48 protein-coding genes (1 of these 48 running past the window's edge) are annotated in these 57,671 nt (G+C 60.0%); 22 read left to right on the plus strand and 26 right to left on the minus strand.

Annotated elements, in window-relative coordinates:
- The first annotated feature begins 167 nt into the window (after positions 1–167).
- The 4 genes from GGD50_RS25895 to GGD50_RS25910 all read left to right on the plus strand — a co-directional run bounded on the left by GGD50_RS25895 (position 168) and on the right by GGD50_RS25910 (position 8,339).
- The gene (locus tag GGD50_RS25895; protein WP_183940073.1) at positions 168–1,244 is read left to right on the plus strand and encodes an AAA family ATPase; all 1,077 of its coding nucleotides are present in this window, start codon (positions 168–170) and stop codon (positions 1,242–1,244) included.
- A gap of 804 nt (positions 1,245–2,048) precedes the next feature.
- Positions 2,049–5,825 carry a hypothetical protein gene (locus GGD50_RS25900; protein WP_183940075.1) on the plus strand — a complete coding sequence of 1,259 codons (3,777 nt, stop codon included), beginning with the start codon at positions 2,049–2,051 and terminating at the stop codon, positions 5,823–5,825.
- A 224-nt stretch (positions 5,826–6,049) separates the two neighbouring features.
- Positions 6,050–6,220, plus strand: coding sequence for a hypothetical protein (locus tag GGD50_RS25905; protein WP_183940077.1), 171 nt, complete (start codon positions 6,050–6,052; stop codon positions 6,218–6,220).
- Positions 6,221–6,704: 484 nt separating this feature from the next.
- A complete protein-coding gene (locus GGD50_RS25910; RefSeq protein ID WP_183940079.1) occupies positions 6,705–8,339 on the plus strand; it encodes a hypothetical protein in 1,635 nt (544 codons plus the stop codon).
- 63 nt (positions 8,340–8,402) lie between these two features.
- On the opposite strand, the gene GGD50_RS25915 is transcribed toward GGD50_RS25910, so the two are convergent.
- The 5 genes from GGD50_RS25915 to GGD50_RS25935 all read right to left on the minus strand — a co-directional run bounded on the left by GGD50_RS25915 (position 8,403) and on the right by GGD50_RS25935 (position 13,007).
- Entirely contained in the window at positions 8,403–8,714 is a 312-nt protein-coding gene (locus tag GGD50_RS25915) for a hypothetical protein (RefSeq protein ID WP_183940081.1), read from the minus strand.
- A 146-nt stretch (positions 8,715–8,860) separates the two neighbouring features.
- The gene (locus tag GGD50_RS25920) at positions 8,861–10,780 is read right to left on the minus strand and encodes a beta-N-acetylhexosaminidase (RefSeq protein WP_183940083.1); all 1,920 of its coding nucleotides are present in this window, start codon (positions 10,778–10,780) and stop codon (positions 8,861–8,863) included.
- A 27-nt stretch (positions 10,781–10,807) separates the two neighbouring features.
- On the minus strand, positions 10,808–11,584 hold the full coding sequence (locus tag GGD50_RS25925; protein WP_183940084.1) for an SDR family oxidoreductase: 777 nt from the start codon (positions 11,582–11,584) through the stop codon (positions 10,808–10,810).
- Between the two features lie 21 nt (positions 11,585–11,605).
- Positions 11,606–12,469 (minus strand): MurR/RpiR family transcriptional regulator, encoded by an 864-nt coding sequence (locus GGD50_RS25930; protein WP_183940086.1) that lies wholly within the window; start codon positions 12,467–12,469, stop codon positions 11,606–11,608.
- A 148-nt stretch (positions 12,470–12,617) separates the two neighbouring features.
- The gene (locus GGD50_RS25935; RefSeq protein ID WP_183940088.1) at positions 12,618–13,007 is read right to left on the minus strand and encodes a RidA family protein; all 390 of its coding nucleotides are present in this window, start codon (positions 13,005–13,007) and stop codon (positions 12,618–12,620) included.
- 112 nt (positions 13,008–13,119) lie between these two features.
- Here GGD50_RS25935 and GGD50_RS25940 point away from each other — a divergent pair, with 112 nt between their 5' ends.
- Genes GGD50_RS25940 through GGD50_RS25950 form a run of 3 tightly spaced genes read left to right on the plus strand, consistent with a single transcriptional unit; the run spans position 13,120 to position 16,212 of the window.
- Positions 13,120–13,605 (plus strand): hypothetical protein, encoded by a 486-nt coding sequence (locus GGD50_RS25940; RefSeq protein WP_183940090.1) that lies wholly within the window; start codon positions 13,120–13,122, stop codon positions 13,603–13,605.
- 11 nt (positions 13,606–13,616) lie between these two features.
- Positions 13,617–15,107 carry a M81 family metallopeptidase gene (locus GGD50_RS25945; protein WP_183940092.1) on the plus strand — a complete coding sequence of 497 codons (1,491 nt, stop codon included), beginning with the start codon at positions 13,617–13,619 and terminating at the stop codon, positions 15,105–15,107.
- Position 15,108: 1 nt separating this feature from the next.
- On the plus strand, positions 15,109–16,212 hold the full coding sequence (locus GGD50_RS25950) for a D-TA family PLP-dependent enzyme (RefSeq protein ID WP_183940094.1): 1,104 nt from the start codon (positions 15,109–15,111) through the stop codon (positions 16,210–16,212).
- Between the two features lie 82 nt (positions 16,213–16,294).
- Here GGD50_RS25950 and GGD50_RS25955 read toward each other — a convergent pair whose 3' ends face one another.
- From GGD50_RS25955 to GGD50_RS25980, 6 genes are all read right to left on the minus strand, one after another.
- Positions 16,295–17,452, minus strand: a complete 1,158-nt coding sequence (locus GGD50_RS25955) for an ABC transporter ATP-binding protein (RefSeq protein ID WP_107106636.1) — start codon at positions 17,450–17,452, stop codon at positions 16,295–16,297.
- A 93-nt stretch (positions 17,453–17,545) separates the two neighbouring features.
- Positions 17,546–18,775 (minus strand): ABC transporter substrate-binding protein, encoded by a 1,230-nt coding sequence (locus GGD50_RS25960; protein ID WP_107106635.1) that lies wholly within the window; start codon positions 18,773–18,775, stop codon positions 17,546–17,548.
- A gap of 35 nt (positions 18,776–18,810) precedes the next feature.
- Positions 18,811–19,668, minus strand: coding sequence for a carbohydrate ABC transporter permease (locus GGD50_RS25965; RefSeq protein ID WP_107106634.1), 858 nt, complete (start codon positions 19,666–19,668; stop codon positions 18,811–18,813).
- Positions 19,665–20,549 (minus strand): carbohydrate ABC transporter permease, encoded by an 885-nt coding sequence (locus GGD50_RS25970; RefSeq protein ID WP_107106633.1) that lies wholly within the window; start codon positions 20,547–20,549, stop codon positions 19,665–19,667. The genes GGD50_RS25965 and GGD50_RS25970 overlap by 4 nt, the downstream gene beginning before the upstream one ends.
- 13 nt (positions 20,550–20,562) lie before the next feature.
- Positions 20,563–21,720 carry a Gfo/Idh/MocA family protein gene (locus GGD50_RS25975; protein ID WP_107106632.1) on the minus strand — a complete coding sequence of 386 codons (1,158 nt, stop codon included), beginning with the start codon at positions 21,718–21,720 and terminating at the stop codon, positions 20,563–20,565.
- Positions 21,721–21,914: 194 nt separating this feature from the next.
- Positions 21,915–22,247, minus strand: coding sequence for a hypothetical protein (locus GGD50_RS25980; RefSeq protein WP_107106631.1), 333 nt, complete (start codon positions 22,245–22,247; stop codon positions 21,915–21,917).
- 293 nt (positions 22,248–22,540) lie between these two features.
- Between GGD50_RS25980 and GGD50_RS25985 the strand changes: the two genes are divergently transcribed.
- Positions 22,541–23,383: a glycosyltransferase family 25 protein gene (locus GGD50_RS25985; protein WP_107106630.1), complete on the plus strand. Its 843-nt coding sequence runs from the start codon at positions 22,541–22,543 to the stop codon at positions 23,381–23,383.
- An 81-nt stretch (positions 23,384–23,464) separates the two neighbouring features.
- On the opposite strand, the gene GGD50_RS25990 is transcribed toward GGD50_RS25985, so the two are convergent.
- Both GGD50_RS25990 and GGD50_RS25995 read right to left on the minus strand, forming a co-directional pair.
- Entirely contained in the window at positions 23,465–25,447 is a 1,983-nt protein-coding gene (locus GGD50_RS25990; RefSeq protein WP_107106629.1) for a polysaccharide biosynthesis protein, read from the minus strand.
- A gap of 215 nt (positions 25,448–25,662) precedes the next feature.
- Complete coding sequence (locus GGD50_RS25995) at positions 25,663–27,357, minus strand: GumC family protein (protein WP_107106628.1); 1,695 nt, start codon at positions 27,355–27,357, stop codon at positions 25,663–25,665.
- 211 nt (positions 27,358–27,568) lie between these two features.
- Between GGD50_RS25995 and GGD50_RS26000 the strand changes: the two genes are divergently transcribed.
- From GGD50_RS26000 to GGD50_RS26055, 12 genes are all read left to right on the plus strand, one after another.
- The gene (locus GGD50_RS26000) at positions 27,569–28,648 is read left to right on the plus strand and encodes a glycoside hydrolase family 5 protein (RefSeq protein WP_107106627.1); all 1,080 of its coding nucleotides are present in this window, start codon (positions 27,569–27,571) and stop codon (positions 28,646–28,648) included.
- A gap of 94 nt (positions 28,649–28,742) precedes the next feature.
- Positions 28,743–29,987, plus strand: coding sequence for a hypothetical protein (locus GGD50_RS26005; RefSeq protein ID WP_107106637.1), 1,245 nt, complete (start codon positions 28,743–28,745; stop codon positions 29,985–29,987).
- A 38-nt stretch (positions 29,988–30,025) separates the two neighbouring features.
- Positions 30,026–31,051, plus strand: a complete 1,026-nt coding sequence (locus tag GGD50_RS26010) for an acyltransferase family protein (protein ID WP_107106626.1) — start codon at positions 30,026–30,028, stop codon at positions 31,049–31,051.
- 192 nt (positions 31,052–31,243) lie between these two features.
- The gene (gene purU / locus GGD50_RS26015; RefSeq protein ID WP_183940096.1) at positions 31,244–32,128 is read left to right on the plus strand and encodes a formyltetrahydrofolate deformylase; all 885 of its coding nucleotides are present in this window, start codon (positions 31,244–31,246) and stop codon (positions 32,126–32,128) included.
- 222 nt (positions 32,129–32,350) lie between these two features.
- Positions 32,351–32,911, plus strand: a complete 561-nt coding sequence (locus GGD50_RS26020; RefSeq protein ID WP_107106605.1) for a hypothetical protein — start codon at positions 32,351–32,353, stop codon at positions 32,909–32,911.
- A 152-nt stretch (positions 32,912–33,063) separates the two neighbouring features.
- Complete coding sequence (locus tag GGD50_RS26025; RefSeq protein WP_107106604.1) at positions 33,064–35,991, plus strand: aminotransferase; 2,928 nt, start codon at positions 33,064–33,066, stop codon at positions 35,989–35,991.
- Positions 35,992–36,502: 511 nt separating this feature from the next.
- Positions 36,503–36,697 (plus strand): hypothetical protein, encoded by a 195-nt coding sequence (locus GGD50_RS26030; protein ID WP_107106603.1) that lies wholly within the window; start codon positions 36,503–36,505, stop codon positions 36,695–36,697.
- A gap of 297 nt (positions 36,698–36,994) precedes the next feature.
- Positions 36,995–37,993 (plus strand): P1 family peptidase, encoded by a 999-nt coding sequence (locus tag GGD50_RS26035; RefSeq protein WP_107106601.1) that lies wholly within the window; start codon positions 36,995–36,997, stop codon positions 37,991–37,993.
- A 126-nt stretch (positions 37,994–38,119) separates the two neighbouring features.
- Positions 38,120–39,649, plus strand: a complete 1,530-nt coding sequence (locus GGD50_RS26040; RefSeq protein ID WP_107106600.1) for an ABC transporter substrate-binding protein — start codon at positions 38,120–38,122, stop codon at positions 39,647–39,649.
- A gap of 91 nt (positions 39,650–39,740) precedes the next feature.
- Entirely contained in the window at positions 39,741–40,694 is a 954-nt protein-coding gene (locus GGD50_RS26045) for an ABC transporter permease (RefSeq protein ID WP_107106599.1), read from the plus strand.
- Positions 40,691–41,557, plus strand: a complete 867-nt coding sequence (locus tag GGD50_RS26050) for an ABC transporter permease (RefSeq protein WP_107106598.1) — start codon at positions 40,691–40,693, stop codon at positions 41,555–41,557. The genes GGD50_RS26045 and GGD50_RS26050 overlap by 4 nt, the downstream gene beginning before the upstream one ends.
- A gap of 23 nt (positions 41,558–41,580) precedes the next feature.
- Entirely contained in the window at positions 41,581–42,972 is a 1,392-nt protein-coding gene (locus GGD50_RS26055) for an amidase (RefSeq protein ID WP_107106597.1), read from the plus strand.
- Between the two features lie 21 nt (positions 42,973–42,993).
- Here GGD50_RS26055 and GGD50_RS26060 read toward each other — a convergent pair whose 3' ends face one another.
- A complete protein-coding gene (locus tag GGD50_RS26060) occupies positions 42,994–43,473 on the minus strand; it encodes an Lrp/AsnC family transcriptional regulator (RefSeq protein ID WP_107106596.1) in 480 nt (159 codons plus the stop codon).
- Positions 43,474–43,597: 124 nt separating this feature from the next.
- Between GGD50_RS26060 and GGD50_RS26065 the strand changes: the two genes are divergently transcribed.
- Positions 43,598–44,563 carry a DMT family transporter gene (locus tag GGD50_RS26065; protein WP_107106595.1) on the plus strand — a complete coding sequence of 322 codons (966 nt, stop codon included), beginning with the start codon at positions 43,598–43,600 and terminating at the stop codon, positions 44,561–44,563.
- A gap of 36 nt (positions 44,564–44,599) precedes the next feature.
- On the opposite strand, the gene GGD50_RS26070 is transcribed toward GGD50_RS26065, so the two are convergent.
- From GGD50_RS26070 to GGD50_RS26085, 4 genes are all read right to left on the minus strand, one after another.
- Complete coding sequence (locus GGD50_RS26070) at positions 44,600–44,839, minus strand: hypothetical protein (protein WP_107106594.1); 240 nt, start codon at positions 44,837–44,839, stop codon at positions 44,600–44,602.
- Between the two features lie 78 nt (positions 44,840–44,917).
- Positions 44,918–45,772 (minus strand): C40 family peptidase, encoded by an 855-nt coding sequence (locus GGD50_RS26075; RefSeq protein ID WP_107106625.1) that lies wholly within the window; start codon positions 45,770–45,772, stop codon positions 44,918–44,920.
- A 115-nt stretch (positions 45,773–45,887) separates the two neighbouring features.
- On the minus strand, positions 45,888–46,238 hold the full coding sequence (locus GGD50_RS26080) for a MarR family transcriptional regulator (protein ID WP_107106593.1): 351 nt from the start codon (positions 46,236–46,238) through the stop codon (positions 45,888–45,890).
- Between the two features lie 304 nt (positions 46,239–46,542).
- Positions 46,543–47,934 (minus strand): leucyl aminopeptidase family protein, encoded by a 1,392-nt coding sequence (locus GGD50_RS26085; protein WP_107106592.1) that lies wholly within the window; start codon positions 47,932–47,934, stop codon positions 46,543–46,545.
- 149 nt (positions 47,935–48,083) lie between these two features.
- Between GGD50_RS26085 and GGD50_RS26090 the strand changes: the two genes are divergently transcribed.
- A complete protein-coding gene (locus GGD50_RS26090; protein ID WP_107106591.1) occupies positions 48,084–48,911 on the plus strand; it encodes a tetratricopeptide repeat protein in 828 nt (275 codons plus the stop codon).
- 5 nt (positions 48,912–48,916) lie between these two features.
- Here the strand turns inward: GGD50_RS26090 and GGD50_RS26095 are convergent, their stop codons facing one another.
- From GGD50_RS26095 to cpaB, 8 genes are all read right to left on the minus strand, one after another.
- Positions 48,917–49,561, minus strand: a complete 645-nt coding sequence (locus GGD50_RS26095) for a LysE family translocator (RefSeq protein ID WP_107106590.1) — start codon at positions 49,559–49,561, stop codon at positions 48,917–48,919.
- Positions 49,562–49,687: 126 nt separating this feature from the next.
- Positions 49,688–50,668 carry a type II secretion system F family protein gene (locus tag GGD50_RS26100; protein WP_107106589.1) on the minus strand — a complete coding sequence of 327 codons (981 nt, stop codon included), beginning with the start codon at positions 50,666–50,668 and terminating at the stop codon, positions 49,688–49,690.
- 20 nt (positions 50,669–50,688) lie between these two features.
- Positions 50,689–51,696 (minus strand): type II secretion system F family protein, encoded by a 1,008-nt coding sequence (locus GGD50_RS26105; protein ID WP_107106588.1) that lies wholly within the window; start codon positions 51,694–51,696, stop codon positions 50,689–50,691.
- Positions 51,697–51,706: 10 nt separating this feature from the next.
- Positions 51,707–53,188: a TadA family conjugal transfer-associated ATPase gene (locus GGD50_RS26110; RefSeq protein ID WP_107106587.1), complete on the minus strand. Its 1,482-nt coding sequence runs from the start codon at positions 53,186–53,188 to the stop codon at positions 51,707–51,709.
- 81 nt (positions 53,189–53,269) lie between these two features.
- Positions 53,270–54,541 (minus strand): CpaE/TadZ family protein, encoded by a 1,272-nt coding sequence (locus tag GGD50_RS26115; RefSeq protein ID WP_107106586.1) that lies wholly within the window; start codon positions 54,539–54,541, stop codon positions 53,270–53,272.
- Between the two features lie 37 nt (positions 54,542–54,578).
- Entirely contained in the window at positions 54,579–55,295 is a 717-nt protein-coding gene (locus GGD50_RS26120; RefSeq protein ID WP_107106585.1) for a CpaD family pilus assembly protein, read from the minus strand.
- Between the two features lie 55 nt (positions 55,296–55,350).
- On the minus strand, positions 55,351–56,850 hold the full coding sequence (locus tag GGD50_RS26125) for a type II and III secretion system protein family protein (protein ID WP_107106584.1): 1,500 nt from the start codon (positions 56,848–56,850) through the stop codon (positions 55,351–55,353).
- A gap of 14 nt (positions 56,851–56,864) precedes the next feature.
- Positions 56,865–57,671, minus strand: partial view of a Flp pilus assembly protein CpaB gene (gene cpaB / locus GGD50_RS26130; RefSeq protein WP_107106583.1) — the 3' portion only. It continues 6 nt past the right edge of the window; 807 of the gene's 813 nt are visible here — the last part of the coding sequence; the start codon falls outside the window, past its right edge — the gene reads right to left on this strand; the stop codon is at positions 56,865–56,867.

Genomic DNA, 57,671 nt, shown 5'->3' on the forward strand with positions numbered 1-57,671 from the left:
GCCGGAGCGGCGCTTGAAACCAACGAAACTGCAAACCAATGAGGGGGTCAGTTCTTCAATTCGGCAGAGGGGTCAATTCCTCGATTCGCTTGACACCTTTGTGGCGTTCAACAACCAGCCGCATCTAGCGGCACCCATAGCCAACATAAGGAGACCGATGGAGAACCATGACATTTAAAATTCGAGGAACAGGCACGGGCAAACCGCAGCTTGTCGGCATTACAGCAGGGGAGTTGTTGAAGAAGAAGTTCGCGCCAAGGGAGTTCGCCATTGATCCATGGTTGAGGACCGGAGAAACCGCACTGATCTGGGCGGCAACCGGGGTCGGCAAGACGTGGCTGACGTTGTCCCTTGCGGTGGCCATGGCTGGCGGCGGTAGCGTATGGGAATGGAAGGCACCTAAGCCGCGACGGGTACTCATCGTAGATGGTGAGATGAACCTTCAGGATCTCCAAGGTCGTCTGAGGATACTGGTGGAGACCGGAGCTGTCACAGGTCTGGACATGGAAGCGCTAGGCAACAATTTACGCATCGTCGCGCGACAGGCCCAGAACCCCGACAGTGAGTTCTTCGATGTCACAGACACCACTTCGCAGCAACATGTCTTGCAAGCCATGGACGACACGGACTCCGAAGTCGTCATCATCGACAACGTCACGACCTGCGCCGATGGTCTGAGAGACGAGAACGACAGCGTGGCATTTCGGCCCGTCATGTCCTTTCTGATGCGGATGAAGCAGGCTGGCAAGGTCGCAATCCTTGTCCACCACGCCAACAAATCCGGTCAGGACTTTCGAGGCTCCACGGCATTGGAAGCGACCTTCGAGGTCAAGCTCGGTCTGCACCCGGCAGGGGCGAGCGTTGGCAAGGCGTCGTTCATCGCCAAATTCGGCAAGTTCCGCGCACAGGGAGACAGCAGCATTCAACCCCGGCAGTGGACCCTGGAGCCCTCAGGTTGGACCGTGGATGACGATGAGAGCGAAGGTGCCGGCAACGATGTCCTGAAGGCTCTAAAGTCCTGCAAGTTCACCACTGCGGTGGAGATCGGGGACCACATAGGCCGGGATAAGCACTACGTAGGTCGCCAATTAAGGCTTCTGGTGGCGCAAGGGCAGCTTAAGGAAGACGACAAGGACCGCTATTTCAAAGCAGCTAAGCGTTTGAGGTCCAATCCATTCGATGACGAAATCTTTGAAGTGGACGACGGTGATCTTACGGGGACCGAAGTTGCACCATTGCACTGAGTAGCTTGGACGAGAGGGAGGCTCTGCCCCCTCGGGAGAATGGAGTTGCAGAGTAGCATTCCCTAAGTGCTACTGCAATTTGCTACTTTCGATATAATCGAACAAATTCAAGCAGATATGGAGAATTTCGCGGACACAGCAATGTGAGCCGTGCAACCCCCATTGATCGCATACCAACTATCGAAACGAAAGGACCAGACACATGTGGTCAGCAATTAGAAGCGGCAGTGATGCCCGAACGCGCAGGGTGCAACCGAACTGGGCGCTGGAATGCGTGAAGGCTGGCATTCCCCTTTGCCAACTTCCACCAGCACCGGCAGCCGACGCGACCTACAGGGAGAAATGTCAATACACCTGGGCGCTCCGCAGGGCCTGGGAGAGCAAGACGGGCCGCAAAATTGAGCGATTAACGCCGCCTGGGTACAGCGACGGCACCGCCCAGAAGCGGCGGGAAATGCGGATGAAGGACTAGAACCTACAGCTCTTGCCCTGAGTAAATCCCAGACATGGCCACGAAGGCGCTTAGGACGAAGAAGAGCGAGCACCAGCCGCCAGTCCTATCGTTAGCCTTGAAACGAGATACGGCCAGCCATCCCCAGAGCCCAATCCACAACGCATAGAGCGCGAGCCTGATCATCCAAAATTCCATGTAGTCCCCAATGCGCCAAAAGCGCCCCTATTGCGCCTGTCCCGTTCATCGCGAACCCAAGGCGAAACCCCAATCCACAATACGCAACAGTAGCGCCATCCGCAACCTATCAGGGCGCTATCGCATTCAACATTTCACGCAACAGAAGAGGTACAATGACCGACGCTATTTCAGTCATCAAGGGATTTGAAGGCTACATCGACCACGCGAAGTGGGACCGCACCGCTTACCGCGCTGGCTATGGTTCCGATACGACTACCCTGGCTGACGGCAGCGTCCATCCGATCACCGCAGACACCGTGGTCAACCGCGCGGACAGCGAACGTGACATCGCTCGTCGTGCTGCAGAGTTCGAGAATACCGCCGCAGGGCAGATAGGTCAGGATAAGTGGGCAGCGCTTCCCGGCAATGTCCGAGCAGCACTTACGTCCACCACGTACAACTATGGTAGCCTTCCGCATGACGTGGTTGCCGCTGCGCAGACCGGTGACATCAACGCTATTGCTTCCGCCGTCAGGAACCGGGGCAGTGACAACGGCGGTATCAACGAAGGCCGTCGCACTAAGGAAGCCGATATCATCCTCGGCGGACCTCAGGCTGCCGCTGACCAAGCTCCGTACACCCCGCATATCTCGCCAGCCACCCAGTACACCGCGAACACCGAAGTTCCCCTTCCGGCCAACGAAGCTGTCTCCGGTACCCCGCGTGTCGACGCACCGGAAGCCCCGAGCCTCTGGCAGACCGAGAAGGACGCCTGGAACCAGAACAGCACCCTGGCCCTGATCCTGAACAGCAATCCCTACAAGGCTGACCCTAACTGGCAGAAGCCTGGTGAGGATAAGATTGCTGCCGATCTGGAGAAGGCCAATCTCGACCCTGAGCGCTATGCCAAGTTCCTCGGTGGCTCTACGTCTCAGAACGGCTACATGAAGGCCATTCAGGACGCCCAGGCTGACCGTGATCGCCTCACGCGGCTGTCGCAAGCAGGCCTCACGGGTGTTGCCCTGGACTTCGTCAATCAGGCCCTCGACCCCGTCAACGTTGCCACGGACCTCGCGGTCTCCGCAGTGGCACCGGAGTTCACCATCGGCAAGTATGGTGTCCGCGTCGGTAAGGTTCTGTCCGCTGCCCTGGCCGGTGGCGTATCCGGTCTGGCAACCTCTGCCATCAACTATGGCTTCAACCCGAACGCTACCAAGGCCGATCTTATGATGGGCACGGTGATCGGGGCTGGCCTTGGTGGCATTGTCGGTCGTCTGTCCGCCAATCCGGCGACAGCAGCGGAGGGCCGTGGTCTCCAGCAGATCGGCCATCAGGTCATCGCAGAACACGAGGGCGTTCCTTACGTGCCTCCGGTCAACCGTGGTTCCGTTGGTGCCGCTGCCGTGACCAGGGAGAACAACGTCCTCGATCCTGAAGCCGCGATGGCCCAGGTGGAACATGACGCGACACCTCGGTCTGCATTTGCTGGCATCCGTGGCGACCTTGCTGCCATGGGTGACAAGTCGAAGAACCCCGGCACCCGCCTCACTATGGCGGGTCTCGTTCAGGATGGCACCGGTAAGATCGGGCCTTCCATCAACGGTCGTGCAGCGTCGGAAGATGCCGCAATGCTCAACCAGGAGTTCGATGGTGCCTTCTACCGCACTTGGAAGCCACAGAAGGACGCATTCATCGCCAAGGGTGGAACAGCTCAGCAGTTTGATGACCTCGTCTTCAAATACGTCGAGGACACCCGGCTGCATAAGGGTGACTTCTATTCGTCTGAGGTGAAGGCGGCTGGCGACAACTGGGCAGCGTTGCGCAGAGAACAGCTCAAGCTCCAACAGAATGCCCTCTATCGCGAAGGCGGGCTGGCCCGTCCGGTACAGGGTGCCGACACGGTCAAGGCCAATGAGAACTACATGGTCCACGAGTGGCATAATGTCCTCGTCCATGCCGCTGACGAGCACTTCGAAGACGGTACGGTTCAAGCGGTGATCAAGGGTGGGATGCGCAAGTCCAATCCGTCAATCGCTGACGACGATCTGGAGCGCGTCTCAGCAGCCTTTCTCAAATCCATCAAGGAGCGTGGGGCGGGGCTCGACAGGGGCGACTTCCTGGCTCGGGTATCCGGCGACAACATGGAAGACGCCATGAATGCCTTGGTGGAAGCGGGATCGCTCCGTCAGGATGAGGCCGACAACTTCCTCAAGAACTGGGTGGCCGACAACGCGGACGCCAAATCGGATGCCGGCAATGCCAAGCCGTTCAAGCATCGTGCCCTGATCGACACCAGCTATGTCCTGCCGTACCGTCCCCGAGTCCGTGCCACGGGCCTGGAGCATGATGCCGAGTTCGGCGTGAAGGACCTCCTAAACCGCAACATCGAGTACCTGAACAACAAGTACTCCCGTCGTGCCGCAGGTAACATTGCCCTGGCGAGAATGAGGCTTGCGATCTCAGACATGAAGGACGAGGCCGGCGAGGTCATCTCTCACGGCACCACGGTTCTCGACGGTATCACCTCCGATGCCGAGTGGCGGGCTCATCTCGACCAAGTTGCCCGTCGTGGCGCTGACGCTGGCCAGACTTCCCAGGAGATCGCTCAGGATCGGAAGCGTCTTCAGTTCGCTTACGACATGATCAAGGGGACGAAGACCTACGACATCAACAACACGACGTTCGGCTGGGGTCTCCGCATGTTGCGGAAGGTCAACTTCATCCGCATGATGAACCAAGTTGGTCTGGCTCAGCTCCCCGAGTTGGGCAACCTCGTCGGCAGTGTCGGTCTGAAGGCGATGGTCCAGCAGGTCCCGAACATGCGGCGGGTGATCGGAGCTGACGGTGTAGCTCACCTGAAGAACAACTTCGGTGACGATGTCGAAGCCATATTCGGCAACGGTCTGGAAGGTTGGACGAGGACGCCCGAGGAGCGCTACGATGCCATGCTGGACATGATCCAAGGCACCAAAGGCGGCGATTGGGCACACAAGGTCTCCAACCTGCTCAACAGGGGTAGTGCGATCACCTCGAAGATTTCCGGCATGGAAGGCATCGATACCCTCTCGAAGCGCTGGGCCTACAAGGCGGTAATCCAGAAGTTTGCCAACGCGGCTGCTGGCAAAGCGGAGTTCTCCGAGAAGCGTCTTGCTGACCTCGGTCTCGATAAAGCGATGTACGAGCGCGTCAAGGTGGCACTGAAGGACCCGGCTGGCGTCCAGATGAACGGGAGTCGCATTGCCGGTCTCAAGCTCGACCAATGGGCCGACAAGGAAGCCGCAGAAGCTTTTCGACGCGCCGTCTATCGCAAGTCCACCGAGATCATCCAGCAGAACGACCTGGGCAACAAGATCATGTGGATGGGGCACCCTATTGCACAGACGCTTACCCAGTTCCGTACGTTCATGGCTGCCTCTTACGCGAAGCAGACAATGAAGGCGCTGCACATGCGTGATCCCGAGGCCGCGATCAACGCCACCATGGCGATGTTCATTGGCGCGATGGTGTACGAGGTGCAAACCAGAGAGCAGGCAGTTGGACGTTCAGACGCCGACAAGTTCCTCAGGGATCGGCTGACGTGGGACAAGATTGCCGCGGCTGGCTTCGCAAAGGCTGGGGTCTCTTCGATCATCCCGACGCTGGTGGATACCACGCTTCCGGCAATCGGCTACAAGCCGGAGTTCTCGTACTCCCGCACGACGGGGCAGACCTCTGACCTGTGGTTCGGCAACCCAGCTACAGCCGTCCTGGACGACGTGCAGAAGGCGGCAAGTGCCACCCGTGGGGCCTTCCATGGCGATCTGTCGCAGGAAGAGGCAAGGGCAATCAACAAGCTCCTGCCGTTCAACAATGCCTTCGGCTACATGCAGGCGTTCAACTGGGGTATCTCGGATCTACAGGAGAGGACCCCAAGATCACGGAAGCAGCCGGTTGGTCTCTTTGGTGACTAAAGTGAACTGAGGGCGGGGCAGAAATGTCCCGTTCTCCGATGACGCTAGCAGCGTACATCTGTCCACTCCTGCGACCTTTGCACCAACGCGAATACTGCAGAGGCGCAATAGTTGCAATAGTGCATAAGCTTTTGTTTTTATTATAAAATTCCTGTAGACACCACTGACAAATCACCTTACGGAAGGTGCGTACCCGCATCGGGTGTTTTCAAAGAGGAATGAGCATGTTCATCAAAACCAAACGCTTCGAGTTCGAAATCTCCCGTCATGACCTGTACCTCCGCGTGGCTGCCTTCGGGTGGACCTTCGCGACGTTCCGGGATTTCTCCGGTCAGGGCTTGAGCACCACCGATTGGACGCGGAAGACCGAAAGTGATGCGATGACAAAGGCGTGACGCGGCGGTGGTGGGCGGGGGACGATATCAAAGGCCTCACAAGACCTATTAAGCCCTTGCCGCATACCCCACACGAGTGCTACACACAGCCTCATCGATGGGCGTAAAAACGTAGTAATTTCAATAGCAAGATAGGTTTGGCGCCCTGTCCTCTTCTGGGCACCAAATTCCCGTATTTGTCGGTCTATGGCTGATCGATGATGCTCCAAAAAGCCCGGTTCTCCGGGCTTTTTTGTTGCTTATATTTCCCCGGCATATCTCATCCCCTGCTTGCATTCCCGCTTTTTGTTGATACTCCTATTGGTATCCTGGCACTGCCAACCCTGATTGCCAGGTGGTAGGAAGAGATGTCACCTACAAATGGACAAATCCGCTCCATAGAGCGATCGGACCCTGGTCGCTGCGGGGTTAGCGCTGCAAATGCAGGACTCCTTAAGTCGACAGTCAAAAATCTACGTCGGACGTCTGTTGCGGGTTTCGATAGATGACAAATCGAGGCGAACTAAGTGGTGCTGAACTCGATCGCATTGGGCACATAGGAGAAAATTTCTTTAGCGGGTTGTGCCTTCGAGCACGTTTGAACTGCAGCAAACTAGAACCGGACAAAACCGGCAAAGATTTCATCGTTGAGTTTGATCTTGCTGAGCCCAACAAAAAAATGTCGTTCGACAAGCGACCGCCACCGATTCAGGTCGTTGTTCAGGTCAAAACCATCCTCGCCAAAAATAAGACTGCGCGCGTTACACTTTCTGTTGCCGAGAGACTCGTCAAGGACAGCCATCCAGCGGTTATCTGCATCTTAAAGATCGACAAAGACGATCGCATTATCAGCATGCATCTGAACCATCTGTTCGACGATCAACTTGGTCGCGTACTAGAACGTTTAAGGCGGTGTTCAAAAAATGGCGACACGAAGCTCCATCTGAAAACGATTACCTTTGCGGCAACAACCGCAAACGCGATCCCTCTCGAAGCTGAAGCACTAAGCCTAGCACTGGAGCGTCTCGCAAACGCGGGAATGCTGGAATACGCCGATGCAAAGAAACGTCAGTGCTCAGAACTAGGATATGATGAATATGGTTTTACGGGACGATTTTCGCTTTCAGACGTTCCTGTCGATGAGGTTATAGACGGCTTCTTGGGGCTGCGTGATTTACCAATCCAACAACTCTTCACCACGGAGCGTCGCTTCAATATCGAGCTGCCTGAGGCCGAAGCCGCATCGGGCACAATACGGATCACTCCGAACGCGCAATTTTCAGCTACAATCGTCATAACTGCGGTATCTACCAAAGAAACCTTAGCTTTAGATAGCGACTTCTTGGTAGTGCCACCCGGCATAACGGGAGCGAGTGGCTATGCCGCTTCCTTCACCACAAAGTTAGGAATCTTCGTACTACGCCTCGGTAAATGGACTTTCACGCAGTCAGGCGGATTTGACCGAAACGCCGAGCATCTGTCAGGGGAATGGATTGAGTTTCTCTTATGCGCAAAGATTCTGTCTTTGGGGGCTATTTCAATCAGCGTTCATGCGAAGGGAAATCGCACTCCGTTTTCGATAGTAACAGACAATCATCCTCAGGCAGAATGGACATCTGTATTAGAGAATTATCTCGCGATCGTTAGAAAACTAGAAGTCATTAACTCGAAGGCCGGTGCACATTCTCGAAAATTTTCCCTGGAACAGGTTTGGGCCAGACGGCATGAAATAGATGCACTAGCCGCTGTTTGCACCACGGGAGGGACCATCGTCGATATTGCCACGGACGCAGGGACCTTTCCCCCTTTGGAGGCCGAGCAAGGGGTGTTTATGACGGCTGTGGATATAGGGTGTGGTTGGATTGGCGTGTTTCTGCCGATAGAAGTCACCACCGTTGGAGCCGTTAGCGGCGTCTTGTGGCAAGGAAGGCAACGAGGGGACGTACTACTTGAGCAAATTGTCGGTGACGACGTGAGCCATCAATTCGAACAATTCCGGGCGAAAATGAAGAAAATTAGCAATGTGACTACTGTCATATTTCAGGAGCCACACGCTTCTTCAAACGAAGGTTTCGCGCGAATTGAATATAGCGGCGGAGGCGACGAAATCGTCACAACGGCATCGCCCACGGCATTATGAATCAAAAGGTACTTTGTATTCGCTGGTAAATCCGACATCGCACAAAGCCGACTTGCACCGCACTCACTTGCGATTATGCCCCTTGCCCGTCGTCGACACACAACGCTGGACCTTGCAGCTCGGTTCGTCCGAGGTCGGAACCGTGGCACTCGAGAAAGTGCCGTGGTTTACGCAGGCAGCGGAGTTTGAGACGTATCGATCGTACATCATCAGATTGTTGACGCTGTGCGAGGGGTATCGCAGGACGATTTCGCCCTCCTGGGCAATCTTGTTGTGAAGAGCCGAACAGGTCATGTTGTGGGTGTCATAGCGGGACATTGCCATTGCGCTTGAGGCGGACAGCGTCAATGCCGCGAGCAAAATGATCTTTTTCATGGGGATTCCTCTTCTAGGTGACAGACGTCGCTATCGAAAGGAACCCCATTATTCTGCATCTACTCTATCAGTTTCGTGACATTGCCATGCGTTGCCGGCAATGCAGCCAATCACGGCTGCGGCAATCACGACCATGGACATCCTGCCTATAGAGCCGGACTGAGCCGCACGATCGCGGCGAACCGTTCCCAGTTCTTGCCCGCCTTCGGCGTCCATGCGGCCTCGGCGATGGCCGGCAGCCTGGGGAAGACCAGGCGGTTGAAATAGGCGCGGGTGAGGAAATTCTCGAGCCAGATGCAGGCCTGCACGCCCTTCATCCGATCCTTCAATTCCTCGGGGAATTCGCCTTCCGCCTCATAGGCGTAGGTATGAGCCGGGGGTACCGTGCCGGCCCAGCTTGCGCCCGGCTCCTGCCAGGCTTCCGCCTGCACCATGTCGAGGTAATAGGCCTGTCCGGGCGTCATCACCACATCATAGCCTTCGCGTGCAAGCTCGATGCCGACCTCCGGCTTCTCCCAGGCCATCAGCAGCGTTCCTTCCGTGCCGACGCCACCGCCATGGGCGACTTCGTTCCAGCCGGCAAGCTTGCGGCCGCGTGCCGTCAGCATCGTCTTCACCCGCTTCAGGAAATAGGATTGCAGCGCGAACGTGCCGGATATGCCTTGCCTCTCCATCAGCTTGCGGGCGAGCGGCGAGGCGAGCCAGGAGCCGTTGGCCACTTCGTCGCCGCCAATGTGGATGTAATCGGAGGGGAACAGCTCGACCATTTCGTCGAACACTTTCCCGAGGAATTCATAGGTCGGCTCGACGGCCGGGTTGAGGGCATTGTTGGGATAGCCCTGGACGGAATGATAGCTCTCCGGCGCCTCCTGCCCATCGGCCAGATCCGGCAGGGCGACAAGGGCGGCCGTGCTGTGGCCGGGAATATCGATTTCCGGCACGATCTCGACGCCGAGCGTCAGAGCATGGGCGACGATCTCCCTGACATCATCCTGCGAATAGAAGCCGTCGACCGGCTCGGCGCCATTGCCGAGCTGCGGCAGCAAGGGTTCGTCCGGACCGCGCAGCACGCCGGTCGAGGTGAGCTGCGGATAGGCCTTGATCTCCAGCCGCCAGGCCTCGTCATCGGTCAAATGCCAATGGAAGATGTTGAGCTTCAGCCAGGCGAGGATATCGATCAGCCGCTTCACATTCTCCTTGGGATGGAATTGCCGGGAGACATCGAGATGGCAGCCACGCCAGCCGTAACGTGGCTGATCGGAGATCGTGCCGGCGATCGGAAAGCGGAATTTGCCGGGTTCGCGCCGCGCGCCATCCAGAAGCTGCGCCAAGGTCGTCAGGCCATAGAGGCGGCCGGCATCGGCCGAATAGGCAAGCGTGATCTCGTCGGCCGAGAAATTGAGCTCATAGGCTTCCTTCGCGAGAGCCGGCCGCTCAACGAAGCGAAGAGCCCTGCCCTGTGGCGCGGTAATGAGGCTGAACGGCGCGTGATTGACCGGGAAGAGGCGCTGGAAGAGCGCCAGCGCCGTCGCAACGGCCTTCAGGCTGGCGCCATCGGTTCCCTTGGCGGGATAGAGCGTAACCGGAAAGGTCTCGCCCGGCTTGACATCGATCGCCGCCGGCCAGGGCTGGATGGCGAAGGGAAGATCGAGCTTGCCTTCCGGCAGCAGCACCGGCGGCGGCGCGCTGACGCGCCCTTCAAGCAGGAGGTCGGTAACGGATACTGGAACGTGAGTGCCGTCCGACAGCGTCAGATAGGCGGACTTGGCGCCATCGGTGCAATGTTTTGCCGTGCGGTTCAGGCCGCTAACGCTGAAGGTCCAGCTTTCGCCTGACGCAAGCGACAGGCCGGCAGGCGGAGCGAATTCATGGAAATTGGCGTTGCGGCGAAGGAAGACGGCATTGTCGCAAGCCTTGGGATCGATGACGCGCGTCAGCGATGTATAAACGAGACGGAAGCCGGCCAACGGTGCATCCGACAGATTGACCAGCGTAAATGTCAGGCGGCCATTTGGCCCGCCCTCGGGGGACCAGGTGTTTTCGAGATGATAGGAAGCCGGCTGCATATCTATTCTCTCCTTGACGACAAGCGTTCAATAATGATCGGACTGTGAAAATGTATGGGCGAGTTCGGCCTGTCCCGCCGTCAGGCCGCAATCGACCGGCAGGCAGACGCCGGTGATGGCAGCCGCCAGCTGGCCGGCGAGAAAGGCGACGGCATTGGCGACATCGGCAGGATCGACGACACGCTGCAGCGGATACCAGCGGCGGGCTTCTTCAAAGACATTGGGATTGGCGGCCGCACGGGCCTCCCAGGCCTGCGTGCGCACTGTGCCCGGCGCGACCGCATTGGCGCGGATGCCGAACTTGCCGTATTCCACCGCGACCAACCGGGTGAAATGCAGCAGCCCGGCCTTGGCGGCGCTATAGGCGGGGTGGCCGAAAACGGCCATGCCGTTGACCGAAGCAATGTTGATCAGCGATCCTTTCGACGCCTTCAGCATGTCCTCGACGGCGCGGAAACACAGGAAGGCGGCTTCAAGATTGAGGGCATTGTCGGCGCGCCAGATCTCCGGCGTCGTGTCGTGCAGGCTGACGGCGCGGGCCGCACCGGCATTGTTGACCAGGGTCCTGACCACGCCCAGTCCCGCCGCAAACTTTGCCATCTCAACGGTATCGGTCTCGCTGGTAACATCGATCTTCAGGGCGACGAAGCGTTCCGCCGGCCCCAGCTCTTCCGCAGCCTTTTGGGCGGCCGCAGCATCGATATCGACCAGCAGGACGATATCGTGATCATCCGCGAGACGCCGGGCAATGGCGCGACCGATATCGCCGGCAGCTCCGGTGACGATGGCGACGGATCGAGTCATGCTTCTGCCCCCTGATGAATCCTAATCCCCGAGAAGCTGGCGGTCGTCGCCGTCGCGATGGGTCACGAGCTGCTGCTTGATGCGGCGCAGCGTTACCGTCGCCTGTGGCTGGATGCGGTAGGCGACGAGGCTTGCAATGATATCCACGACTGCGAGGTAGGCGATGCGCGTCGATGTCGGGCGATAGATATTGTTGCCCTCGGGCAAATCCACCGGCACGGTGATGTCGGCGGCAAGTGCCACCGGACTGTGGCTCTGTGTCAGCGCAATGGTCGGCACCTTGGACTCGCGGGCGAGCATGAAGGCCCGCACCAGCTCGGCGTTGCGGCCCGACAGCGACGAGCCGATCAGCACATCCGCCGGCCTGGCGGCGGCGGCCATCATCAATTGCATGCTGTGATCGGAGCTGGCGGTGACGCGCAGGCCGAGGCGGAAAAGCCTGTTCTGCAGCTCGCTGGCAATCATCGAAGAATTGCCGCCGGAACCGAAGGCGTAGATCATCTCCGCGCCGGCAAGCTTGTTCGAAGCCTGCTCTATGGAAGGGATATCCAGCCCGCGATGCAACAGGAACAGCGCATTCTGCGCCTTGGTGATGATGTCCTGAGCGACATCCGCCGGCTCGATGCTTTTCGGCTCCGGCTTGATATAGCGCATGCCGACATACGCCGTGCGGGCGAGCTGCACCTTGAAATCGGAGAAGCTCTCGCAGCCGAGGCGACGGCAGAAGCGGGTCACGGTCGGCGGCGAAACATCCGCCTTGCCGGCAAGCTCGATGATGGAGGCGTTGACCGCGAATTCAAAGTCGTTGAGGACGATGTCGGCAATACGGTTTTCCGACTGCGACAGCCGCCCCCTTTCCTCCTGCATGGTCGTGAAAATATCCACGAACTTCCCCCTTAACCCCGAAGATCCCGCCGCGCCTTAGAGCAGTACAGCGCTTCGCGGAATCGCCGAACTGCTCTATCTCTTTGTTTTCACGCAATTCCGGACGGAAAGCGGCTCACGCACTTTTCCTGGAATTGCTCGAGAGCATCTAGGCTTCCTGCGTCTTATACGCGATGCAATCGATCTCCACCTTGCAATCCACCATCATCGACGACTGCACGCAGGCGCGTGCCGGCGGATGCGCGCCGAAGTAGTCCTGATAGATCTTGTTGAAACTCCAGAAATCACGGGTGTCGTCGAGCCAGACGCCGACGCGGACGACATGCTCGACGCCGTAGCCGGCCTCATGGAGAATATCGATGAGATTGCCGATCGCCTTGTGGGTCTGAGCGATAATACCGCCATCGATGATCTCACCATCCTCCATGGCGACCTGGCCGGAGACATGGAGCCAGCCATTGGCTTCTACGGCGCGCGCAAAAGGCAGCGGCTTGCCGCCCGCACCCGTCTGGCCAGTCCCATAACGCTTGATGGACATTTCCGAATCCTGCAAATTATTTTCTTAATGCGTTGACAAATGACCATATAAAGCAGAATTTGGCCAGTGAAAATCGTAATTTATGAAAAGAATTTCAATTTCGGCGGACACAATGCGCGATCCTTTTAAAAATCCCTTCCCTGCCGACGACGCTGCCCGGCGCGCAATCTGGGAGATGCTGGTGCCGCGCGACATCGACGCCTTTCTCGCCGCCGACTGGTCGCTGGTCGCGGACGATTTCGTCGAAAACGGCTTTATCGGAATCGACGGCCGCCGCGAGGTCAGCCCCGATAAATGGCGGCTCGCCTTTCCGACACTTGCAGCCTACCGCGACGAATGGTTGCGGCAAGCGCGCGAATTCGCCGGCCAATCCTTTGCGGAGGACCCGCGCATCGCAATCTTTACGACGACCACGCTGGAAGACATCGAGATCGAAGGCGAGGCGGCGCTGGTGCGCAAGAAATTCAATGGCAGCCTGAAGAAGAAAGACGGCGGCGTCGATGTGCTGAAATGGCAGACGCTTTATTATTGCCGTCTGCATGAAGGCCGCTGGAAGATTTCCGGCTTTACCGGTTACCTGCCGAACCCAATGGAATAGAGGCAACGGCGTTGCGCATTTTCACCGCGGTGCTCGCGACCGAGACGAACACATTCTCTCCGATCTGCGTCGATCGGCGCGCCTTCGAGGCTTCCCTCTATGCGCCGCCAGGTGAACATCCGGAGACGCCGACGCTCTGTTCGGCACCGATCACGGTCGGCCGGCAAGTAGCTGCCGAAAAAGGTTGGGAGCTAATCGAGGGCACGGCCGCCTGGGCAGACCCGGCCGGCCTGGTGAACCGCACGGCTTATGAGGGGCTGCGTGACGAAATCCTGGACCAGCTTCGCGCTGCCATGCCCGTCGACGCCGTCGTACTCGGCCTGCATGGCGCTATGGTTGCCGCCGGCTACGAGGATCCCGAGGGTGATTTCCTCACGCGGGTCAGTGAGATCGTCGGGCCGAACATCCTTGTCTGCGCCGAACTCGATCCACACAGCCATTTGACGAAAAAGCGCCTCGCGGCGGCGAATTTCTTCGTCTACTTCAAGGAATTCCCGCACACGGACTTCGTCGATCGCGCCGAAGACCTTTGGCGTATCGCCGTCGATACGCTGGAGGGCCGTGTAAAACCGGTCATGTCGGTCTTCGATTGCCGGATGATCGACGTCTACCCGACCTCGCGCGAGCCGATGCGCTCCTTCGTCGACAAGATCATGGCGATCGAGAAAAGCGATGCGGACATCCTGTCCATCTCCGTGATCCACGGCTTCATGGCGGGCGACGTGCCGGAGATGGGTACAAAGCTGCTGGTCGTCAGCAATAATAAGCCGGATAAGGGTTCTGTGCTTGCCCGTGACCTCGGCCTGGAGCTCTTTTCCAAGCGCGGCACCTTCATCATGCCGCAGATCGACGAGAAGCAGGCAGTGGCCGAGGCTATGGCCGCCAGTTCGGACGCCGCACGTTCGGGTCCGGTCGTCATCGCCGATGTCTGGGACAATCCCGGCGGCGGCACGGCGGGCGATGCGACTGTCATCCTCGAAGAATTGCTGGCGCAGGGTGCTCGCGACACGGCGATCGGCACGATCTGGGATCCGATGGCAGTGCAGATCTGCATGGCGGCCGGCGAAGGCGCGGAAATTCCGCTGCGCTTCGGAGCGAAATCGGCACCGGGCACCGGTCATCCGGTCGACGGCGTCGTCAAGGTCGTGCGTCTCGTCGCCAACGCCGAAATGCGCTTCGGCGAAAGTCTGGCACCCTTCGGCGATGCGGCGCATATCGAACTCGATGGCATCGACATCATCCTTAATTCGACGCGCGCCCAAAGCTTCGATCCCAGCCTTTTCTCGGTGATGGGCATCGACCCCACGCGCAAGAAAATCCTGGTGATCAAGTCGACCAACCACTTCTACGCCTCCTTCTCCAAGATCGCGTCGGAAATTCTTTACTGCTCAGCCGGAACGCCCTATCCGAACAATCCGGCGCGCACGCCCTATCGCCGCGCGCCCAGGGATATCTGGCCGATGGTTGCCGACCCGCATGCGGCAAAAGAGGGAGCTGCCTGATATGGCGCATCACATCGTCTCGGAGATCAGCCCCAAGCCCGGCGACCGCATTGACGCTCTTTCGACGCCACGGCCGATTATCGACGAAGACCGCATGGCGGCGAATATCGCCCGGGTGCAATCCTATATGGACGCGCACGGGCTGAACTTCCGGCCGCATATCAAGACCCATAAGATTCCAGCGTTGGCCGGCGCCCAGGTAGCAGCCGGCGCCAAGGGGATCAATTGCCAGAAGATCACCGAAGCCGAAGTGTTCGCCGATGCCGGCTTCGAGGATATCCTCATCACCTTCAACATCATCGGGCCTGAAAAGCTTGCCCGCCTCTCGACGCTAAACGATCGTGTCGCCGGGCTGAAAGTGGTCGCCGACAACACGGTTACGGTCGATGGCCTGTCCGCGCATTTCGCGACGCAGACGCCACTGACGGTACTTGTGGAATGCGATACCGGCGGCGGACGTTGCGGGGTGCAGTCACCTGAAGAGGCGGCGGCTCTTGCCAGACAGATCGCCGGCAAGCCCGGCCTGATCTTTGGCGGGTTGATGACCTATCCGAGGCCGAACAGCGCTGCGGCCATACAGGCCTTTCTGGCCGCGACCATCTCGCTCCTGAAGCGCGACGGCATCGAATGCCCCATCGTCAGCAGCGGCGGCACGCCGAGCCTCTATGAGGCACATCTGGTGACGGCGGCCACGGAGCACCGTGCCGGCACCTACATCTACAACGACCGTGCGATGGTGCGCGCGGGTCATTGCAGTGAGGAGGATTGCGCCATGCATATCCTCGCCACCGTGGTCTCGCGCCCGACGCCGGACCGCGCGGTCATCGACGCCGGTTCCAAGGCGCTGACCTCCGATCTCCTCGGCTTTTCGGACTACGGCACGGTAGTCGGCTACCCCGAAGCCATCATCACGAATCTCTCGGAAGAGCATGGGGTGGTCGATCTTTCGAAATGCAGCGGGCCTCGCCCGGCGATTGGCGAGAAAATCCGTATCATCCCCAACCACACCTGCGTCGTCTCCAACCTGTACGACCGCATGGTGTTTCACCGAGACGGCATCGTGACCCGCGTCGAGGATGTCGCTGCACGCGGGCTGGTCTGGTAGGTGGCAACAACCCTTCTCCCCTCGGGGAGAAGGTGCCCGAAGGGCGGATGAGGGGCAGCGCCTTAGCGCCCTCAAATCCGCACTACGCGAGGCCTTCTTCCTGTCGGTGCGAAGGCGAACTCAACAGCTCCATATCGATATTCGTCAACTCCACCTTGCGCTCGAAGGCCAGGCCATTCTCATCGAAAAGATGGCAGTCAGCCAGGCGGATGCCGGTGACCAGCGGCACATCCGTGCGGATGGCGATGCTCCCGGGCAGCGTGGCGCAGAAATTCTCGCCGCTATAACGTTCCAGCGCCGCATAGGCGACCGTCTGCGCGCCCAGCCGTTCGATCACGGTCGGCATGACTGTCAGGGATATGTCGCCGCCGCCGAGCTGTACATGCTCCGGGCGGATGCCGAGCGTCAGCTCCTTACCGACAACGCCGTCGCGTGGGGTCACCGGCAGTAGCGCCGTCTGTCCCTTGTATTCCACCTCGACGCCCGCCTCGGTGACGCCCTTGCAGGTTACCGGCAGGAAATTCATTTTAGGATTGCCGATGAAGCTCGCGACGAATTTATTTTCCGGCTTATGATAAAGCTCCAGCGGTTCGCCGATCTGGGCGATCTCGCCCACGTTGAGGACGACAATCCGGTCAGCCATGGTCATGGCCTCGACCTGATCATGGGTCACATAGATCATCGTCGCCTGCAATTGTTGGTGCAGCTTGGCAAGCTCGATGCGCATGTCGGCGCGCAGGGCCGCGTCGAGGTTCGACAATGGCTCGTCGAACAAGAATATCTTCGGCTCGCGGACGATCGCCCGGCCAATGGCGACGCGCTGGCGCTGGCCGCCCGACAGCATGCCCGGCTTTTGCTGCAGGCGCTGATCGAGATGCAATATGCGGGCGGCGTGCTCCACCCTGGCCTTGAGCTTATCTTCCGCCATTTTCTCGACGCGCAGCGGAAAGGCGATGTTCTCGAACACCGTCATATGCGGATAGAGGGCGTAGGACTGGAACACCATAGCGATGCCGCGCTTGACCGGAGGCAGGTCGTTGACGCGCACGCCGTCGATGATGATGTCGCCGCTGGTGACGCCGTCGAGGCCAGCGATCATCCGAAGCAGGGTCGACTTGCCGCAACCGGAGGGGCCGACGAAAACGACGAACTCGCCGTCCGTCACATCAAGCTCGACGCCCTTGATGACTTCGAAGTGGCCGTAGAATTTCTTGACCTGGTTAAGATGCAGCTTGCCCAAACTCTGTCTCCGCGCGACGCCATTATAGGGGAGGCATGGCTCTCAAAAAAAGCGGCCGCGCGCACGATGCGCGCGGCCCAGTTGCTGCGAGCTTTATTTATACTGCTCAAGATCGCCAGCCGCCTTCTTCAAGGCATCCGCCGGCTGGGCCTTGCCGGTCACCACCGACTGGACCATCTCGATCATGACGTTCTGGAAGCCCTTATAGTCCTTGAACAGCGGCTCGGGACCGCCATAGCTGATGCCGTCGATGAACGGCTTCCAGAAGGGATCCTTCTTCTCGAACTCGTCGACCTGGGCCGACGGGCGCAGAGGCGTGAGGCCGGCGCCGCCCTGCAGTTCATATTCGCCCTGCGGACCGGGAGAGGTGATGAACTTCGCGAATTCGATCGCCTTATCCTCAACGCCTGTACCCTTGAAAACCGCAAGACTGTCGGTGATGAGCAGCGTGCCCTGGCCCTTGGCTGCAGGACCGAGCGGCAGCGGTGCGACGCCCCAGTTGATTTTGGTGTCCTTCAGGCGATAGGCAGCGCCCGAGCCCGCCTGGATCATGCCGACCTTGCCATCCAGGAAGATGGCGCGCACTTCGTTCTGTTCGTAAGCGGTCGGTCCTTCGACGGAATAAGGCGTGATGTCCTTATAGGCCTGAAGGGCGGCCAGCACTTCCGGGCTGTCGAGAACGATCTTGTCGCCGTCGATCACCTTGCCGTTGTTCGTGTAAACCCAGTGCAGGAACTGGTGCATCGTGTTGTCGAAGGTCTTGGCCGGCAAGCCATAGCCGGGGATACCGGTCTTCTCCTTGATCGCCTTGGCGTCAGCGATTTCCTCGGCCCAGTTGGTCGGCGGCTTTTCCGGATCGAGACCCGCCTGCTTGAAGAGGTCCTTGTTCCAATAAAGCGCCTTGGTCGAGAAGGCGATCGGCACGCCCCACTGCTGTCCGCCGGAGGTGACGGTATCGACAATATTCGGATAGTAGCTCTTCTTCTCATCATCCGTCATCGGGATGGGAACGATCAGATCGTTCTCGGCGAATTGCTTGAGCGTGCGCGAACCGACATAAGCCATGGCGACCGGCGTGCCGGCTGCAGCGAGCGTCGTCGCCTTATCCTGGCACTGTTCCCAGCCGACGACCTCGGGCTTGACTGCCCAGCCCGGATTCTTGTCTTCCCAGGCCTTGATATATTTCACATGGATCGGATCGATGCTGTCGCCGCAATAGATCCAGCTAATTTCCTTGTCGGCGGCTTGCGCATTGACGGCGCCAAGCGCGGTGGAGCCGAGCAAAGCAAAGGCAAGCAGCCCTGTTTTGAAATGGAATGTCACGTTTAAGCTCCCGTTCTCTGGTGATTTTGAATGATTTATTGCTTCACCGCGCCGGCGGTCAGACCGCTGACGAGATAACGTTGCAAGAAGAAAATCACGACCAGCGCCGGCGCGATGCCGACGAAGCTTGCAGCCATGAGTTCGTTCCAGACAACCTCTTGCCGGCCGAAATAAGCGAACAACCCAACCGGCAGCGGCATGTATTCGGACTTCGAATTGAAGGTGAGCGCATAGATGAATTGCTGCGCATAGGCTTCGATGAAGGAGGAAATCGCAACCACCACAATGCCTGGCATCGCGATCGGCAGGATGACGCGGCGCAGCGTATAGAGCTGGCTGGCGCCGTCGACATAGGCAGCCTCGTCAAGCTCGCGGGGGATGCGCCTCATATAGGTGTGCAGCAACCAGATTCCGGTCGGGATGATGAAGGCCACGCCCGGCACGATCATGGCGAAATAGGTGTTGAGCACGCCGAAGGAACGCATGAGCCGGAACAGCGGGATCAGGAGGACAGCGCCGGAGAACATCTTCACGGCAAGAAAGGCGCCGAGCAGCAGTCCGGAGCCCTTGAACTCGAAACGGGCAAACGCATAGGCGGCAGGCACCACCAGTATCAGGACGATAATGGTGATCGAGCCGGAAATCAGGAACGAATTGTAGATATACCAACCAAAGCCCGGCACGCTGGTCCACATCGTCCGATAGGCTTCGAACGACCCGTTTTCGGGAATGAAGCGGTAGGGCGAGGAAAAAAGCTGACTGAGGGGCTTCAGCGAGACAAGGAACCCCTCGATGAAGGGCGCCAGAACAAAGGCGAGAAACACAAGGATCCCGGCATAGATGCCGACCAGCTCATACCACCGATAGCGGTTGATCATCGACGGATGGCTCATCGCTTTTCCCCCGTGGCAAAGCGGCTGGTGAGGCGGAAATAGGCAAGGCAGAAGAGCGACAGGAAGATGCAGATCAACACTGCACGGGCAGCACCCTCGCCATATTTGTAGGACCCGATCGCCGTCTTGTAGGTATCGATGATCATCGTCGTCGTTTCCCCGTTCGGACCGCCGCGGGTCAGGATCCAGATGATGTCGAAGGAGTTGAACGTCGAAATCAGCGACAGCATCGACATGGTGACCAGGGATGGCACTAGGAGCGGCAGCGTGATGCGGCGAAAGCGGTAAGCCCGTCCGGCGCCGTCCGTCCAGGCGGCCTCATAGAGATCCTGCGGAATCGACTGCATGGCCGCCAGCATATAAAGTGTCACCATCGGCACGCCGATCCAGACGTCCGTTACAATCGTCGCCCAGAAGGCCGTGCTGCCATAGGCCAAGAAGGCAACCGGGCCATCGACGAGACCAAAGCGCTGCAGCAGGCCGGAAATCATGCCGAACTGGCCGTTATACATCCAGCCCCACATGAAGATGCCGATCGCCATTGGCACGATCCAGGGCGGCATGGTCAGCACCCGAAAAAGCGAGCGGCCGGGGACGGCCGAATTCAGCATCATCGCCCCGAAGGTCCCGATGATCATCTTGATCGTCACGGAGAAAAACGTCCAGATGAAGGTGCGGACAATCACCGCGGCGAAGGTGTCGTTGAAGATCTTCGTATAATTTTCGAAGCCGACCCAGTTCGTCACCTTCTTCAGCGAGGCGTCGGTGAAGGACAGGATCACAGTGTCGACCAGCGGATAGGCGACGACAACGACGACATAGAGAACAGCCGGAAGAAGCAGGAGCCAGGCGAAGATGACTGTGCTGCGTTGAACACCCATCTTGCGCCTCCCTCTAAGCGGCTCGCGAATGCAGCGCTTCGTCGAACTTGTCCCATATGGGCCTGAGATCGACGACGGTCCTTTTCATGCGAGCCTCGTCCATCGACAAGGCGAGAATTCCAGCCTCCAGGGCATTGAGCGTCGAGACAGGCAGGGCCGCGCCCATCTTCACATGCGCTATGATATCGGCAGCCATCTGCTCGTCGGCGCCGTAGTGCTGCGACAGCTCGGTCGCGGCATATTTGTTTTCGATGACCTTCTTACCGGTCAGCATCTCGTGCACATCGAGATAGCCGCGAATGAAATCACCCTCGGCCATGCCGCGCGAGCCCATGACGGCGAAGCGACGAAACTGGTCCGGCACGTTGAGATTGGTGTGAAAATTCATGCCGACACCGTTGGCATATTCGATGATCGCCACCTGGTAGTCGATGATGTCACCGTCGCTGTCGAAAACGCGGTCGGAACCCATCCATCCGCTCGGCTTGCGATGGAAGATTTCGAGATCGTTGATCCCCTCGCGGGCGGGATCGTTGGCGGGGATGAAACTCTTGCGGCCGCCGAAGCTTGCGACCCGTTCCGGCCGGGAACCGACGACGCCGTTATAGAGATCGAGGTCGTGGCAGCATTTTTCCAGCATGAAACTGCCGGAATAGCGTTCATAGCGCCGCCAATCGCGCATGAAGAAAGCGCCGTGGTAAGGCTGGATATGCTCGGCCGCCTCGATGGAGACGATCTGACCGAGCGTTCCGGCGGCCTGAACCGCACGCAGGTCGCGATAAAGCGGCGAATAGCGCAGCACGAGACCGACCATCAGCCGTTCGTGACCGTATTTCGCCATCAGATGCGCCAGCTCGATGCTCTGCTCGATGGTGGAGACGATCGGTTTTTCGCAGAAGATCTTCAGGCCGGCCTCAAGCCCGAGACGAATATGATCGAGATGCATGTGGTTCGGCGAGCCGATCATCAGCAGATCAAGCTTTTCACCCGCGATCAGTTCTTCAGGGGAAGCATATGCCTTGCCGGCCGGAATGCCCTTTTCGGTGAGGCCCTGCAGGCCAGCCGGCTCGGGATCCACATAGCCCGCGATCTCGAAGCTCTCATCGATCGCTTTGAAAACATAGCCCAGATATCCCAGACGGAATCCGAGTCCAATGATCCCCACTCGCATACTGGTATCGTTCCCGCTGCGTAATTTATTTTCGTCAGCTTGAGCGAAATTTTCGCATCCGTCAACGAGCTTCGGTAAAATACTCGATATGATGAAATTCATTTTCACGCCGGCGCGCAGAAATACGCGCTGCTTCGAAGCGGAGTTGCGTCGGACCGATCTCTTTCCCGGTTATTTTTAAGGGATGGCCGAGTCTATCTGTTCGGGCCGTTATATTGCCAATACTGATAGTTCGGCTTGCTGGTGCCCTCGGAGAGGACGCCGTTTTGTTCGCAGATGTAACCGAGGCGTGGCAGGTTGTGGTAGAAGATGCCCTCGTGAAAACCGCGTAGACGCACCGTGGTCGTACGGCACTCGAATTTTTCGTCGGCCGCCATCTTCGGTTCGGTCACTCCCGGGAGGTCCTTATAGGGGTAGACCGGGCGGACATAGGGCTTGGGGAGCAGCGGATTGTCGGCAAAGCTCGGCACGGGCGCGAGGCTGGCGAGAAGCAATGCGGCAATGACGATTTTCGGTCTGGTCCACATGGGTTTCTAGGATCCTTCCGCCACGCGAGCGCAACAACAATACCCCTCTGTTGTAGATATAATGATGCCCACACGGCGCGCCAACAGATGGCGCCTGAAAATGAACCGACGACACGGGCAACTTTGCAACCGCACATTCGTTCACAGCAAATTACGTTGACGGAAACGCTTTTACTTGAGCCTACACCATAAGCGTGCAATCTAGGTTTGCGAAAAGTGAGAAGCCTGCTATATAGTGAAGCAGGGGCCGCTCAAGTCCATCGTCGTCGGGATTTCTATTTGTGGGAGTAAGGGTGATTCTCGAGCGGAGCAATCGAATCATCGCAAGTGCGGAAGTAGCCAGCCTCGACAGTCTGGCACCACAAGCTCGCATATACGTCATCAATCTCGATCGTTCGCCCGAACGCTGGGAAAGACTGCGTGAACAGGCCGCCCAATACGGGCTGAGCGTCACGCGAATTGCGGCTATCGACGGCAGCACGATCCCGGAACGCGACCGCATCGATTTCCACCCGCGGCAATTCATCTATCACAACGGGCGTAAATTGCTGGCTGGCGAGTATGGCTGTTATCGCAGCCATCTGCTTGCCCTGCAGCAATTTGTCGCAAGCGGCGACAAGATGGCCATCATCATGGAGGATGATGTCGAACTCAACCAGCGATTGATTCCGCGTGCACTCGCCGCCATGGACAGCGTTTGCGGCGCCCGCCTGGTGAAGCTCGTCAACCATCGTCTGGTCGGCTTCAAGCCGATATCCGAAACCGCCGAATGCGATATTGTCGGCCGCTGTCTGCATGGGCCACAGGGATCGGCCGCATGCTACATCGTCAACCGGCAGGCCGCGAAGAAGCTGCTGATCACGCTGAAGCCGATGTTTCTTCCTTACGACGTCGCGCTCGAGCGCGGCTGGTCGACAGGCGTCGAAACCTTCACCACTCTTGAAAACCTGGCGGATTTCAGTCCATTCCGTGCCGATACGACGATCGGCAAGCGCGTACACTATCGCGCCGTGAAGCGGCATTTTCTACTGCGCGCAACAGCGCATTGGTTCCGCGCCTGCGATCAGCTCCGTCGCTGGATCTATACCGTGAAGGCCAAGCCTCAATCGATGATCGGGAACACCGAACAACGCTGACGCGGTTCCGTTTTTCAGGAAACTGTAGAACCGCTGCGTCTTTCGCCGTGCCCGCTGTGCTGTCTCAGAATCGCTCGAAGGCTACAGCCCCGCGACGCTGCCGAAATTCGGTTGACCGATGGTTAGATCCACCTCGCGCTCGCGGAAAACGAGATCCACGACCTCGCCGCTGGGCGAATAGCCGGATACCAGTTTCTGCAGCAGGTTCCTTGCCTGCGGGATGTCGTTTTCATCCAGCGCCGCCTCAAGGGCCGCGAGCCTCTTCGATAGCTCCGACCAGGGTAGGAAATCCTCCTTGGCCCGCATGATGCGCGGATGGGTCGTCGCCTGCGGATTGTCGCCGATCAGCAGCTCTTCATAGAGTTTTTCGCCCGGCCTCAGGCCGGTGATTTCCAGCTCGATGTCGCCCTCCGGCTCATCCTCATCCCTGACGGTCAGGCCGGACAGTTCCACCATGCGGCGGGCAAGATCGGCGATGCGCACCGGTTCGCCCATATCGAGCAGGAAAACGTCGCCGCCGCCGGACATGGCGCCGGCCTGGATGACGAGCTGCGACGCCTCGGGGATCGTCATGAAATAGCGGGTAATGTCGGGATGCGTCAGCGTAATCGGACCGCCATCGCGGATCTGCTGGCGAAAGAGCGGCACGACCGAACCCGATGAACCCAGCACGTTGCCGAAACGAACCATGGCGAAATTCGTGCCGTCAGTACCAGGCTTGCGGTCCGCGTCCATGGCCTGCAGCACCATCTCTGCCAATCGCTTGCTGGCGCCCATGATGTTGGTCGGACGCACGGCCTTGTCGGTGCTGATCAAGACGAAATCCTCGACGCCGCAATCGCGCGCCACTTCGGCAGTCGTCAGCGTTCCCAGCACATTGTTGCGAATGCCTTCGACGGGATTGTACTCGACGAGAGGCACATGCTTGTAGGCGGCGGCGTGATAGACGGTTTTCGGCCGCCAAGCCTCCATGATCTGTCTCAACCGCCGGCCATCGCGGATGGACGCCAGGAAAGGGATGATGCGAATATCGCCGTCGTCAGCCGTCGCCGCCGCTTTCTCCAGCTCGCCATGAATGGCATAGAGCCCGAATTCATTCTGCTCCACCAGCAGCAGGCAGGAGGGGCCGTTCTTCAGGATCTGGCGGCAGAGTTCGCTGCCGATCGAGCCGCCGGCGCCGGTGACCATGACCACCTTGCCGCGGATATTCTTCTCGATCAGCGCTCGGTCGGGCGCGATCACGTTGCGGCCGAGCAGGTCTTCGATATCGAGTTCGCGCAGGTCGGAGACCGCGACGCGCCCTTGGGCGAGAGCCGTCAGATCGGGCATGGTACGAACGGTGACGCGCGCCTTACGCATGCTTTCCAGAATTTCGTTGCGGCGCTGGCGCGGCGCGTTCGGCAGCGCAAGCAGCACGTCGCTAATCTCGCTCGAAACGCTCAAGGCAGGCAGGTCGGTGGGATCATAGATGGGCAGGCCGCCCATGATGCTGCCCTGCAGATGCTTGTCGTCGTCGAGATAGCCGACGACATTCAGCTCGGCGCTGTTGGCGAGCGCGCCGGCGAGCTGCCGGCCGGATGAGCCGGCCCCGTAGATCAGTACCTTGGCAAGCTGATTGCGGTTCAACAGCCGCTGATAGGCGTTGCCGAGCCAATAGCGCGTCCACATGCGCGACAGGCCGATGGCGATCAACAGCAGCAGCGGCTGCAGGATGCCGACCGTGCGAGGCACGCCGGGCACACTGATCGCCGTAAAAATGGTCATGAAGGCGAGCGCATAGATCGACACCGCCTTGACGACGGTCATGAAGGCCGACATGCCCGCATAGCGGAAGATGGCGCGATAGAGGCCAAGGACGATGAAGATCGGGATGGCCACGAGGAGCGAAACGATCGCCGGCAGCCACTCTACACCCTCCAGAATCACCCAGTCATCCAAGCGGAGACAATAGGCGAACCAGACGGTCAGCACGCAGAGGCTGGCATCGACAATCAGCGCCAGCGCGCGTTTGGTCGAGCGCGGCAGCGCCAGGAACGGCAGAACAAGCTTATCCGCGGGCACCATGGGTCAGTTTCCCCAGGCGCCGGTCAACGGAACAGCAGACCGCTTCTCTCGCATAAATTGTCCCACCATGTATCGCACGGCACAGCCTGATTGTCTTTATGCCTTCATTAGCAAAATGCAATCACTCTCTGCGTCATTTCACTTTTAGAACAGCGGACGCGCAATTGCATCCCCGATCTTGAAAGAGCCATTTGCAGCGGCGGCAGCCCCCGAGATCACTTCCCGAGATAGCCGCGGACAACCGGATGCCGGAAGAAGCCGGCGAGGATGGCAAAGGCCGCGGCGAGGCTCATGCCAAACACGGCGCCGGCGATCAATCCGGCCACCATCATCACCTTTCGGCTCGGCCCATCCGCCGTCAGTGGCGGCTCGGCCTCGGAGATGACGCGGATATTGTTCTGCGACAGGTCCTGCGCATCGCTCGTCTGGCCGGAACGCTTCAGCAGTGCCTCGTAAACCTCGCGCGCAGCAGCGGCCTTGCGCTGCAACTCGTTGAGCCCGACCAGCTTGCCCGATGTATTGACCTGCGATGCCTTCTGCACCGCCAGTTCCTTGGCGATACCCTGCTCGGCCTTCTGCGCCTGCTCGTAATCGGCACGGGCCGAGGTCGTCTGCCGCTGCAACTCGCTGCGAATCTCCGCCGCCAGGCTGTCCAGCGAGGATTTGGCGGCGAGCAGGCGCGGATGGCGGGCGCCGAGCTGGCTTTGCAGGCTGCCGACATTGGCGGCGAGCGTCGCATATTGCTGGCGCAGGCTACTGAGCGATGACGACGTTGCCGTCGCATTCGCCGAAGAGCCGTTGGAAACGACATCCTCGAAGCTCAGTTTATTGGCCGCTTCGGCGCGCGCCTTGGCCTCGATCGTCTTTTGCTGCGCGGTCACCAGCATGTCGTTCAGCGCGGTCAGGCGCTTGTCGGAAATCAGATTGCCTTCGACGGCGACCATATCGTTGTCGGCGCGGTAGACCTCGACCGCCTTTTCGGCGGCAAGCACCTGCTGGCGCAAATCTTCGAGCCGACCATCCAGCGCGGTGCTGCTGGTGCGGTAGCTATTCGCCGCCGCCTTGTTCTCTTCCTCCATGAAGGAGGCGACAAGCTGGTTGGCGATTTTGGCTGACTTCTGCGGATCGCGCGTCGTGACCTTCAGGGATACGACATAGGTGCTGGCCTCGCGGGCGATCTGCACCGCCTTCGTCAGCGCCGCCGTCGCCACATATTTTGCAGCATCGCCGGTGGCGCCGCCGTCGAATTGCGGGTCCTGATCGAGCTTCAACGCATCGACGACCCGGCCCAGCACCTTGCCGGAGGAAAGGATCTGGGTCTGGCTGTCGATCATCGTCAGGATCAGTTCCGGCGCCGTGGGCGCGGCCTGGGATGAATCAGCGCCTCCCACCTGGCGAGGATCGAAATAGAGGCTGGTTTCGGCCGTGAATTTCTGCGGCAGCAGCGGAATGATACCAGCGCCGAGCACGGCCCCGGCCCCGGCGAACGCAAGAACCAAGAGCTTTTTCGCCCAGATCGACCGGACAGCCGAGCGCAGGTCGAGAAGCGGCGTATCGGCTGCGGGCATCGGTGCAGGCGAAACCGCTTGCGGCGCGACAACGACAGCGGGCTCGGCGATCGAAGGGGCCGCGACAACGACCGGCTCCGCGATCGGCTGCGGCGCGGCTTCCGATTTGCGCTCGAATTCGCGAAGTATTTTATCCTGTGCAGAGATTGCCGGGGCGGAGATTGCCGGCACCACCGGATCGGCCGGTTTTTCGACGGCGACAGATTGAACCTCATGGACGAAGTCCCTCGGCCGCAGCACAGGGCTGCGCGAGCGCAAGCCTTCGCGCCGTCCTTCGGACGGCTCGGTGCTGCGCCAACCCGGAGGCTGGCTCGATCGCTTGCTTCGTTCCAATGAGCTCATGTCAGACTTTCATGGGCTCTGCCCGCATGTCCTGCCAAGCAGATGCCTTGAGTTTAGAAATGTTTGGCTAACGGAACATTAAGGACGTTCCCAGGAAGTCCCATGGCGAGACGCCGAACAGAGCCTGCCAAGCCTACCTCTTCATCAATATTCAACCGGAAGGTTCATATGAAACGGGCACACCGGCCACGAGGAAGAACAGGAGCTTGCAATGACCGGACTGGCAAAGAGGCTGCTGTGCCAATCGCTCGCCGCAGCGGTTCTGCTCGCCTCCGCCGCAGAGGCTGATGTCAGCTTTGCCGCATCACAGCTCTGCTACCGGGGTATCAATCTTTCCGGGGCCGAATACGGCGACCGCAGCGGCGTGCTCGGAACCAACTATACTTATCCGTCTGAAGATACGGTGCGCTACTTCGCCAACAAGGGCATGAATGTCGTCCGCCTGCCCTTCCGCTGGGAGCGGCTGCAGCCGGTGCTCGGCCAGCCCCTCGACGATACGGAGCTGCAGCGGCTCAAGGATGCCGTCGATCTCATCCAGGAGCACGGCATGGCCGTCGTCCTGGACCCGCATAATTTCGGCTATTACGACAAGGACCAACTCACGCAGGCGCCTGCGACCGATCTCGCCTTCGGTGATTTCTGGGCGCGCCTCGCCGTCGAGTTCGCCAATCAAAAGGGCGTGTTCTTTGGCCTGATGAACGAGCCGCACGATATCAAGGCTCCCGATTGGCTGGAGGCGGCCAATACCGCCATCAGCGGCATCCGCGCGGTCGGCGCCCGCAATCTCATCCTCGTGCCAGGCACGAACTGGACCGGTGCTCATAGCTGGGCGGCCGATGTGCTCGGCGGCGGCGCGAACGGCACGGTCATGCTCGGTGTCAGAGACCCTCTCGATTTCTACGCGTTCGAGTTTCATCAATATCTCGACGCCGACAGTTCCGGCACGCATCCCGTCTGCGACGGCAGCGACCGGGCCAAGCAGGGACTGACCGACGTCACCGCCTGGCTGCGCCAGAATGGCAAGCGCGGTTTCCTCGGCGAAATCGGCGTGGCGGCAAACCAGCCCTGCCTCGACGGGCTGAAGCAGGTCTTCGACGGCATGGCCGATAACAGCGACGTCTGGCTCGGCTGGACCTATTGGGCCGCCGGCGACTGGTGGCCATCACAGGAGCCGTTGAACGTGCAGCCGCGTAGTGGCAAGGACCGGCCGCAGATGAAGGTGGTCGCCGCTGCCGCCGGCAAGAAGACGCCGGTTGCGCCGGCCTGCGCCAGCGTCAAGCCAGCCGGCTGATCGGCGGAGACGAACGGGCGTATAGCACTTTGTGCCGAATCACGGCGCTGCTATGGTTGCGCCGGCCGATGGACGCGGCAGCCCTGGACATTTCATGAAAAGCCTCACGGACAAGCAGCGCATCGATTACCCGATCCTGGCGATCACGCTGTTTTCGGTCCTCTACAATTGCATCCTCGCCTATATCAACCACAACATCACACCGCTTGCCGTCTCGCATGTCGTGCTCTGTGAAGGCATGATGATGCTCTCCAGTGTCGCTTACCTGCTGAAAAAGGGTATTTACGAGGAAGATCTACCGATCTTCCTCTTTCTGATATTCACGCTGATCATCACGATCTACATCACCGTGATGAACCGCGTGCCCTTCATCGATCAGTTCCGCAACGTGCTGATCATCGTCGCCTTCGCCGGCATCGGCAGTTGGGCGAGCGAACGTACCGTAAAGCTTGCTTTCCGCATCGGCTGCTTCTTCGTGCTGCTGTTTTTGGTCTGCGAGATCGTCAGCACGCCCTTCTATGTCAGCCTGTTCCATCCCGGCCAATATTTCGAGAATACCCGCGGCATCAAGCAGGCAAGCTTCAACAACACCGGCCTGTTCGCCAATGCGCTCGGTTTTCAGGGCCGCTTCTCCTTCGGTCTCATCGACCATCGTTCCTCGTCGATCTTCCTGGAGCAGGTGTCGCTCGCCAATTTCTGCGGCGTCATCGTCATTTATCTGCTCTCGTTCTGGCCGAAGCTCGGCAGGATCGAGAAGGCACTATTCGTTTCGACTGTGATGCTGATCCTGCTCACCAACGATACGCGCACGATGCTGATCTTCTCCTTCATCAGTATCATCGGCTATTTCGCCTTCCCGAAGATCCCGAAGGCCTTCGATCTCATCCTGATGCCGCTGATCATCCTGATCGGCTTCTTTGTGCATTTCATGAAGCCGGAGGAAGTGGGCGACAATTTCACCGGCCGTATCGGCGTCACGGTCAAGAAGATGTTGGATCTCGATTTCCAGGCAATTATCGGCCTGGATATCACCCGCATCGGCGAATTCGCCGACAGTGGTTATGTCTACCTTATCTATGGTTCGACGATTTTTGGCCTGATCATGTTCTGGCTGTTCGTCTGCCTTTTCCCCGCCGGCGAAACGGCGGCGCAAAGACGGTGCGCTCATTCACTCTCTCTTTTCATTTTTCTGAATATGATGATCGGCGGCACGGCGATCTTTTCCATCAAGATCGCCGGCCTGCTCTGGCTGCTGATCGGTTACATGCGCGTTTCTGAAAAGCCGCGCACTGCCCGGATACAGCCGGCAAATGTGGATGGCAGCAGAGTGCCGGGCTGACCTTGCCTTGTGTCGGCCGAGGCCGCATGAGGATCGAGATGCTTGTACAGTTGCAGTATCTGCGCGCCATTGCTGCGCTGATGGTCGTCTATTTCCATTCGGTGCTGCAGGTGCCGAAGGTCAATTCCGGCTTCGACTGGCAGTTCCATCTCTTCGGTGAAACCGGCGTCGATATCTTCTTCGTGCTCAGCGGCTTCGTCATGTGGCTGACCACGGCGGGGCGCGAAGTGCGCCCGCTCGATTTCTATCGCCGCCGCATCCAGCGCATCGTGCCGCTTTACTGGCTGGCGACGCTGTTTTCGGCCGCCGTCGCTCTCGTCGCACCATCGATCCTGAAATCGACGGTGTTTGACATTCCGCATCTTGCGGCTTCGCTTCTGTTCCTGCCCTGGCGTAATGCCGCCGACCCCGGCCTCATCGCTCCTGTGGTCGTGCCTGGCTGGACGCTGAATTATGAGATGTTCTTCTATTTCGTCTTCGGCCTGTTGCTGCTGGTGCGCGAAAAATGGCGGCTCTATGCCCTCTTCGGCACGATGACGGCGATCATCCTCGCCTGCCGCTTGTTTCCGGTGGAAACGACGGCCACCACGGTCTATGGCGACCCGATCATCTACGAATTCCTGGCGGGCGTCGTTCTCGCCAAACTCTATCTCGAAAAAATACTGCTGCCGCAGGCCGTCGCCTGGCCCGCCCTCGTGGTCGGATTCGCCTTCCTGCTGATCAACGAGACGCTCTGCGATGCCAGCATGCGCGCCTTTATGTGGGGCATTCCGGCCGTCGTCATTCTCTACTCCGCCGTCTCGATCGATTTCTCCAAGCTGCCCGTCATCGGCTGGCTGAGCTATCTCGGCGACGCCTCCTACAGCATCTACATCACTCATGCTTTCACGCTGGCATTTCTGCGTGTCATCTGCGGCGTGCTGAAGATCGATATCATGGCGCATGGCCCGGTCTTCGTCAGTTTCTGTATGGTAGGCTCGGCGATCGGCGGCGCGATCGTCCATGAGCTGACGACACCCAGCCGTTGGGGGAAGTGGAAAAGGAAGCAGACGGCCATCGCCTGAGCCGTTTCCCGTCGATCTGTCGCGGCTTTCCTTCACAACGACGGGGATACGCGTCTGGAAGGCGCAATAGGAACGGAATTTTCCGCCACCTATCATAAGCTCTGTCGCGAGGAATGGGCGGGACGCTTTCCCGCGCTTTTCGATTGCTATAAGCGAGCGGCGAGTGATGAGCCGCCTTACGAGGGAAGAGACATGAAGAGCTATGTTCTACGGGTATCCTGCACATCGACGCGGGGGATCGTTGCGGCGATAGCGAATTATCTGGCCGATCAAGGCTGCAACATCGTCGACTCCAGCCAGTTCGACGATCTCGATACCGGCAAGTTCTTCATGCGGGTCTCCTTCATTTCCGAAGAAGGGGTCAACCAGCAGAAGCTGGTCGAGGGCTTCAAGCCGGTGGCCGAGGCCTTCGAGATGGATGCCGAGATCTACGATGCCCAGAAGCGCATGAAGGTGCTGTTGATGGTGTCGCGCTTCGGCCATTGCCTCAACGACCTGCTGTACCGCTGGAAGATCGGCGCGCTGCCGATCGACATCGTCGGCGTCGTCTCCAACCATTTCGATTACCAGAAGGTGGTGGTCAACCACGACATCCCCTTCCACCACATCAAGGTGACGAAGGACAACAAGCCGCAGGCCGAAGCCCAGCTTCTGGATCTGGTCGAGCAGACCGGCACCGAACTGATCGTGCTTGCCCGCTACATGCAGGTGCTGTCGGATGCGCTGTGCAAGAAGATGTCGGGCAAGATCATCAACATCCACCATTCCTTCCTGCCGAGCTTCAAGGGCGCCAATCCGTACAAGCAGGCCTATGAGCGCGGCGTCAAGCTGATCGGGGCCACGGCGCATTACGTCACCGGCGATCTCGACGAAGGCCCGATCATCGAGCAGGACACGGCGCGCATCACGCATGCGCAGTCGGCGGAAGACTATGTGTCGATCGGCCGCGATGTCGAAAGCCAGGTGCTGGCCCGCGCCATCCATGCCCATATCCACTACCGCACCTTCCTCAACGGCAACCGCACCATCGTCTTCCCGGCAAGCCCCGGAAGCTATGCGTCGGAACGCATGGGCTGAGACGCGCAACGCTCGCCTTAGTTTTTTGAAGACAAAGCATTCTATCCGCTTGCAGGTCAGTCCACCTGCAGGCGGATGTTCCGGCGGACTGTTTCAAGCCGCCCGATGACGCGGCATTCGCAAGCGCGCGATTTGGTCCGAAGGACCACTATTTCCTTTTCCCGCCAAATTGCGATTTAATGCGACCGGTATCGAGTCGCTTGGAAGTTGCGGAGGAGGAAAATGCGATCATATCTGGATAGAATCCTGCCGCTTTCGGCCCTTGCTATCCTTGTGAGCACACAGGTGTCGACTGCCGCGATGACCTCGGAAGAAGACCCTACGAAGATCGATCTCACTAAACTGATCGAATGCACGACATACGACGTGCAAAGCTATAACAGCTTTGCCATGTGGCTGACCGGACCGGAAAGCGAAGATGCGATGAGACAGTTCGGCATTACCGAACAGCCCTCAAACAGCCTTCTGCTGCGGGAATTCAAGCTGGCAAAGCCGATTAGCGTTTTCGGGCGACAGACCGACAGGATCGCTTTTGCCTCCTCCGGCCCGCTTGCCCTGCTCAACGAGTCCGATCCACATCCTATTGCCAAGCAATTGGATGTCACCGCCGCGGTCGACAGGTTCGACAAATTCCTTGCCGAAAGGGAGATATTCTCCAAAAAGGAGCAATTGGAGAATTCCGATACGGTCCTGCACTCGCGCATTGCCCTCGATGTCTCGACCGATATCAACCATCCCGGCAAGACGCTCGCCGGCTGCAGCTATTCAATCGAGGTTGAGTGAAGTCTGCGTTCAAATGAACGCATGGCACTCTAGGCGAGCGCAATCGGGAGCCTATCTTCCGTATTAACGTTAGATCATCCTATTCGCTTTCGGTGATTTTCTTTTGGACGGAATGGTTTAGTGTCGATGCAGATGAACCATCCGGGGGTGCCATGACCGACGCCGCGCTCGTCAATCGTATGCAACTGCCAAGACCGGATACCACGCCGGAGGCGGCGGCGGAGATCTTGCAGACGCATTATGGCCTGGCCGGAACGATCACCGAACTCGGCAGCCAGCAGGACCGCAACTATCGCATCGACGCCGGTAACAATAGCTACGTTCTGAAGATCTGTCGGACGGAATACGACACGGTCGAGCTGGAGGCGCAGAACGCCGCCATCCGGCATCTGCATGCCAAACCGGATGCGCCGCGCGTACCCAATATCATCCCCTCGCTGAACGGCCGGGACATTCTTGTCGTCACCATTCGCGAGCAGGATTATCTCGTCCGGCTGCTCAGCTATCTCCCCGGCCAATCGCTGACGCGGCGCAAGCACCTGCCCACCGCCTCCGTTTCCGCGCTGGGTGCGCTCGCGGGGCGGCTCGCCCGCGATCTCGCTGATTTCGAACATCCCGGCCTCCATCGCAGCCTGCAATGGGACCTGCGCCGCGCCGGGCCGATTGCCGTGCAGCTCTTGTCGGCCATCACCGATCACGAAGCGCGCGACCGCATCGCCAAGGCAATGGTTGCGGCCGTCAAGCGCATCCAGCCGCTTGCAAGCGGGCTACGCGTGCAGCCCGTGCATCACGACGTCACTGGCGACAATGTCGTCAGCCACCCGGATGCGCATGGGCAGCCTATCCCGGATGGGGTGATTGATTTCGGGGACATCATCCAGGGCTGGCTGGTGGGCGACCTCGCCGTCACCTGCGCCTCGCTGCTCCACCATGCAGAAGGCGATCCCTTCTACATCCTCCCCGCCATCAAGGCCTATCACGCGATCTATCCGCTCGGGGAGGCCGAATTGAAGGCGCTCTGGCCGCTGATCGTCGCCCGCGCGGTGATTCTTGCCGCCAGCGGCGAGAAGCAGCTCGCCATCGACCCCGACAACGACTATGTACGCGGCAATCTGGAACTCGAGCGCGAGATTTTCGACGTCGCTACCGGCGCGCAGCCGGACGTGATGGAAGCGGCGATCCTGCGGGCCGCAGGCATCGATCTCGCTCCAATCGCCACCGAAGGCTGGTCCGCATTGCTGCCGGATATCGCATCGGATCATATTGCCGCCGTCGATCTTTCCGCGACCAGCCCGCATTTTTTCGACGGCAACTGGCTGAAGCCCGACATGGACTGGCGGTTGCTTGCCAAAGCGGCTATCGCCTCCGGCTCGGCTGCAACCCGCTACGGCGAATTCCGTCTATCGCATGCCGATCTCCTCAGCATGACGCCGCCGCAGAATTTCGCGTTGCATAACGATATCTGCCTGCCAGCCGGCACTACCGTCACAGCCCCCTTTGCCGGGCGCATCCAGTGGAACGGCCAACATCTCGTTCTGGTCGGCGAAGCCGTCAGCCTGCATCTTGATGGCGTCGAGTGTACTCTGGAAGAGGGCGCCGGTGTGGAGCAAGGGGCGATCGTCGGCACCATCGGCAGCGAGGGCTCGGCCATCGGGGGACTGCGCGTGCAGCTCTGCCGCGTCCCGGGGCTGGTGCCGCCGCTTTTTGCCACCGCCGATCAGGCCGATGGCTGGTCGACCCTCTGCCCCTCGCCCGCCATGCTTCTCAGCCAGGCCTGCGAAGCGCCGCGACTGGATAGCGCCGCACTTCTTACGCAACGCGAAGCGCATTTTGCCAAGCCGCAAAAGCATTATTACGACGCTCCACCGCAGATCGAGCGTGGCTGGCATGAATTCGTGTTCGACACGGAAGGGCGCGCCTATCTCGACATGGTCAACAACGTGACCATGCTCGGCCATGCGCATCCACGGCTGACGGCGGCTATCGAGCGGCAATGGTCACGGCTCAACACCAATTCCCGCTTCCATTACGCAGCCGTTGCTGAATTTTCGGAGCGCCTGGCAGCCTTGGCGCCGGATGCTCTCGACAGCGTCTTCCTTGTCAACAGCGGTTCAGAGGCCAACGATCTCGCCATCCGGCTTGCCTGGGCGCATACGGCCAAGAAAAACATGCTTTGCCTGCTGGAGGCCTATCACGGCTGGACGCTGGCAAGCGATGCCGTCTCCACCTCCATTGCCGATAATCCACGGGCGTTGACGACGCGTCCGGACTGGGTGCATCCGCTCGTTTCGCCCAATACCTATCGCGGCCCGTTCCGCGGTCCGGATTCGGCTGTGGACTACATGGCTGGCGTCACGACCCTGCTGGAGGGCGTGGACGAGAAGGGCGAGGGTCTTGCCGGCTTCATCGCAGAACCGGTCTACGGCAACGCCGGGGGCATCGCCCTGCCGCGCGGCTATCTCGCCGATGTCTACGCGGCCGTGCGTCAGCGCGGCGGCCTTTGCATCGCCGACGAGGTGCAGGTGGGTTACGGCCGGCTCGGCCATCATTTCTGGGGCTTCGAGAGCCAGGACGTCGTGCCCGATATCATCACCATCGCCAAGGGCATGGGCAACGGCCATCCGCTCGGCGCCGTTATCACGAGGCGGGAGATTGCCGAATCACTGGAGAAAGAGGGCTATTTCTTCTCCTCCGCCGGCGGCAGTCCGGTGAGCTCGGTGGTCGGCCTGACCGTGCTGGACATCATGACGGACGAAGGCCTGCAGGAGAATGCCCGAATCATCGGCGACCACCTGAAGGCAGGGCTGATCGCGCTGATGGACCATTTCCCGCTGATCGGTGCCGTGCACGGCATGGGCCTCTATCTCGGCGTCGAATTCGTCCGCGATCACGAGACGCTGACACCCGCGACGGAAGAGACGGCCGCTATCTGCGAACGGATGCTCGGGCTTGGCGTCATCATGCAGCCGACCGGCGATCACCTGAATGTGTTGAAGATAAAACCGCCGCTTTGCCTCTCGGCGGAAAGCGCCGATTTCTTCGTCAACGCCCTGGAAAAGGCGCTGAATGACGGCTTTTAGGCCCGTTATTCCCCGCGTTAACCATTGAGGTGATTTGGTGACGGAGCGATTTTAATCCTCCGAGGGCATTGTCGAATCTCATCGCAATTCCTATCTGTCTGACGGTGATCGGCAATGCCGCTCCGGGACGGGAGGGTCGCGAGAAGTTGATATAGTCTTTCTCGCAATTCAGCCTGATACGGAATTTTATTTTCCTGGTCGCCGACATTTTGACATCTTTCGGAATATGTTTCTGAAGATGAAATTGTTATTCTCTACTAAGTTTGTAGATAATAGCATACCAGATCGCGGGTTCCGCACTCGGAGCTCACACAAGTGCAACGCCAACTAAGGAAGTGACATGCTGAACTCTGTAGTCATCGCTTCGATCCTTGGGCGGTCCGTGCTTGGCCATGACCGCTCGGGCGTACTCTCCCGCCCGCGCTGTCGAATGTGACGTTCGTCCCCTTATCGGATTCAAACAGTCAATTCGCCATGTCTGCGCCGCTAGGGCGCGGAGGGAGTATTTTTTATGAAGAAACAAGTCATCGAATATGCTGGCGTTCCCGTCGGCATCGTCATTCCGGATGAAGACCGGCTGAAGTTTATCGCAGTGAAATACCACGTCCACGATCTGGACGAGCAGCGTTTCAGAAGCGCGGACGAGGTCAAGCTCGCCATCCGCGATCTCCTCATCCGCCAACAGGCCAAGCCGATCCACGTTTGATGGATCGGTTTAGCTGTTTCACAAGTTCATCACATCACCAGCCCTCGCTCTTTTAGGGACGCTTCGCTCCCGGAGCGGGGGCTGATCTTTTTGGCCGATCTTTCGCACGCCTCTTCGTCCGATCGCCGCATTTGCTCCGCACTCATGGCGAGGTGCGCAGGCTGAAAGCCGGAGCCTCGAACCACGAGGGTCGGCCCGAGCAGTACCCCCATTCGACAACCCCATCTTGTCTTTTCCCTTTCTTTGCGATCCTATCGCCATGACGACCTCGCGCTTTGAAAGGCGAAGGATTTTTCATTGGCTGATCTCCTCAATCTTCTGACCGATATCGAAGGCGTCTCCGTCGGTCATTGCACCGATCCTGCGCTGGGCTCCGGTGTCACCGCCATCATCTTCGAGGAACCTGCGGTCGCCTCCTGCTCCGTGCTCGGCGGCGCGCCGGGCGGACGCGACACGGCATTGCTCGATCCGGCGATGACGGTCAGTGTGGTCGACGGGCTGGTGCTGTCGGGCGGCTCGGCCTTCGGGCTCGATGCGGCGGGCGGCGTGCAGGCAGGCTTGCGCGATATCGGCCGCGGCCTGCAGGTTGGCACCGCCCGCGTGCCGCTGGTGCCGCAGGCGATCCTCTTCGACCTCATCAATGGCGGCAACAAGGATTGGGGCCTGCATTCGCCCTATCGCGATATGGGTTACGCCGCCTTCAAGGCGGCAGGCAAGGGCGCCTTCCCGCTCGGCACCGTGGGTGCCGGCACGGGCGCGACGACGGCGATGGTCAAGGGCGGCCTCGGCTCAGCCAGCGCCGTCAGCAGCCAGGGACATAGGATCGCGGCCATCGTCGCCGTCAATGCGCTGGGTTCTGCCACCATAGGCGAAGGACCGCATTTCTGGGCCGCACCCTTCGAGATCGACGGCGAATTCGGCGGCCTCGGCATGCCCGAAACCATCGACTCGCGCCTCAGGCTGAAGGGAGCGAATGTTACTGCAACAACGATCGGCGCCATCGTTACCGACGCTGCATTGACCAAGGCGGAAGCGCACCGGCTGTCGATCTGCGGCCATGACGGCTTTGCCCGTGCGCTGTTGCCCGCGCATCTGCCGCTCGACGGCGACACGGTTTTCGCCGCGTCGACGGGCAAGCACGAAAGAGCTGACCTGCAAAGCTTCATGGAACTCTGCCATCTCGCCGCCATCGTCATGGCGCGCGCCGTTGCCCGGGGCGTCTATGAGGCGACGGCGCTGCCGGTCCAGGGCGCGCTGCCGGCCTGGCGGGACCGCTTTCCGGATCGCGTGACCTAACCGGAGTTTTGCCCACGTAGACCCGGGCGCTGATCTATTTCGACCCTGCAAGATGACGCTATTTTGAAAAATTGGCCGTATGCCGAAGGGAAAATCGGTATCGCGAGCCGCAGCAAGGGAACTGAGATGACCAAAATTTTACGTCTGAGGCTCAGCGATTTTGCACGCCGTCTTGCCTATGGTGCCGCGATGTCTGCTGGGCTGCTGATGCTCGGCATGGCGCCGGCGGAAGCAGCCAAGACGACGCTGAACATCGGCATGAGCGTCGAACCCACAGGCCTCGATCCGACGATCGCTGCGCCTGTCGCGATCGGCCAAGTCACCTGGCAAAATATCTTCGAAGGGCTGGTCGCCATCGACGAAAGCGGCAAGATCGTTCCGCAGCTCGCGAAAAGCTGGGATATTTCTCCCGACGGCCTCACCTATACATTCAAGCTGCAGACCGGCGTCAAATTCCATGACGGCGAGGCGTTCGATGCAACAACGGCGAAATTCGCACTCGACCGCGCTCGCGACGCCAAGTCCGTCAATCCGCAGAAACGGTTCTTCGCCACCATCGCCTCGATCGACACGCCGGACCCCGAAACGCTGGTGCTGCATCTCTCGTCTCCGACCGGCAGCCTGCTCTATTGGCTCGGCTGGCCGTCTTCGGTCATGGTCGGCTCGAAATCTGCTGCCGACGACAAGACGACGCCTGTCGGCACCGGCCCATTTAAATTCTCGGCCTGGGGCAAGGGCGACCATGTGGAGCTCGTAAAGAATCCGGACTACTGGAACAAATCCGTCGACGTGAAGCTCGACAAGGTGACCTTCCGCTTCATTTCCGATCCGCAGGCGGAAGCCGCAGCCCTGAAGGCCGGCGACCTCGATGCATTTCCGGAATTCGCCGCACCCGAGCTGATGAGCTCTTTCGACGGCGATGCGCGACTGATGACCAAGGTCGGCAATACCGAACTCAAAGTCGTCGCCGGCATGAACAACACGCGCAAACCCTTCGACGATAAGCGCGTGCGCCAAGCCCTGATGATAGCGCTCGATCGCAAGACGATCATCGAGGGCGCCTGGTCCGGTTTCGGCACGGCGATCGGCAGCCACTACACGCCGAACGACCCGGGATATCAGGACCTGACGGGGACATTGCCCTATGACCCAGCCAAGGCCAAGGCGCTGCTTGCCGAGGCAGGCTATCCCAACGGCTTCACCTTCACCATCAAGACGCCGCAGATGGCCTATGCGCCCCGTAGCGCCCAGGTGATGCAGGCGATGTTTGCCGATATCGGCGTCACCATGAATATTGAGCCGACGGAATTCCCGGCAAAATGGGTGCAGGACGTCTTCACCGGCCGCGACTACGACATGACCATCGTAGCCCATGCCGAGCCACTGGACATCGACATCTATTCGCGCGAACCCTATTATTTCAATTATAAGAACCCGGTCTTCAACGAGCTGATGAAGAAGATCCAGCTAACCGCCGATCCTGCTGTGCAGAACAAGCTCTATGGCGAGGCGCAAAGCATTCTTGCCGAGGATGCCCCCGCGCTCTTCCTCTTCGTCATGCCGAAACTCGGGGTCTGGGACAAGAAGCTGAAAGGGCTCTGGGAGAACGAGCCGATCCCCTCGAATGTCTTGGCCAACGTCTCCTGGGAAGACTGATCTCTTTCACTCCCGCACACACGGCAGGGCGGACCCCTTCGCCCGCCGTGAAATGTTTCGATGCCGGACCTGATCCGGCGGTGGACATGCAATGATCGTACTTCTTACCCGCCGGATCATAGGTCTTATCCTGACCCTGATCGCCGTTTCGTTGCTGGTCTTTACGGTGATGGCCCTGCTGCCGGGCGATCCCGCCGCCATCACGCTCGGCACCTCGGCGACGCCGGAGACGCTTGCGGCGCTGCGGCACGACATGGGCCTCGATCGACTATTGTTCATTCGCTACGGCCAATGGCTTGCCGGCGCGCTGACGGGCGATCTCGGCAAATCCTATACTTACGGCGTGCCGGTCGCCGGTCTCATCATCGAGCGGCTGGCCGTAACGTTGCCGCTTGCCATCCTCGCCATCATCCTTTCCATGCTCGTCGCCGTGCCGCTTGGCGCCGCCGCCGCCGCAAGACGCGGCGGCTTCTTCGACATGGTCGCCACCTTGTTTTCACAGATGGGTATCGCCGTTCCGGGCTTCTGGGTCGGCCTGCTGCTGATCCTCCTGTTTGCCACCTCGCTCGGCTTGGCGCCGGCCGGCGGCTTTCCTGGCTGGAGCAACGGAGTTTGGCCCGCCTTGAAATCGCTCGTGCTGCCGGCTGTCGCGCTGGCTCTGCCGCAGGCGGCGGTATTGACCAGGGTTACTCGCTCGGCCGTACTCGACACGCTGCATGAGGATTTTGCCCGCACGGCAGTCGCCAAGGGCCTGTCGCGCAGCGGCGTGCTCTGGGGGCATGTGGTGCCGAATGCGCTGGTGCCGGTGCTCACCATCCTCGGGCTGCAGTTCACCTTTCTGGTTGCAGGCGCCGTGCTGATCGAGAATGTCTTCACCCTGCCTGGCCTCGGTCGCCTCGCCTATCAGGCGCTCAGCCAGCGTGATGTCATCGTGCTTCAGGACGTCGTGCTGTTCTTTGCCGGCCTCGTCATCGTCGTGAACTTTCTGGTGGATCTCTCCTATCTCGCCATCGACCCCAGACTGCGCGCCGGAGGGGCACGATGAACATCGTCGAAACCGTCGCCCCTGCCCTGCCACGTCGCTCCCGTTTTCGGGTGCTGCGGCGCACGAACCTCATGCTCGGCGCCCTGATCATCGTCGCCCTCGTCTGCGTCGCCATCGTCTCGCTGTTCTGGACGCCTGTACCGCCGGCGAAGATGCAGATCATCCACAAGCTGCTACCACCTTTCGGCTTCGGCCTTCTCGGCACCGATCAGCTTGGCCACGACGTATTGTCGATGCTGATGGCCGGCTGCTGGAATTCGCTGTCGATCTCCGTTTCTGCCGTTGCGATCGGCGGGACGCTCGGAACAATCATCGGCGTTACCGTCGCTGCGCAACGGGGCCTGCTCGAAGCGCTCGTCATGCGGGCCTGTGACGTGATCTTCGCATTGCCGCCAATCCTCTCGGCGATGATCCTCGGCGCATTTCTCGGAACCGGGCGCGAAACCGCCATTATCGCGATTGCCGTCTTCATGGTGCCCGTATTTGCCCGCGGCGCACTCGCTTCGGCGCTGCAGGCCTGGAGCCGGGATTATGTGCTGGCGGCGCGCGCCATCGGCAATACGCAGCTTGCCATTACGGTCCGCCATGTCCTGCCGAACATCATGGGTAGCATCATCGTTCAGGCGACGATCCAGCTTGGCCTCGCGATCCTGACCGAGGCCGGGCTTGCCTACCTGGGCCTCAGCGTGCCGCCGCCGGCGCCGACCTGGGGGCGGATGCTTGCTGACGCGCAGACCTATTTCCAGGCCGCGCCGTGGCTGGCCCTGCTGCCAGGCCTTGCCATCGCGCTCTCCGTCCTCGGCTTCAACCTGCTTGGCGACGGGCTACGCGATCTCCTCGACCCCCGCGAAGCGACACGCTGATTGAGACATAAAGAGTATAGATCATGACCGAAGCGACCGATCTTTCCATCCACGAACTCAAAGGCAAATTCACTGAGAAGAGCCTGTCTCCCACCGAATATTGGCTTGCACTCGAAAAGCATATCGAGGCGTGGGAACCGACAATATCGGCTCTCTATGCCTATGATCCCGAGGATGCGCGCAGGCAGGCGGCCGCGTCCACGGAGCGCTGGGCAAAGGGCGCGCCGCTTGGACCTCTCGACGGCATTCCGGTGACGCTGAAGGAACTGATCGCCACCAAGGGGCAGCCGGTACCGCTTGGCACGGCCGCGGTCGAGCTCATTCCCGCCGCCGAGGATGCGCCGATCGCCGCGCGCCTGCGCGAGGATGGCGCAGTGATTTTCGCCAAGACCACCTGCCCGGATTACGGCATGCTCTCCTCCGGCCTTTCCAGCTTCCACCAGCTCAGCCGCAATCCGTGGGACCCCTCGCGGAATCCGGGCGGCTCCAGCGCCGGCGCATCCGCCGCAGCCGCAGCCGGCTATGGACCGCTGCATATCGGCACCGATATCGGCGGCTCGATACGCCTGCCGGCGGGCTGGACCGGCATTTTCGGCTTCAAGCCGAGCCATGGCCGCATTCCGATCGATCCCTATTATCTCGGGCGATGCGCCGGACCGATGACCCGCACCGTCGAGGATGCCGCCTTTTCCATGGCGACGCTCTCGCGTCCCGACTGGCGCGACTGCACCAGCCTGCCGCCAAACGAGATCGACTGGATGGATCTCGGCATCGATATCCGTGGCATGAAGATCGGCTTGATGCTGGAGGCAGGCTGCGGCCTGCCCGTCGAGGACGAAGTGCGCGACGCGGTCGTTGCCGCCGCCAAGCGTTTCGAGGCGGCCGGCGCCATCATCATCGACGTCGCGCCGGTGCTGACCCGGCAGATGCTGGACGGGCTTGATGCCTTCTGGCGCGCGCGTTTCTGGGGCGATATCGTCGGATTGAGCGAGGAACGCCGCAACAGCATCCTGCCCTATATCCATAGCTGGGCGAAGGGTGGCGCCGATATCAGTGGCGTCGATGCCGTGCGCGGCTTTAATCAGACCATCGAGATGCGTAGGAGTTGCGGAAGGCTCTTCGCAGAGGTGGACGTCGTGCTTTCGCCGACCAACCCGATCGTCTCCTATTCCGCCGAATGGGCCTCGCCCACCAACGACCCTGCCCTGCCCTTCGAGCATATCGGCTTTACTGTTCCCTGGAACATGTCGGAGCAGCCGGCCGCGTCGATCAATTGCGGCTTCTCCCGCTCCGGCATGCCGATCGGCCTGCAGATCATCGGCCCGCGCTTCGGCGATCTGTTGGTGCTGAAACTGTCGAATGCCTATGAGACATGGACCGGCGGGGTCACGAACTGGCCGAAGCGGCCGGGATGAACAGCAGGCATAGATAGTCGGCTAATCCCGCACCAATGGCACGGAAAGACCGATCTTCACCCGGTCCATGGTGACGAGCGATTTGAACTTCGTGACATTCGGATTGTCGTAGAACAGACGCCGCGTCAGCGCCTCGTAGTCGGACATGCTGGCCACGACGACGACAAGCACGAAATCCGCTTCGCCGGTGACCTGATAGCATTGCTGAACTTCCGGCGCCTCCAGGAAGCTGCGCTTTATCGCATTGACAAGGTCATAACGCTCGTTTGCGATATGGACCTCGACGATGATGGTAATCGGCAAACCCACGGCTGCCGGATCGACAACGACGATGTCAGCCTGAATGACGCCACTCGCCTGCATGCGCTTGATGCGCCGCTGCACGGCAGGCGCAGACAGATTGACCAGTTCACCAATCTTGCGCTGCGGAACAGCGTTGTCCTTTTGGAGGATTTCGAGAATCGCCAGGTCGAATTCATCGAGATCGACGGGTTTGCGCATTTCAAAACATCCTTACCGCAAAGAAGAAACAAAATTGCATGAAAACCATCAAAATGGAGCCAAATCCTCTTTCCGCCTGTATTAGCTTTGCGCCACAAATTACCTGACTTGCAAAGGCACGAGAATGTCACAACCGGACACTGAATACGATATGCGCGCCGCAGATCTTGGCGAGACGGCGAATGCAAACCACTCTGCCGCCGGCAAGGCAGGTTCCGACGGCTCGAAAGAGTTCTTTTTCGGCGTCGTGGCGATGCTCCTTGCGGCGCTCGCCATGAGCATCTCCCCAAGCCTCGTCCGTCTGGCCGACGTCGGACCTTTCGCCAGCGCATTCTGGCGTGTCTTCCTGGCCTTGCCGATCCTTTGGATCTGGATGCGATATGCGGAGGTTGCGGACGTCACGGCGCCTCGCGCCAGCTTTACGATACCGACCATTCTCGCCGCCATCGCCTTTACGGGTGACCTGCTCTTCTGGCACCTCGCCATCATGCAGACGACCATTGCCAATGCGACGTTCTTCGCAACCATGGCGCCGCTGTGGGTCGTCATTTTCGGCTGGCTTCTACTGCGGCAGAGGGTTGATCGTGCCACGCTTGTTGGCCTTCTGGTCTGCCTTGCAGGCGGTGCGGCGCTTGTGGCGCAAAGCCTTGCATTCAATCCAAGCCGCGCCGTCGGCGATGCGCTGGCTATCATTACCGGCGCCTTTTTCGGCCTCTATTTTCTGGCGGTCGGCACGGCGCGTCCAAACACAAATGCCGCGCGCGTCACCTTCGAGCTCAGCATCATGACCTCGGCGATCCTATTCCTCGCCGCCTTCTTCTTCGAACCGCGGATATTGCCGCAGTCGATCTCGGGATGGTGCGTGCTTCTGGCGCTCGGCCTTATCAGCCATGCCGGCGGACAGGGGCTGCTCTCGGTGGCGCTTGGAAAGCTGCCAACCGTCTTTTCCTCGCTCGTCATTTTCCTGGAATCGATCGCAGCCGCGCTTTTCGCCTGGTTCCTGTTCAGCGAAAACGTCACGCTGATACAGGCCCTCGGCGGTATCGTCATTATCGCCGGGATCTGGATCGCGCGGCCACGCACACCCTAAAAATACCTATTCGAAGCGAGCTGAGGGTGCCATCGCCTACCGGGTGGTGGCATCCTTTTCGGGCATGTCGGCATTGAGATCGCGCAGCGCCTTTTCGATGACGCGTAGGTCGTCCTGAAGGCCATCATCTATGCTCATCATGCGTTTGCTGCCGGCACGCTGGATGCAGCACGCTTCGCTTTGCAGCTCACGGAGCCGATCGATCTTGCGACTATGCCTCAGATGAGCGTCGCGCAGGATATCCCTGACCACCTGTTCCATCGCCGTAATTGGCATGATGCTTCTCCTCTCGAACAAGACGGGTGTTCAATCGAGGAAATAACGGTTTAGATTCAGGCTGGTTCCGGCCGGCTCTCAACCCGCCAGGCGGCGGTAGCCTGTCGGCTGCTCATAGAGCCAGCCGATGCGCTCGACGGCGGCGGCAAAATCTTCACGCGCCGTGGTCATGGTATGGCCGTTGGCATGCACGATGGTTTTCTCGTCTTCCATGATGGCGACATGGCCTTTCCAGAAGACGAAATCGCCGCGGCGCAATTCCTCGCGGCTGATCGGTTCGCCGAGGCCAGCCGCCTGCATGTCCGTATCGCGCAGCGAGGCGCGGCCCGTCATCAGCAATGCGAGCTGCACCAGTGCGGAGCAATCGATGCCGAGGCCGGACCGACCGCCCCAGAGATAGGGGGTTTCCAGGAACCGCAAGGCGACATCGACATAATCGCCGCCGTCATTGTAACCGATCGGCTGTACATGCTTGGCGAAGATGGCCGTGCCGTCTTCGAGGACGACATAGTGGTTCCCCCGCGTCTCGGCCGTGCCGGTGACGCGCACACGGCTGCCCATGGACAGGATATCGGTATGGGGCTTGCGCAGCTCCGGCTCGGGATAGAGAAACGTCCGCTGTGTCACAACGACATGAGTGGGTGGCGCCTGTTCACTCCGGATCGTATTTTCGGGAAGATAGCCGACATAACCATCCGACAACGCTTTCACCCAGCACCAGCCATCCTTTCGCTCGAAGACATCGACCTCTTCGCCAAACAAGAGTTCGGTATCGATGCCGCGCGCCAGATCCGGCTGCTGGCGAAGCGCGACGACGGGAGCGACGACCTGCGCCCTGGTACCCTCGACAAAACGGTCGGCCTCGACCTTGCCCCGCAGAGAGGCTTCGGCAAGATCGGGCCGAAAGGCGTTGAGGCGGCGGTCGAGCATCATGAGCATGGTCCTCTAGAGCAATTCCAGGAAAAGTGCGTGAGCCGCTTTCCGTCCGTAATTGCGTGAAAACAAAGAGATAGAGCAGTTCAGCGATTCCGTGAAGCGCTGAACTGCTCTAGACTGATAGTTTGCGGCCTTGCTCGATGACGAGATCACCGAGCTTTTCCAGATAGAGCGCGCCTGAGACAGTACGCTTGATGATGACATTGCGGCGATCACGCTCGTCGCGGACGCGGTCGACCAGCCCCATCTCACCCATCGTGTCCAGGGCACGGGTGATGACCGGCTTGGTTACGCCAAGCGTTGCGGCGAGCCCCCGCACCGTATGCGGTGGCGGCACGAGATAGATCTGCAGGAGGATCGCCATCTGCCGAAGCGTCAGATCATGACCCTCGCGACGCACCTGCTCGAGCGCCACGCCTTGCCAGAGGCCAAGAGCCTGCGAGGCAGAGAGTTCAAGCGGCAAGGGCAACCTCGGAGATCGTTACGCTACCGTTTCAGTCTCGGCCAAGATCATGGCGGTTTCAAGGGGAATTCGCCAACCTTCGCCCCGCGATGCGGGGAGAAGGTGGGACCGAGACATAGAGCGGAGCGAAAGGTCGAGGGCTCGGATGAGGGGCTTTCTCGAAAGCAACCCCAAAACGGGAATCTCCGTCTTTTCGGACCGGTTATCGGTGATGGTCAGGCCAGTCCGCCGTTGTCGTGCTTTTGTGCCTGGCCCCTCACCCTAACCCTCTCCCCGCGATGCGGGGAGAGGGGACTATAGGCCTCTACCGCACACTCTGCCGGATATGATGATACAGCGCCCGGATCGCCTGCGCCTCGCCGCCGCCCGGCGAATGCGGGCGTTCGCTCTGTGCCCAGCCGAAGATGTCGAAATGCGCCCAGCTCGGCGTTTTCGTCACGAAGCGCTTGAGGAACAGGGCAGCGGTGATCGAGCCTGCCATGCCACCGGCGGGGGCGTTGGTGATATCGGCGAATTTGGCACGGATATCCTTGTCGTAGCCCATATAGAGCGGCATGCGCCACAGCGGGTCGTCGGTCTCGAGGCTCGCTTCGGTGAGATCGCGGGCGAGATCGTCATCATCCGTAAAGAAGGGTGGCAGGTCCGGGCCAAGCGCGACACGGGCTGCACCGGTCAGCGTCGCCATGTCGATCAACAGATCGGGCACTTCTTCGTCGGCATAGGACAGTGCGTCGGCGAGGATCAGACGGCCTTCGGCGTCGGTATTGTCGATCTGCACGGTCAGGCCCTTGCGGCTCTTGTAGATGTCGCCGGGACGGAAGGCATTGGACGAAATCGAGTTTTCGACGACCGGAATGATGACGCGCAGATCGACCTTCAGCTTGGCGTCCATGATCATCAGCGCCAGGCCCATGACGTTGGCGGCGCCGCCCATATCCTTTTTCATCAGCAGCATGGAAGATGCAGGCTTGATATCGAGGCCGCCGGTGTCGAAGCAGACGCCCTTGCCGACTAAGGTAATGCGGCGATGACCCTTTTTGCCCCAGCGCAGCTCCAGCAGGCGCGGCGCATCGGCGCTGGCGCGGCCGACTGTATGAACCAGCGGGAAATTCTCCTTCAGGAGGTCATCGCCGACGATGACGGACACATCCGCCTTATAATGTGCGGCGAGTGCCCGGAAGGCTGCTTCTAGCTGTTCCGGCCCCATATCGTTCGTCGGCGTATTGATGAGGTCGCGGGCAAGGAAGACGCCGGCGAGCTGGCGCTTGATGTCGGTCGCGTCCGTGTCGCGCGGGATCATCAGCGTCGGCGGAGTTGCCTTTTCCGATTTGTAACGCTCGAACCGGTAGCTGCCGAGGCCGAAGCCGAGCGAAAGCCGGTTTGCCGTGAGCGGTGCGGTCTCGATATGCCAATCGCCGGCCGGCAGGTTGCGCGCCAGCCTGCCAGTCAGGAAGGGCTGTTCCGAAGGGTTGGAGCCAAGGCCGAACAATGCGCCGCCGAGATGGCCTTCCTCGGTCGGAATCAATAGCAACGAACCGCTATCGGCCTTGTAGCCGGCCTTACGCGCCCAATCGAGCGCGATGGGATCGATGGTGCCGGTCTCGATATGCGCCGGAGTGACGGCAAAGATCGGCAACGTCGCACCGCCCTTCGAGTTGAAGGGACTTGCACGCTCGATGAATTGATAGGGGGCCATAACTATCCTTTGGCAATGATTTCCGAGAATCGCAGATTAACTGTCTGTTAGGGTTAACAGATTATTGCTGGAGCGAACATTGCGTCAAACCTTTCCCTGTTCCGATTTGAGGCCAGGCGCAGGACTCAAGCATTCCGGGAATAGGCGCCATGGCCACTTCGTCAACCTCGTCTACATTCAAGACCTTCCTGCTCCACAGTGCTTCGGCAGCGCTCGTGGCGCTTGCCCTCGCCGGCTGCTCGACGACCGGCAAAGACAAAATGACGACCGGCTCCATCCCGACGATGTCGAAGAAGCCAGTCGAAGAGATGAACGGCTCGGATCTCGCGCAGGCGACCCTTAGCCTTGGCAAAGCCTATGACGCCAATCCGAAAGACCGCGATACCGGCGTCAACTACGCCAACGCGCTGCGCATGAGCGGCCGCAACGATCAGGCGCTCGCGGTCATGCAGCAGGTGGCGATCGCACATCCGAATGATCGTGGCGTGCTGGCTGCCTACGGCAAGGCCCAAGCCGCCGCCGGGCAGCTCCAGGACGCGCTCGCGACCATCGATCGCGCGCAGACGCCGGACCGGCCGGATTGGCGGCTGGTTTCGGCCGAAGGCGCGATCCTCGATCAGCTCGGGCGCTCGACCGAGGCGCGCGGCAAATATCGCGACGCCCTGGTGTTGCAGCCGAACGAGCCGTCGATCCTTTCCAATCTCGGCATGTCCTACGTGCTGACCGGCGATCTGAAGTCCGCCGAGACCTATCTTCGCTCCGCCGTCGCTCAGCCGGCGGCCGACAGCCGCGTCCGCCAGAACCTGGCTCTCGTGGTCGGGCTGCAGGGCCGCTTCGCCGAAGCCGAGCAGATCGCCCGCCAGGAACTGACAGCGCAGCAGGCCAACGCCAATGTCGCTTATCTGCGCTCCATGCTGGCGCAGCAGAATTCCTGGCAGAAGCTCGCTGCCGGCGACGCCAAGAAAGCGGTCAACTAAACCTTTTAGCGCCAGATGTGACGCGGCAGGCCTTCCGTGACTAGCCGGGCGCCGAGCGCTCCCATGACGGCGCCTGCGACCCTGTCGATCCAGAGCTTCGCCCCGAGATAGAGCGCGCGTGGACGGTTCGATGAAAAGGCGATGGTCACCACCGTGTACCAGCCCACCTCGATGGCGAAGACGGCCGGCGGCAAAGCGAAAATCAGCCATGCAACGGGCTGCGCGGGGAGAAGCGCGGCAAAGATGCTGCCGTAGAAGATGGCCGTCTTCGGATTGCTGAGCTGCGTTCCAAGCGCGAACCAGAAATTGCGCCGGATACTCCCGCCGCTCGGGGTGGCAGGGGTGTCGATAGCGACGTCATGTGCCGCGCCGCGCCAAATGCGAATGCCGATATAGATCAGATACAGGCCGCCGGCGACCTTCAGCGAGAGATACAGCCATTCGACTTGCATCAGAAGCGCATTCAAGCCGAACAAGGCCAAGGTCGCGAAGGTAACACTGCCCACGCCCATGCCGAGAGCGGCGGCAAGGCCCGCCTTGCGCGACCGGGAAACGGCGATGCGGGAAACGAGAACGAAACTCGGGCCGGGACTGACCGCCCCAATGAAAACCGCAGCGATGATGCTGAAAAAGATGGCTATGGACGACATGCAAATCCTCCCGGACTAGCGTCCGGGCGAGCGGCGCTTTCCTCCCGCGCCGATACCATCCATCTCATCGCCCGTGACGCAGGATTGGAAACTAGTCACGTCCTACGCCGGCGGCAAGTTTGTATGTCAGAATTTATCCATCACCTGGATAGCCGCCGGGCCGAGGATAACGGCCATGAGGACGGGCAGGAAGAAGACGATCATCGGCACGGTCAGCTTTGGCGGCAGGGCGGCCGCCTTCTTTTCCGCTTCGTTCATGCGTTCGTCGCGGCCTTCCTGCGCCAGCACGCGCAGCGCCTGCGAGATGGGCGTGCCGTAACGCTCGGCCTGGATCAGAGCCTGCGTCACCGATTTGACGATTTCGATCTGCGTACGGCTGGCGAGGTTGTCGAAGGCGCTACGGCGATCCTGCAGGAACGAGAGTTCCGCCGTGGTCAACACCATTTCTTCGGCGAGCGGTGCCGACTGCTCCGCCATTTCCTCGGAGACGCGACGCATGCCTGCTTCGATGGAAATGCCCGATTCCACGCAGATCAGCATCAGGTCGAGCCCATCCGGCCAGGCGCGCTTGATGGATTTCTGCCGTTTGGTCATGCGATTGGAAATATAGATATTCGGCGCATAAAAGCCGAGATAGGCGGTGCCGATGACGCCAAGAAGGCGAAACGCGAACGGCTTGGCAGCGAAGTAGCCAAGGACGAAAACGAAAATGACGGCAACCATCAAAAACAGGAACGGCAGCAGAAAACGCGCCACCAGGAATATGTTCAACGCATTTTCCGAGCGCAGACCGGCCGCCCGCAACCGATTGACCGTGTTGGTATCGACCAAGGCCGTGCGGAGATTGAAGCGCTCGACGATCTGACGGACATTGCGGTTGTTCTGGCTGCGCAGCGACGCCTTGCCGCCGTCGGCCGTCAAGCGGGCGCGTTCCCGGGCGCGGATTTGTTCGCGCTCGGTGGAAACGGCCTTCATGCGCTTGTTGAGATCACCGCGCTCCAGGAAGGGCACGGCGATCGTGTAGAAGGTAGCAAAGACCGCAATCGCGACGAAAACGGCAAGAATCATGCCGGGATCGGTCAATTTACTGGCTAAATCGGAGGACATGGCTCGGCGTCTCCTTCCGGTTAAATCTCGAAATTGACCATGTTGCGCATGATATAGATGCCGACCGACATCCAGATGCCGGCGCCCCCCAGGATCAAATGGCCGCGCGGATCGGTGAAAAGGATGATCATGTATTGCGGCGAGGTCAGATAGACGAGCGTCGCGACAATGAAGGGCAGCGAGCCGATGATGACGGCCGAGGCTTTTGCTTCCATCGATAGCGCGGTGACTTTCGCCTTCATCTTCTTACGTTCGCGCAGCACGCGCGCAAGGTTGCCCAGCGCTTCGGACAGGTTGCCGCCGGCCTGCGCCTGGATGGAGATGACGATGGAGAAAAAGTTCACCTCCTGCAACGGCATATGGTTCCTCATGCGCGCGCAGGCGTCGGGCATGCTGAGGCCGACTTGTTGGGCTTCGACGACGCGACGGAATTCGGACCTCACCGGCTCGCGAGCCTCGCTCGCCACGAGCCGTACGGCGTCATTGAGCGGCAGGCCCGAGCGGATCGAACGGGTGATGAGATCCAGCGCATTGGGGAATTCATCCAGAAACTTGTTCTGCCGGCGCTTGATGAGGAAACCGATGACCCAACGCGGCAGGCCGAAGGCCGCGGCGAAGGGAAGGCCGAGTATGACGGCGAGCGGCGCGCCGACCAAGAGGACGACAAGCATGACGAAGAAGCCGAACAGGACGCTGAAGAGATAGAAACGCCCTGGCGTCACGGAGAGGCCGGCTTGCCCGAGGCGCATTTTCAGCGACTGCTTCTGTTTGGTGTTCTCCAACTGGCGCTTTTCCAGCTCCTTCAGCGAATCCTGCATCGATTTGCGCCGTTTCGACAATTCCTGTACGCGGTCGCGCGCCGCCTTGACCTTCGCGCGGTCGGTCTCGGCCGATTTGATGCGGTTGACGCGACCGTCGGTTTTCTTCTGCACCTCGATCCGGGAATAGAGAATGCCGTAACAGACAGCCGCCGCGGAGACGGCTGCAAGCACCACAATCAGAAGCACCATCGGATCGACACCGAACATCGGGAAAGTCCTATTTCGACTTGTTTTCCATTTCGTCGAGGGCAGTCGCCAGGCGCTTTTCCTCGTTGTAATAGCGGGCGCGGTCCCAGAAATTCGGCTTGCCGATGCCGGTCGACATATGCCGTCCGATGATGCGGCCGCTCGCATCTTCGCCTTCGATTTCGTACCGCATCAGATCCTGCGTGATAATCACATCGCCTTCCATGCCCATCACCTCGGTGATCTGGGTAATGCGGCGCGAACCGTCGCGCAGGCGGGCAGCCTGGATGACGACGTCGACGGAAGTTGAGATGATCTCGCGCACCGTCTTTGCCGGCAGGCTGAAGCCGCCCATGGCGATCATCGATTCCATACGGCTCAGGCACTCGCGCGGCGTGTTGGCGTGGATCGTGCCCATCGAACCGTCATGGCCGGTATTCATCGCCTGCAACAGGTCGAAGACTTCCGGTCCGCGCACTTCGCCGACGATGATGCGTTCAGGGCGCATACGCAGGCAGTTCTTGACGAGATCGCGCATGGTGATCTCGCCCTCGCCTTCGATGTTTGGCGGGCGCGTTTCGAGGCGGACGACATGCGGCTGCTGCAGTTGCAATTCGGCCGTGTCTTCGCAGGTGATGACGCGCTCGTCGCGATCGATGTAGTTGGTGAGGCAGTTCAAAAGCGTCGTCTTGCCCGAACCCGTACCGCCGGAAATGACGACATTGCAACGAACGCGGCCGATGATCTGCAGCAGCGTAGCGCCCTCCGGCGTGATGGCGCCGAAGCGGACGAGCTGGTCGAGCGTCAGCTTGTCCTTCTTGAATTTACGAATGGTGAGCGCCGGGCCGTCGATCGACAGCGGCGGGGCGATGACGTTGACGCGCGATCCGTCCGGCAAGCGGGCGTCGCAGATCGGGCTGGATTCGTCGACGCGGCGGCCGACCTGGCTGACGATGCGCTGGCAGATGGAAAGGAGCTGGGCATTGTCTCGGAAGCGGATTTCCGATTCCACCGTCTTGCCGCCGACTTCGATGAATGTCTGGCCTGCGCCATTGACCATGATGTCGGCGATATCGTCGCGGGCAAGCAGCGGCTCGAGCGGACCGTAACCGAGCACGTCGTTGCAGATGTCATCGAGCAGTTCCTCCTGCTCGGAAATCGACATCGCGAAATTCTTGATGGTGATGATGTCATTGACGATGTCGCGGATTTCCTCGCGCGCTGCCTCGGCATCGAGCTTGGCGAGCTGCGACAGGTCGATCGTATCGATCAGCGCGGAAAAGACCTGCGACTTGGTATCGTAATATTCTTCGGTGCGCGCCGGCCGGCGGCGGGTCGGCGTCTGCATCGAAGGCGGCGCCACTTGCTGGCGTTGTTGCGACCCCTCGCGCGCCGGCTCTACCAGCACGGTCGATGCCGCAGGCGCAGCCGCGGACGGTGCACGCGGCGGCGACGGCGGGGGCGTTACGCCGCCGCTTTTTGCAGGACCTTCATTTCCGCGTCTGCCAAACATGCCGTCGATCCAATTCTACGCTAGAGCATGATCTCAAAAATCCGAACCGGCCTTCGAACAAGATCATGCGACATCAAACGATTACTTCCGCTTCAGGAGGCCGAGCAGGCCGCCCTTCTTCGTCTTCTTCAGCGCAACGCGCCCGGTAACGATGTGCGATATCTGCGAGAAGGTCTCGGCGACCGGTGATCTCGGGTCGGTCTCCGAAATCATGCGGCCGCTGTTGGCGGCGTTGCCGAACAGATTGATATCGAAGGGAATGATGGCGATCGGATCGGTCTCCAGCGGCTCGCAGAACTCGGAGGGACCGATTTCCGGACGCTTCGGCATGCCGACCTGATTGAGGATGAGATGCGGTGCCTTGTCATTGGGGCGGAGCTTCCGCAGCGCATCCAGCATGTTCTTGGCGTTGCGCAGATTGGCAAGGTCGGGAGCCGCGCAAATCACGACTTCGTCGACGGCCGACAGCACAGAGCGGGTCCATTCCGTCCAGAGATGCGGCAGGTCGAGCACACTCACCGGCGCGCTGCGCTGCAGGACGTCGAGCACGGGCAAAAATGCCTGCCCGTCGAAATCATAGGCGCGGTCGAGCATGGAGGGAGCAGCGAGCAACGACAGGTGCTGCGAACATTTGGTCAAAAGACGATCGAGGAAAACCTCGTCGAGACGCTCCGGCGCATAGACAGCTTCTGCGATGCCTTGGGCCGGATCCTGGTCGAAATCGATATTGGCAGTGCCGTACGGCAGGTCGAGATCGGCGAGAATGGTCTCGGTCGAAAACAGGCTGGAGATGCCGAAAGCGCAATTATGCGCGATGGTGGACGCCCCTACCCCACCCTTGGCGCCGATGAAGGCAACGCTGCGGCCAATCGGTTCGGCATCGGGATCGACGAAGATGGCCGTCATCGCCGCCATGACATCGACCATGGCAACCGGCTGGACCATATATTCGGAAATACCGTTGCGGATAAGTTCGCGATAAAGGCCGATATCATTGTGATAGCCGACGATCACCACCTTTGTGCTGGGATCGCAGACGGCAGCAAGCGGCGCGAGCTCTGCCAGCAGATTACTCGGATTGGCCCGGGTTTCCAGGATGATCAGATTGGGCGTCGGTGTCGAGGCGAACATGTTTGCCGCCGCCGCCGTGCTGCCGCTGGTGATCCTGAGGCTGACCTTGGACATGCGCCGGTCATTGGCGCATCGGTCCATCACCTGCTGCATCTGCTCGCTTTCGCAAAAGGCGTGCACGGAGATGCGCGGCAATGGCCGCATGTTTTCGAGATCGCCCGCGCGGGGCGCATCTTCGGCCTCCACCTCGGTCTTTCTGATATCGTAATTGATAGCGCTCATGATTCTATCCTGTTCCGCCGGCCAGTTATCCTCATGCTCAGGAACCGCTAAAGCCGCCGATCGTAGCCGTGCTCGTTGGGGTAGTGCCGCTGCGGTAGCTGTCGATCACCTTGCTGCGCTGGTCGGCATCGATCGGCGTCATGGCGCGCGGCGCGATGAGGTCGGTCGGATTGGCGACCTGTGCTGCGAGGTTGTTTTGAGTGGCGCAGCCGAAATTGTAGTAGTTCTGATTGTCGAAGGCATTGGCGGACAGATCTTCCGGCCACTGGCCACAGGCATTGGTGGTCGCCGTCGTTGCCAAGAAGCGGAGCCTGATCGGGGCTGCATCGCCCGGGCCGCTGGTTTGGTAATAACTGTCGACGATGCGCGCCGACGGAATGCCGCTTGCGACAAGCTCCTGCCGGATCTGCCGGCGGAACGCAGAAACCCCAGGCGAATTGGCCGAACCGCTGGGCGCCAGGACTTCGATAGTGCCGGAAGCATGAGCTCTATAATCCTGCACGAAACCGCGAACCGTGTCGCGGGCGCCGGTCGTGATACGGCGATCACCCGCAACGACAGGAATGTCGACGTGATGCTCCTTTTCGGTCAGCACGATAGGATGACGCTGACGATAGTCGTCGGAAATCGCACTGGTCGTCATACCATCCGGCGAACCGGCACATCCGCTGACGGCGGCAGCCATCATGATCAGGGCCAGGGCTGCAAATCGCGGCTTGGTGATGCGGGGCGCATTGCGATCGAGGCTGGCCATTTTTCGGTCTCTCGTTGTTCCGGTTGAAGAGGGGTGCGTCATTGTCCGTCTCCCCTCACTTGTAGATAAAGCCGACGGTGCCGTGGAAATCGGCATCCGCAACCGGCGGCCCATCCCTGTGCCCGTAGATCTTGTTGACACGGTTCATGAAGAAGGCGGCGACATCGTTGCTCGGTGAGAAATTGTCGTCGGGACGAGCGAGTTGAGGACGCGCTACCGGCCGCACCAGATAAGGCGTCGCGATGATCACAAGTTCGCTTTCGTCGCGTTCAAAACTTTTTTGGCGGAAGAGTGCGCCGAGGATCGGGATCTTAGAGGCACCGGGGGTGCCGTTCGTGGTTTGCTGAACGCTATCACTGAGAAGGCCGGCCAGCGCAATGGAACCGCCGGAGGGCAACTCGACCGAGGTATCGGCCGCACGCTGGTTATACGTCGCGGTTCCCGCCGTGCCGACCGGATTCGACACCTGAGTCTGGATATGCAAGCTGATGCGTCCCGCCGAGAGAACCACCGGCGTGAAGGCCAAGCTTACGCCGTAGGTATAGGGCGTGATCGTTACAGTGCCGTCGCTGTTGGTCGTGGAGTAAAGCTGCTGACCACCGGAATTGAAGGTCGCGGCCTGCCCGGAGATTGCCGTCAACGTCGGTTCCGCCAATGTGCGTACCGCGCCGGCCTGCTCCATGGCAGTGAGATAGCTGCTGATATTGTATTTGCCGATCGCACTCTTGAAAAGGGCTGCGATACCACCACCGGCCGTGGCCGTGGCCGCATCACTGCTGACACTACCGAGTTGAGCGACGGTCAGGCCGGAGGAATTACTGACGAGATTGTCGAAGCCGATTTGCTTCAGCACGCTGCGCTTGATTTCGGCAACAGTGACCTTCAGCGTCACTTGATCCTCGCCCTCGATCTGCAGAAGGTTGACGATCTGCGACGTCTGGCGTGCTTCGGCAAAAAGCGCGACGGAATTGTCGCCGCCGCTAGCGCTTGCGGTTTCGTTACGGGTCGTCGCCTCACCGCCCTTGAGGAAGGCTTCGGCGAGCTGTTCGGCGCGCGACGAATCCTGCGGCGTACGAACTGTGCCAGTCATGACGATGTTATCAGAGACGATCTCGACGTTGATGTCGGAGTCCGGAATGAAGCGCTTGATATTGGCCTGAAGACTGGAAATGTCGCGCTCGATCTGGAGGTCGAGGCTGACGATCTCCTTCCCATCGGGGCCGAAGACGAAAATATTGGTCTGGCCGACCGTCTTGCCGAAGAGATAGATGCGACGCGAGGTACGCGTGACCGCATCGGCCATCTTCGGATCGGAGACGAGAATATCGTGGGCGTCCGCCGGCAGGTCGACCACCAGCGCCTTGTTGAGGCCGAGCTTCAGGGTGCGCTTGGTGCCGAGGCCGGCGATGGTGACGATGCTATCGGAACCGTCGGCCTTGGCCGTCGCCATGCGCAGGAAGGCCGGCGCCTCTGTGAAAGGCAGGCCGCCGAAAGCGACAGAAAAGGAGAGAGCCGCAAGCGAGAGGAGGCCGATCGATTTACTGGTCTTGAACATGATCCCGCCCCTTCTCATGGCGTCTTGGCTGCGGCTGTGCCGTTGGTGACGATCGAGCCTGATTTGATGACCTGAACGACGGCAGCGCCGTTATCTCCGGTCAGCAAGTAATCGGCGGCGACCGTATCCGGCTGCTGGGCATCGGCAACGGAGCGCAACGCCAGCGTCAGCCGGTCGGCCAACTGCTGAGCAACCGCAAGCACCTTGGATTGATCCGGCGTCAGCTCAAGCGTTGCGGTCGTGCCGACCACGGCCTTGGTGCCATCCTGCTTTTCCTCGACCTGCTGATCTATGGCGAGCACGCGGACATTGCTGAGCACCGTCTCGGTGACGAATTTCTGGGTATCGCCCTTGCGCACCATGATCACGTCGACCCGGTCATTGGGGAGAATGAAGCCGCCAGCGCCGGTGGCGACGGAAATTTCGGTGGCAACCGCACGTTTCCCCGACGGCAGCAGCGAGGACAGAATGTGGCTATTGGAATCGGCGACCTTCTCGTCGCGAATCGGTTCGCCTTCAAAGATCGGCAGACGGACGACTGCACCGCTGAGGTCCTTCAGTGCATCGGGACGTTCGGTTTCTGTGATGAAACCTTTGACGACGCCGCCCTGCGGCCAGGCCATCCAGTGGATCGACTTCTCATTCAGGCGCGCGCCGACCGGAAGATTGGCTTCGGCGACGAGCACATTGACCGTCGCTTCCTTCTCTACCACCGCTTCGATCTGCGGCACGACATTACGTGAGCCGGCCAGATGCATCGCCAGCAGTCCGGCAAGGCCTGCCGCGACAACTGCTACCGCGAGTATCATTAAGCGAGCGGG

The organism is Martinezella paranaensis (assembly GCF_014200235.1).
Lineage (GTDB): Bacteria > Pseudomonadota > Alphaproteobacteria > Rhizobiales > Rhizobiaceae > Rhizobium > Rhizobium paranaense.

Bases quoted from the DNA above. Each gene is read 5' to 3' on its own strand.
- GGD50_RS25895 (WP_183940073.1), top strand. From the start codon at position 168: ATGACATTTAAAATTCGAGGAACAGGCACGGGCAAACCGCAGCTTGTC.
- GGD50_RS25900 (WP_183940075.1), top strand. From the start codon at position 2,049: ATGACCGACGCTATTTCAGTCATCAAGGGATTTGAAGGCTACATCGAC.
- GGD50_RS25905 (WP_183940077.1), top strand. From the start codon at position 6,050: ATGTTCATCAAAACCAAACGCTTCGAGTTCGAAATCTCCCGTCATGAC.
- GGD50_RS25910 (WP_183940079.1), top strand. From the start codon at position 6,705: ATGACAAATCGAGGCGAACTAAGTGGTGCTGAACTCGATCGCATTGGG.
- GGD50_RS25915 (WP_183940081.1), bottom strand. From the start codon at position 8,714: ATGAAAAAGATCATTTTGCTCGCGGCATTGACGCTGTCCGCCTCAAGC.
- GGD50_RS25920 (WP_183940083.1), bottom strand. From the start codon at position 10,780: ATGCAGCCGGCTTCCTATCATCTCGAAAACACCTGGTCCCCCGAGGGC.
- GGD50_RS25925 (WP_183940084.1), bottom strand. From the start codon at position 11,584: ATGACTCGATCCGTCGCCATCGTCACCGGAGCTGCCGGCGATATCGGT.
- GGD50_RS25935 (WP_183940088.1), bottom strand. From the start codon at position 13,007: ATGTCCATCAAGCGTTATGGGACTGGCCAGACGGGTGCGGGCGGCAAG.
- GGD50_RS25940 (WP_183940090.1), top strand. From the start codon at position 13,120: ATGCGCGATCCTTTTAAAAATCCCTTCCCTGCCGACGACGCTGCCCGG.
- GGD50_RS25950 (WP_183940094.1), top strand. From the start codon at position 15,109: ATGGCGCATCACATCGTCTCGGAGATCAGCCCCAAGCCCGGCGACCGC.
- GGD50_RS25965 (WP_107106634.1), bottom strand. From the start codon at position 19,668: ATGAGCCATCCGTCGATGATCAACCGCTATCGGTGGTATGAGCTGGTC.
- GGD50_RS25970 (WP_107106633.1), bottom strand. From the start codon at position 20,549: ATGGGTGTTCAACGCAGCACAGTCATCTTCGCCTGGCTCCTGCTTCTT.
- GGD50_RS25975 (WP_107106632.1), bottom strand. From the start codon at position 21,720: ATGCGAGTGGGGATCATTGGACTCGGATTCCGTCTGGGATATCTGGGC.
- GGD50_RS25980 (WP_107106631.1), bottom strand. From the start codon at position 22,247: ATGTGGACCAGACCGAAAATCGTCATTGCCGCATTGCTTCTCGCCAGC.
- GGD50_RS25990 (WP_107106629.1), bottom strand. From the start codon at position 25,447: ATGGTGCCCGCGGATAAGCTTGTTCTGCCGTTCCTGGCGCTGCCGCGC.
- GGD50_RS25995 (WP_107106628.1), bottom strand. From the start codon at position 27,357: ATGAGCTCATTGGAACGAAGCAAGCGATCGAGCCAGCCTCCGGGTTGG.
- GGD50_RS26000 (WP_107106627.1), top strand. From the start codon at position 27,569: ATGACCGGACTGGCAAAGAGGCTGCTGTGCCAATCGCTCGCCGCAGCG.
- GGD50_RS26005 (WP_107106637.1), top strand. From the start codon at position 28,743: ATGAAAAGCCTCACGGACAAGCAGCGCATCGATTACCCGATCCTGGCG.
- GGD50_RS26010 (WP_107106626.1), top strand. From the start codon at position 30,026: ATGCTTGTACAGTTGCAGTATCTGCGCGCCATTGCTGCGCTGATGGTC.
- purU (WP_183940096.1), top strand. From the start codon at position 31,244: ATGAAGAGCTATGTTCTACGGGTATCCTGCACATCGACGCGGGGGATC.
- GGD50_RS26020 (WP_107106605.1), top strand. From the start codon at position 32,351: ATGCGATCATATCTGGATAGAATCCTGCCGCTTTCGGCCCTTGCTATC.
- GGD50_RS26025 (WP_107106604.1), top strand. From the start codon at position 33,064: ATGACCGACGCCGCGCTCGTCAATCGTATGCAACTGCCAAGACCGGAT.
- GGD50_RS26030 (WP_107106603.1), top strand. From the start codon at position 36,503: ATGAAGAAACAAGTCATCGAATATGCTGGCGTTCCCGTCGGCATCGTC.
- GGD50_RS26040 (WP_107106600.1), top strand. From the start codon at position 38,120: ATGACCAAAATTTTACGTCTGAGGCTCAGCGATTTTGCACGCCGTCTT.
- GGD50_RS26045 (WP_107106599.1), top strand. From the start codon at position 39,741: ATGATCGTACTTCTTACCCGCCGGATCATAGGTCTTATCCTGACCCTG.
- GGD50_RS26050 (WP_107106598.1), top strand. From the start codon at position 40,691: ATGAACATCGTCGAAACCGTCGCCCCTGCCCTGCCACGTCGCTCCCGT.
- GGD50_RS26055 (WP_107106597.1), top strand. From the start codon at position 41,581: ATGACCGAAGCGACCGATCTTTCCATCCACGAACTCAAAGGCAAATTC.
- GGD50_RS26060 (WP_107106596.1), bottom strand. From the start codon at position 43,473: ATGCGCAAACCCGTCGATCTCGATGAATTCGACCTGGCGATTCTCGAA.
- GGD50_RS26065 (WP_107106595.1), top strand. From the start codon at position 43,598: ATGTCACAACCGGACACTGAATACGATATGCGCGCCGCAGATCTTGGC.
- GGD50_RS26070 (WP_107106594.1), bottom strand. From the start codon at position 44,839: ATGCCAATTACGGCGATGGAACAGGTGGTCAGGGATATCCTGCGCGAC.
- GGD50_RS26075 (WP_107106625.1), bottom strand. From the start codon at position 45,772: ATGATGCTCGACCGCCGCCTCAACGCCTTTCGGCCCGATCTTGCCGAA.
- GGD50_RS26085 (WP_107106592.1), bottom strand. From the start codon at position 47,934: ATGGCCCCCTATCAATTCATCGAGCGTGCAAGTCCCTTCAACTCGAAG.
- GGD50_RS26090 (WP_107106591.1), top strand. From the start codon at position 48,084: ATGGCCACTTCGTCAACCTCGTCTACATTCAAGACCTTCCTGCTCCAC.
- GGD50_RS26095 (WP_107106590.1), bottom strand. From the start codon at position 49,561: ATGTCGTCCATAGCCATCTTTTTCAGCATCATCGCTGCGGTTTTCATT.
- GGD50_RS26100 (WP_107106589.1), bottom strand. From the start codon at position 50,668: ATGTCCTCCGATTTAGCCAGTAAATTGACCGATCCCGGCATGATTCTT.
- GGD50_RS26105 (WP_107106588.1), bottom strand. From the start codon at position 51,696: ATGTTCGGTGTCGATCCGATGGTGCTTCTGATTGTGGTGCTTGCAGCC.
- GGD50_RS26110 (WP_107106587.1), bottom strand. From the start codon at position 53,188: ATGTTTGGCAGACGCGGAAATGAAGGTCCTGCAAAAAGCGGCGGCGTA.
- GGD50_RS26115 (WP_107106586.1), bottom strand. From the start codon at position 54,541: ATGAGCGCTATCAATTACGATATCAGAAAGACCGAGGTGGAGGCCGAA.
- GGD50_RS26120 (WP_107106585.1), bottom strand. From the start codon at position 55,295: ATGGCCAGCCTCGATCGCAATGCGCCCCGCATCACCAAGCCGCGATTT.
- GGD50_RS26125 (WP_107106584.1), bottom strand. From the start codon at position 56,850: ATGTTCAAGACCAGTAAATCGATCGGCCTCCTCTCGCTTGCGGCTCTC.